General features: G+C 37.3%; 48 protein-coding genes and 1 tRNA gene. 26 read left to right on the top strand and 23 right to left on the bottom strand.

What is annotated here, in order from left to right; translation table 11 throughout:
• Positions 1-24: 24 nt before the first annotated feature.
• Positions 25-1,248: an EAL and HDOD domain-containing protein gene (locus DO88_RS05370; RefSeq protein WP_033040147.1), complete on the bottom strand. Its 1,224-nt coding sequence runs from the start codon at positions 1,246-1,248 to the stop codon at positions 25-27.
• A 331-nt stretch (positions 1,249-1,579) separates the two neighbouring features.
• On the opposite strand from DO88_RS05370, the gene putP reads away from it, so the two are divergent.
• A complete protein-coding gene (gene putP / locus DO88_RS05375) occupies positions 1,580-3,058 on the top strand; it encodes a sodium/proline symporter PutP (protein ID WP_033031455.1) in 1,479 nt (492 codons plus the stop codon).
• Positions 3,059-3,165: 107 nt separating this feature from the next.
• On the opposite strand, the gene DO88_RS05380 is transcribed toward putP, so the two are convergent.
• A complete protein-coding gene (locus DO88_RS05380) occupies positions 3,166-3,486 on the bottom strand; it encodes a YebG family protein (protein WP_033040146.1) in 321 nt (106 codons plus the stop codon).
• A 302-nt stretch (positions 3,487-3,788) separates the two neighbouring features.
• On the opposite strand from DO88_RS05380, the gene DO88_RS05385 reads away from it, so the two are divergent.
• On the top strand, positions 3,789-4,085 hold the full coding sequence (locus DO88_RS05385; RefSeq protein WP_007378631.1) for a ComEA family DNA-binding protein: 297 nt from the start codon (positions 3,789-3,791) through the stop codon (positions 4,083-4,085).
• A gap of 16 nt (positions 4,086-4,101) precedes the next feature.
• On the opposite strand, the gene DO88_RS05390 is transcribed toward DO88_RS05385, so the two are convergent.
• The 3 genes from DO88_RS05390 to nhaB form a co-directional block, all read right to left on the bottom strand.
• Positions 4,102-4,404 (bottom strand): DUF6170 family protein, encoded by a 303-nt coding sequence (locus DO88_RS05390; protein WP_008133810.1) that lies wholly within the window; start codon positions 4,402-4,404, stop codon positions 4,102-4,104.
• A gap of 5 nt (positions 4,405-4,409) precedes the next feature.
• Complete coding sequence (gene dsbB, locus DO88_RS05395) at positions 4,410-4,928, bottom strand: disulfide bond formation protein DsbB (protein WP_007378633.1); 519 nt, start codon at positions 4,926-4,928, stop codon at positions 4,410-4,412.
• A gap of 104 nt (positions 4,929-5,032) precedes the next feature.
• Positions 5,033-6,613, bottom strand: coding sequence for a sodium/proton antiporter NhaB (gene nhaB / locus DO88_RS05400; RefSeq protein ID WP_007378634.1), 1,581 nt, complete (start codon positions 6,611-6,613; stop codon positions 5,033-5,035).
• Positions 6,614-6,917: 304 nt separating this feature from the next.
• On the opposite strand from nhaB, the gene fadR reads away from it, so the two are divergent.
• Complete coding sequence (gene fadR / locus DO88_RS05405) at positions 6,918-7,631, top strand: fatty acid metabolism transcriptional regulator FadR (RefSeq protein ID WP_007378635.1); 714 nt, start codon at positions 6,918-6,920, stop codon at positions 7,629-7,631.
• A 363-nt stretch (positions 7,632-7,994) separates the two neighbouring features.
• The gene (locus DO88_RS05415) at positions 7,995-8,600 is read left to right on the top strand and encodes a peroxiredoxin (RefSeq protein WP_007378637.1); all 606 of its coding nucleotides are present in this window, start codon (positions 7,995-7,997) and stop codon (positions 8,598-8,600) included.
• A 59-nt stretch (positions 8,601-8,659) separates the two neighbouring features.
• Here DO88_RS05415 and DO88_RS05420 read toward each other — a convergent pair whose 3' ends face one another.
• Together DO88_RS05420 and smpB are read right to left on the bottom strand one after the other, a co-directional pair.
• Positions 8,660-11,251, bottom strand: a complete 2,592-nt coding sequence (locus DO88_RS05420; RefSeq protein ID WP_033040145.1) for a TonB-dependent receptor — start codon at positions 11,249-11,251, stop codon at positions 8,660-8,662.
• A gap of 640 nt (positions 11,252-11,891) precedes the next feature.
• A complete protein-coding gene (gene smpB, locus DO88_RS05425; RefSeq protein ID WP_004335699.1) occupies positions 11,892-12,371 on the bottom strand; it encodes an SsrA-binding protein SmpB in 480 nt (159 codons plus the stop codon).
• A 146-nt stretch (positions 12,372-12,517) separates the two neighbouring features.
• Here smpB and DO88_RS05430 point away from each other — a divergent pair, with 146 nt between their 5' ends.
• The gene (locus DO88_RS05430) at positions 12,518-12,958 is read left to right on the top strand and encodes a type II toxin-antitoxin system RatA family toxin (RefSeq protein ID WP_007378640.1); all 441 of its coding nucleotides are present in this window, start codon (positions 12,518-12,520) and stop codon (positions 12,956-12,958) included.
• Complete coding sequence (locus DO88_RS05435) at positions 12,955-13,278, top strand: RnfH family protein (protein ID WP_007378641.1); 324 nt, start codon at positions 12,955-12,957, stop codon at positions 13,276-13,278. The genes DO88_RS05430 and DO88_RS05435 overlap by 4 nt, the downstream gene beginning before the upstream one ends.
• 59 nt (positions 13,279-13,337) lie before the next feature.
• Here DO88_RS05435 and DO88_RS05440 read toward each other — a convergent pair whose 3' ends face one another.
• A complete protein-coding gene (locus DO88_RS05440; protein ID WP_008135869.1) occupies positions 13,338-13,697 on the bottom strand; it encodes an outer membrane protein assembly factor BamE in 360 nt (119 codons plus the stop codon).
• Between the two features lie 106 nt (positions 13,698-13,803).
• Between DO88_RS05440 and DO88_RS0118375 the strand changes: the two genes are divergently transcribed.
• Positions 13,804-14,142 (top strand): GIY-YIG nuclease family protein, encoded by a 339-nt coding sequence (locus tag DO88_RS0118375; protein ID WP_193371851.1) that lies wholly within the window; start codon positions 13,804-13,806, stop codon positions 14,140-14,142.
• Between the two features lie 111 nt (positions 14,143-14,253).
• On the opposite strand, the gene DO88_RS05445 is transcribed toward DO88_RS0118375, so the two are convergent.
• Both DO88_RS05445 and ilvC read right to left on the bottom strand, forming a co-directional pair.
• Entirely contained in the window at positions 14,254-16,173 is a 1,920-nt protein-coding gene (locus DO88_RS05445; RefSeq protein WP_033023841.1) for a methyl-accepting chemotaxis protein, read from the bottom strand.
• 179 nt (positions 16,174-16,352) lie between these two features.
• Positions 16,353-17,825: a ketol-acid reductoisomerase gene (ilvC, locus tag DO88_RS05450; protein ID WP_008135873.1), complete on the bottom strand. Its 1,473-nt coding sequence runs from the start codon at positions 17,823-17,825 to the stop codon at positions 16,353-16,355.
• A 138-nt stretch (positions 17,826-17,963) separates the two neighbouring features.
• Here ilvC and ilvY point away from each other — a divergent pair, with 138 nt between their 5' ends.
• From ilvY to DO88_RS05480, 6 genes are all read left to right on the top strand, one after another.
• Positions 17,964-18,869: an HTH-type transcriptional activator IlvY gene (gene ilvY, locus DO88_RS05455; protein ID WP_007378646.1), complete on the top strand. Its 906-nt coding sequence runs from the start codon at positions 17,964-17,966 to the stop codon at positions 18,867-18,869.
• A 120-nt stretch (positions 18,870-18,989) separates the two neighbouring features.
• Positions 18,990-20,036, top strand: a complete 1,047-nt coding sequence (locus DO88_RS05460; RefSeq protein WP_232224819.1) for a GGDEF domain-containing protein — start codon at positions 18,990-18,992, stop codon at positions 20,034-20,036.
• 133 nt (positions 20,037-20,169) lie between these two features.
• Positions 20,170-21,045 carry a MipA/OmpV family protein gene (locus DO88_RS05465; RefSeq protein ID WP_033040142.1) on the top strand — a complete coding sequence of 292 codons (876 nt, stop codon included), beginning with the start codon at positions 20,170-20,172 and terminating at the stop codon, positions 21,043-21,045.
• 13 nt (positions 21,046-21,058) lie between these two features.
• On the top strand, positions 21,059-21,427 hold the full coding sequence (locus tag DO88_RS05470) for a DUF3019 domain-containing protein (RefSeq protein ID WP_007378649.1): 369 nt from the start codon (positions 21,059-21,061) through the stop codon (positions 21,425-21,427).
• Positions 21,428-21,441: 14 nt separating this feature from the next.
• Entirely contained in the window at positions 21,442-22,134 is a 693-nt protein-coding gene (locus DO88_RS05475; protein ID WP_007378650.1) for a response regulator, read from the top strand.
• A 26-nt stretch (positions 22,135-22,160) separates the two neighbouring features.
• Positions 22,161-23,432, top strand: a complete 1,272-nt coding sequence (locus DO88_RS05480; protein ID WP_033040139.1) for an ATP-binding protein — start codon at positions 22,161-22,163, stop codon at positions 23,430-23,432.
• A gap of 82 nt (positions 23,433-23,514) precedes the next feature.
• On the opposite strand, the gene DO88_RS05485 is transcribed toward DO88_RS05480, so the two are convergent.
• Together DO88_RS05485 and DO88_RS05490 are read right to left on the bottom strand one after the other, a co-directional pair.
• Positions 23,515-23,730: a DUF3820 family protein gene (locus DO88_RS05485; protein ID WP_033040136.1), complete on the bottom strand. Its 216-nt coding sequence runs from the start codon at positions 23,728-23,730 to the stop codon at positions 23,515-23,517.
• Between the two features lie 577 nt (positions 23,731-24,307).
• Entirely contained in the window at positions 24,308-25,879 is a 1,572-nt protein-coding gene (locus tag DO88_RS05490; RefSeq protein ID WP_033040134.1) for a cation:proton antiporter family protein, read from the bottom strand.
• Positions 25,880-26,144: 265 nt separating this feature from the next.
• Here DO88_RS05490 and DO88_RS05495 point away from each other — a divergent pair, with 265 nt between their 5' ends.
• Together DO88_RS05495 and DO88_RS05500 are read left to right on the top strand one after the other, a co-directional pair.
• Positions 26,145-26,888 (top strand): sporulation protein, encoded by a 744-nt coding sequence (locus DO88_RS05495; RefSeq protein WP_007377795.1) that lies wholly within the window; start codon positions 26,145-26,147, stop codon positions 26,886-26,888.
• A 61-nt stretch (positions 26,889-26,949) separates the two neighbouring features.
• Positions 26,950-27,396 carry a GNAT family N-acetyltransferase gene (locus tag DO88_RS05500; protein ID WP_007377794.1) on the top strand — a complete coding sequence of 149 codons (447 nt, stop codon included), beginning with the start codon at positions 26,950-26,952 and terminating at the stop codon, positions 27,394-27,396.
• 76 nt (positions 27,397-27,472) lie between these two features.
• On the opposite strand, the gene DO88_RS05505 is transcribed toward DO88_RS05500, so the two are convergent.
• From DO88_RS05505 to DO88_RS05530, 6 genes are all read right to left on the bottom strand, one after another.
• The gene (locus DO88_RS05505; RefSeq protein WP_007377793.1) at positions 27,473-28,828 is read right to left on the bottom strand and encodes a sodium-dependent transporter; all 1,356 of its coding nucleotides are present in this window, start codon (positions 28,826-28,828) and stop codon (positions 27,473-27,475) included.
• 204 nt (positions 28,829-29,032) lie between these two features.
• Positions 29,033-30,325, bottom strand: coding sequence for an ATP-binding protein (locus DO88_RS05510; protein ID WP_033040131.1), 1,293 nt, complete (start codon positions 30,323-30,325; stop codon positions 29,033-29,035).
• Between the two features lie 14 nt (positions 30,326-30,339).
• Complete coding sequence (locus tag DO88_RS05515) at positions 30,340-31,044, bottom strand: response regulator transcription factor (RefSeq protein WP_007377791.1); 705 nt, start codon at positions 31,042-31,044, stop codon at positions 30,340-30,342.
• Positions 31,045-31,065: 21 nt separating this feature from the next.
• Positions 31,066-31,449 carry a DUF3019 domain-containing protein gene (locus tag DO88_RS05520; protein WP_033023763.1) on the bottom strand — a complete coding sequence of 128 codons (384 nt, stop codon included), beginning with the start codon at positions 31,447-31,449 and terminating at the stop codon, positions 31,066-31,068.
• On the bottom strand, positions 31,439-32,296 hold the full coding sequence (locus DO88_RS05525; RefSeq protein WP_007377789.1) for a MipA/OmpV family protein: 858 nt from the start codon (positions 32,294-32,296) through the stop codon (positions 31,439-31,441). The genes DO88_RS05520 and DO88_RS05525 overlap by 11 nt, the downstream gene beginning before the upstream one ends.
• 92 nt (positions 32,297-32,388) lie before the next feature.
• Complete coding sequence (locus DO88_RS05530; RefSeq protein ID WP_033040128.1) at positions 32,389-33,192, bottom strand: hypothetical protein; 804 nt, start codon at positions 33,190-33,192, stop codon at positions 32,389-32,391.
• 114 nt (positions 33,193-33,306) lie between these two features.
• Here DO88_RS05530 and DO88_RS05535 point away from each other — a divergent pair, with 114 nt between their 5' ends.
• A complete protein-coding gene (locus tag DO88_RS05535; protein WP_033040126.1) occupies positions 33,307-34,461 on the top strand; it encodes a serine hydrolase domain-containing protein in 1,155 nt (384 codons plus the stop codon).
• A complete protein-coding gene (locus DO88_RS05540) occupies positions 34,458-34,961 on the top strand; it encodes a SixA phosphatase family protein (RefSeq protein ID WP_033040124.1) in 504 nt (167 codons plus the stop codon). The genes DO88_RS05535 and DO88_RS05540 overlap by 4 nt, the downstream gene beginning before the upstream one ends.
• Before the next feature lie 78 nt (positions 34,962-35,039).
• Here the strand turns inward: DO88_RS05540 and yhbY are convergent, their stop codons facing one another.
• Positions 35,040-35,336 (bottom strand): ribosome assembly RNA-binding protein YhbY, encoded by a 297-nt coding sequence (yhbY, locus tag DO88_RS05545; RefSeq protein WP_007377785.1) that lies wholly within the window; start codon positions 35,334-35,336, stop codon positions 35,040-35,042.
• Between the two features lie 88 nt (positions 35,337-35,424).
• Here yhbY and rlmE point away from each other — a divergent pair, with 88 nt between their 5' ends.
• The 8 genes from rlmE to DO88_RS05585 all read left to right on the top strand — a co-directional run bounded on the left by rlmE (position 35,425) and on the right by DO88_RS05585 (position 43,669).
• The gene (gene rlmE / locus DO88_RS05550; RefSeq protein WP_007377784.1) at positions 35,425-36,054 is read left to right on the top strand and encodes a 23S rRNA (uridine(2552)-2'-O)-methyltransferase RlmE; all 630 of its coding nucleotides are present in this window, start codon (positions 35,425-35,427) and stop codon (positions 36,052-36,054) included.
• Between the two features lie 66 nt (positions 36,055-36,120).
• The gene (ftsH, locus tag DO88_RS05555; RefSeq protein WP_033015932.1) at positions 36,121-38,064 is read left to right on the top strand and encodes an ATP-dependent zinc metalloprotease FtsH; all 1,944 of its coding nucleotides are present in this window, start codon (positions 36,121-36,123) and stop codon (positions 38,062-38,064) included.
• 235 nt (positions 38,065-38,299) lie between these two features.
• Positions 38,300-39,145 carry a dihydropteroate synthase gene (gene folP / locus DO88_RS05560; RefSeq protein WP_033028581.1) on the top strand — a complete coding sequence of 282 codons (846 nt, stop codon included), beginning with the start codon at positions 38,300-38,302 and terminating at the stop codon, positions 39,143-39,145.
• Positions 39,145-40,485, top strand: a complete 1,341-nt coding sequence (gene glmM / locus DO88_RS05565) for a phosphoglucosamine mutase (RefSeq protein ID WP_007377781.1) — start codon at positions 39,145-39,147, stop codon at positions 40,483-40,485. Before folP ends, glmM begins: the two co-directional genes overlap by 1 nt.
• Before the next feature lie 81 nt (positions 40,486-40,566).
• Entirely contained in the window at positions 40,567-41,316 is a 750-nt protein-coding gene (gene tpiA / locus DO88_RS05570) for a triose-phosphate isomerase (RefSeq protein WP_033040122.1), read from the top strand.
• 1 nt (position 41,317) lies between these two features.
• Positions 41,318-41,671, top strand: a complete 354-nt coding sequence (gene secG / locus DO88_RS05575) for a preprotein translocase subunit SecG (protein ID WP_007377779.1) — start codon at positions 41,318-41,320, stop codon at positions 41,669-41,671.
• A 79-nt stretch (positions 41,672-41,750) separates the two neighbouring features.
• Positions 41,751-41,835: transfer RNA gene (locus DO88_RS05580), tRNA-Leu, on the top strand.
• A 208-nt stretch (positions 41,836-42,043) separates the two neighbouring features.
• Entirely contained in the window at positions 42,044-43,669 is a 1,626-nt protein-coding gene (locus tag DO88_RS05585) for a methyl-accepting chemotaxis protein (protein ID WP_033023762.1), read from the top strand.
• 82 nt (positions 43,670-43,751) lie between these two features.
• Here the strand turns inward: DO88_RS05585 and DO88_RS05590 are convergent, their stop codons facing one another.
• The 4 genes from DO88_RS05590 to DO88_RS05605 form a co-directional block, all read right to left on the bottom strand.
• Positions 43,752-44,159, bottom strand: coding sequence for a hypothetical protein (locus tag DO88_RS05590; RefSeq protein ID WP_007377777.1), 408 nt, complete (start codon positions 44,157-44,159; stop codon positions 43,752-43,754).
• A gap of 12 nt (positions 44,160-44,171) precedes the next feature.
• Positions 44,172-45,317, bottom strand: coding sequence for a porin (locus tag DO88_RS05595; RefSeq protein ID WP_008136002.1), 1,146 nt, complete (start codon positions 45,315-45,317; stop codon positions 44,172-44,174).
• Positions 45,318-45,700: 383 nt separating this feature from the next.
• A complete protein-coding gene (locus DO88_RS05600; protein WP_033015656.1) occupies positions 45,701-46,108 on the bottom strand; it encodes a phosphate ABC transporter substrate-binding protein in 408 nt (135 codons plus the stop codon).
• Between the two features lie 12 nt (positions 46,109-46,120).
• A complete protein-coding gene (locus tag DO88_RS05605; RefSeq protein ID WP_008136003.1) occupies positions 46,121-47,248 on the bottom strand; it encodes a porin in 1,128 nt (375 codons plus the stop codon).
• A gap of 572 nt (positions 47,249-47,820) precedes the next feature.
• Here DO88_RS05605 and DO88_RS05610 point away from each other — a divergent pair.
• Positions 47,821-50,043: a TonB-dependent receptor gene (locus tag DO88_RS05610; RefSeq protein ID WP_033040120.1), complete on the top strand. Its 2,223-nt coding sequence runs from the start codon at positions 47,821-47,823 to the stop codon at positions 50,041-50,043.
• Positions 50,044-50,138: the final 95 nt, after the last annotated feature.

Here is a 50,138-nt window from a genome sequence, read left to right as displayed (position 1 = left end):
CGTTTTTGTTTGCTGGTGTTGTTATTATTCGTGAATCATTAAATGCATTTGCTCATCGACCCAAGCTAGCGCTTCATGGTAGGCATCAGGTACTTTTTCACCAAGGTTTAGTTCTGTAGTTATGTCGTTGGCCGCTGACCAGTTTGCTTGCTCATAATACTTAACTAGGTTTAGGTATTGTGCCAATAAACCTTCGTTATCGAGTAATGCTGCTTTTATTTCGTTAGATAAAGGTAATTTCTGCATTACGCTTTCCATACTCTCATCTAAAATAGCATCCATTAGAGACATCATACCGGTTAAAAAAGCCATGCCAGTATCTTTAAATTGGCCATGAGAAATAGCGAGTAATTCACCAAAACGTGCTCGGGTTAAGGATAATTTGATTAATTCAACGGGCTTATCTGCAGATACTTGCGCAGCAAAAAGTAATGATAAGAGCTTTTTAATTTCGCTAGCGCCAAGCACAATAAGTGCCTGCTTAATTGTACTGATTTCAGCACGCCTTGCAAAGGCAGCAGAATTTGAATACCTAAGAAGCTTATAAGATAGATTTACATCACGCTCAAATACATTAGTGATTTTTTTAAGATCTATTTCAATACTTGAGGTTTCATACAGTAATTCAGCTAATGCCATCTCTGATGGTGGCAATGCTTTACTTTGCACCATCTCGGGTTTTGAAAAGAAGAATCCCTGAAAATAATCAAAACCGAGTTCTAATGCCAAGCTATACATTTCATACGTTTCAACTTTTTCGGCAAGTAATTTAATATGAGAATGTTGTTTTATATCGTCAATAACGTTGTTTATTGTACTTGTATCACATGTTAAGAAATCAATTTTAATGATGTCTATAAATGGATAAAAGTGACGCCACACAGGCTGATGAATGTAATCGTCAAGTGCAATAGTATACCCTTTATCTTTTAGGTCTTTAACAATTGCTAATAAGCGCTTCCCGGGTTGAACTGTTTCGAGTATTTCAACCACAATTGTATCTTTACCCAGTAGTGTTGGATAACCTTTTGATAACGTATCCAACGTAAAATTTATATAAGCGGGCTTATTATCAGTTAAATCTTCTAAACCAAAGTTGAATTGACTGCCTTCTATTAAACGTGTTGTCGCTTCGTCACCATCTATATCGGGAAACACATTATCGACGCCATCGCGAAATAAAAGCTCATAACCAATGAGTTCTTTTTCACGATTTAAAATCGGTTGGCGTGCGGCATAAAAGTACATAAACAATTCCGTATGAGTAAAGTCAGCAGGTATTGTAATAATATATTGGAAAACATTCAAAATAGCATTACGTATATTTGCATGATTAATAAATTATCATTAAAAATAAGAGGGTTTATCTGTTTTATTTTGTGAGTTTACATAGTGTTGTTCTAAAAGTGTGCAGCATGAATATTTTTAAACTAGGAAAAGGTAACAAGTTGGAGATTTCCATATTAGGCATGATATAGTCGGCTGGAATGCTTTTACCTCAATGCTGTCTTTATTATAAAATTTTAAGAGTCAATATTCGGATTAAAAGCTTGGTATTATTAAATGTGCGGAGGCTAATTTGGAAACAGGAATGATTATTTCACTGGCGTTATATTTTGTTGTAATGCTAGGTATCGGACTATATGCATATAAACAATCTACAAGCGATGTCTCTGGTTACATGTTAGGTGGGCGAAACCTTTCCCCCAGTGTCGCTGCATTATCTGCTGGCGCATCTGACATGAGTGGTTGGATTTTAATGGGCTTGCCCGGTGCAATGTTTGTAAGTGGATTTAGCAGTACATGGATAGCGATTGGTTTGATCGCAGGTGCTTGGTTAAACTATTTTTTAGTAGCTCCAAGACTCAGAGTTTATACAGAAAAAGCAAATGACTCGATTACTATTCCAGATTATTTTTCAAATCGTTTTAACGACAAATCTAACTTACTACGCGTTGTATCTGCAGTAGTTATTATTGTTTTCTTTACGCTTTATACCTCTTCTGGTGTTGTTGCCGGCGGTAAATTATTTGAAAGCTCATTTGGGCTAAGTTATGAGATGGGTTTGTATATCACTACAGGTGTTGTTGTTTTATATACTTTGTTTGGTGGTTTTTTAGCCGTCAGCTTAACTGACTTTGTTCAAGGTTGTATTATGTTCATCGCACTAATTTTAGTGCCTTGTGTAACCTACTCACTTTTAGAACAGCCTTTAGAGTCCACTTTACATAGTGTAAACCCCGAAATGCTTAATTGGATAGGTGCAGGGTCTACTTTAGGGATTATTTCAGCAATGGCTTGGGGGTTGGGATACTTTGGACAGCCTCATATTATTGTGCGCTTTATGTCTGTTCGTAGTGTGAAGGAGATGCCCACAGCGCGTCGTATAGGTATGACTTGGATGATTGTTGCTGCTGTTGGTGCAGTTGCTACTGGTATTTTTGGCGCCGCTTACACATATGAAAATAATATTACGGTCAAAGACCCAGAAACTATTTTCTTAGTGCTTTCAGAGCTTTTATTTCATCCACTAATAGCAGGCTTTTTACTTGCCGCTATATTAGCTGCAATTATGAGCACAATCTCATCTCAGTTATTAGTGAGTTCAAGTTCACTAACAGAAGATTTTTACAAAACATTTTTGCGTAAAGAGGCGAGTGATAAAGAGCTAGTGGCTGTTGGCCGTATCAGTGTTGCTATAGTTGCTATGTTTGCCATTTACTTAGCTTACGACAGAGATAGCTCTATTTTAGATTTAGTAAGTAATGCTTGGGCAGGCTTTGGCGCCGCGTTTGGACCATTGGTTTTATTTAGCCTTTATTGGAAACGCATGAACTTTGCCGGTGCATTATCGGGTATGTTAGTGGGTGCATTTACTGTGCTAATTTGGATTTATGGCCCATTTACTATTAATGGCGAAAGCTTAAGTAGCTTTATGTACGAAATTGTACCTGGCTTTATTTTATCTTGTATCGCAATTGTTGTTATCAGCTTAGTAACAAAAGAGCCAGAGCAAAACATCACTGCTTTATTTGATGAAGTAGAGAAAGAGCTTTAAATAGCAATTACCACCTATTTTAAAATAAGTGGTAAGCAATAAAAAAGGGAGCAACTTAGTTGCTCCCTTTTTTATTTAGCTTAACTCATCCAGTAGGGAGCAAACGGCTAGTTAACTTGTTTTTTATCGTTGTTGTCTTCAGTTGATGCAACGTTATCTGACTTTTTAGTTTTTGCTGGGGCTTTGGTGACAACTGGGTCTTTGCCACCTTTTAATATAGTCATAAAGTCTTCTTTACTCTTTGCTATTTCTAAAGCAAGTGACTCTATTTGTTGCTCGCTTAATGGCACATCTACCTTTTCTAACATTAGCTCAAGCGACTCAGCAATATCGAGCATTTTGTCATAAGCATCAGCTTCTTTTTTAGTAGTAAACGTCATGCGCTCGACTCCGTTTCGTTCTACAACATATTTAACAACAACAGCCATGATTTCTCCTGCAAGCTTGCGTGGCAATGTGGTTTATGAAAACCATTAGATTACTGTTTTTATGTACAGTAATGGTTTGTGGTGTAATTTGCAAGTATCTGATATTAATTTTTAGTTTATTTAAGATTTGACAAAAAACTGTAACTTTACTTTATTTAATAAATCACTTGTTGTACCAGCTGCATTTTAGGATTTCGGATAATAGTGATCATGTGTTTAGGTGATTTTATATAATGAGCTATTTTTATTTTACTATTTCCTGAGCAAAATTTAATAATTCGAAAGTACAATAAGGAAAATAAATGCGTCTTTTACAAAAACTCTTATTCATAAGTATATTATGTTTGCTCCCGACTACTGCAGCGTTTTCACAGGTAGTTGATGTGGTCAAAGAAATGCCTAAATATGATGTTGTAAGTATTAATGATGCTGATGCGAGTATGCTCGCTAAGCTACCAGGAATAGGGAAGAAAAAAGCACAAGCAATAGTTGATTATAGGGAAGCAAATGGAGAGTTTACTGAAGTAAACGATTTAGCGAAAGTGAAAGGTGTAGGAAAAAAGTTAATAACTAAGCTAAAAGATAAAATAACATTATAAGTGGGTTAGGGCGCTTCTAAGCGCCCTGATCATATTCTTTTAATGCTTTACTAAGATTTTTTTTTGCAAAATTAATTTCGATAGGCGTAGTTAATAATGGATAACAAAGTACACCAAGCATTAAAAATGGAATAACTACCCAGCCTTCAAATAGGGTAAATATTAAAAACAGTGGGCTTAATAATATAAGCTTTATTATACGTAATAACACGCGTTCAGTAGGTGAGATCAGACCTAGCGATAGGGCTATAACGGCTTGCCTTTCACGTACTTTTAAATGTTTTAATTCTATAATTTGACTCGAAAAAAAAGTAAACATACTAATTAAACCGATCTTTTAAAAAGTAAACGACTACTAATCACTATAAAAAATACACTAGCAAATAGTCCAAATATGATTTCCATCCAAGCGGGCATACTCATACCCAAAAATTGCCAGTCTATATTTCCACAATCACCAGTTGCCTGAAAAAAGCTAGGGATCCACTCATGCAATGGTAAAAATGATGGGAAATTAGGTTCAAATTCACAGCTAAAAGCAAAAGGGTCTGTGGTGGTTTGCATATCTATATGTTCTTGAGCAATCAGGTATCCCCAGACACTTGATACGCCCCAAGTTAAGTAAGCCGCTATTCTGACTACTTTGTTTTGCGGTTTAATTGAGCCAATAATACCAGCGCTAAGTAACCCTAGTACTGCGGTACGTTGATAAATACACATTATGCAAGGTGCTAACCCCATTTTGTATTGAAAGAAAAGGGCGGTTACTTCAAGTAAAAAAACAATAACGGTGAATAAAATCCACGGGGTACGTTGAGTCGGTAATTGTGCAAGCCAGTTCATAAAAATTCCACGCTTAAATAAGACGATATATTATGGCGTAGGATAAAGTACGCAGCAACAAAAAGGAAAAAAAAGCTACCGAAGTAGCTTTTTTTAAGATGAGATTAGTGACTACTTGATGCAGCCCCGATGGTCGCTACATGATGATCTATCCAGCCCCATTGATACATTAGTTCGGTCATATCGCTTAAACCTATGTAAGTAAAGGTAAGCCCTATAGTAGTTAACACGATTGTATATGGTAATGCCATGTAAACCATTCTCCCATAGGACAAACGCAGTACTGGGGCAAGTGTTGATGTAAGCAAAAATAAAAATGCAGCTTGACCGTTTGGAGTCGCAACACTTGGTAAATTGGTACCTGTATTAATAGCAACAGCTAAAAGGTCGAATTGATCACGGGTAATTTCCCCAGCTTTCAGTGCCGCTGCAACTTCGTTTATATACACAGTACCAACAAATACATTATCGCTTACCATGGAGAGTAACCCATTGGCGATAAAGAACATGACTAATTGTAATTGCCCTTCAAATGTAAGTACCCAAGCAATAACAGGTGTGAATAGGTGTTGGTCTATAATAACGGCAACAACGGCAAAAAACACACATAAAAGCGCTGTAAATGGCAGAGCTTCCTCAAATGCTTTTCCTAGTTGATGTTCTTCAATAATACCGGCAGAGGCAGTTGCCAATATAATCACTGATAAACCTATTAACCCAACAGCGGCTAAATGCATTGCTAAACCGACAATAAGCCATACCGCAATGAACGCTTGGATAGTTAAGTTAACTTTATCGCGTTTAGTTCGTTTACTATCAAGCCCTTCAGCGTGATTTTTTAAGATAGTGTGAATTTTTTTAGGTAATTTAGCGCCATACCCAAAGGCTTTTGTTTTTTCCAGAACAAAAGTAGTTAATAAACCAGCAAAAAATACAGGCAAGGTGATAGGCAGCATTCTTAAGAAAAACTCACCAAACTGCCAACTCGCTCGTTCAGCAATAATTAAATTTTGAGGCTCACCAACCATAGTACAAACACCACCGAGTGCAGTGCCAATAGATGCATGCATTAATAGGTTACGTAAAAAAGCACGAAACTCTTCGAGTTCTTGGCGATTAACTTCTTTTACTTGATTATCATCATTTATATCATGTTCGCTGTTGGAGTCTTTTCCTGACGCGACTTTGTGATAAATACTGTAAAATCCCATTGCAACGGCAATGACTACTGCCATAACTGTTAATGCATCTAAAAATGCAGATAAAAAAGCAGCTGCAAGAGTAAACGCTAAAGATAAAATAGATTTACTTCTGACTGACACGACTAGTTTCGTGAAAATGTAGAGTAATAAATCTTTCATGAAGTAAATGCCGGCGACCATAAAAATCAACAGCAAAATTACATCTAAGTTTTGTGCTATTTCATGTTCAACTTGTCCTGCAGTCGTCATTCCTATAAATAAGGCTTCAATGACAAGTAAGCCACCAGGCTGCAGTGGATAGCATTTAAGTGCCATTGCCAAGGTGAATATAAATTCTAATACTAACGCCCAGCCTGCCACGTATTGATTTAGTTGAAAAAGGATAGGGTTAATAATTAGAAACGTAATGATCGTATATTTATACCATTGTGGCGCATTACCTAAAAAATTCTTAAATGTTGCAGTTAAAACACTCTGCTGCATAGGTGTTCCTTTTTATTGTACTTATATGTATAGCTAGTGCCCGTTAAGTTAATTCAGCTAAAGCTTTGTGTAAACAAAAATATGCGAGTGATAACAATGTACCTAATGTGAATGTGGCCTATATTTATATACACTGTAGCTAAAATAGAAAAATCAAAATTTAATTATTTATAAATATTAAATTTCTACTCATTTGGTTGAACTAATATGCCTTACTTTACTTGTTAGTTGTGCTTCCTCTGGTACAATCAGTCAGTTATTCGTGTAAGACGATAAGTTGTAGATTACTTCGAGTGGGAATTGAATGAGAATTTTTAAAGCGAAAAGCCCAGCAGGATTTGCTGAAGAATATATAGTTGAGTCTATTTGGAATGGCGATTTCCCTCCAGGTTCAATTCTACCTGCCGAGCGAGAGCTCTCAGAGTTAATTGGTGTCACAAGAACAACTTTACGAGAAGTACTACAGCGTTTAGCTCGCGATGGTTGGTTGACTATCCAGCACGGTAAACCGACACGAGTTAATAATTTTTGGGAAACGTCTGGTTTAAATATTCTTGAAACGTTAGCACGCCTTGATGAAGATAAAATGCCTGAGCTGACAGATCAGCTTTTATCGGCAAGAACGAATATTAGTGCTATTTATACGCGTGCCGCTATTAAGTTGAATCCAGAGCGCGTTATTGAAATTTTATCACAAAGCCATGAATTAGAAGATACTGCACAGGCATTTGCTGATTACGATTATAAAGTTCATCACGAATTAGCAGTTGCTGGTAATAACCGTATTTATGTATTAATTCTTAACGGTTTTAGAGGGTTTTATTCAAAGATTGGTTGTCATTACTTTTCAGATGCAGGAACACGAGAGCTTGCCCGTCAGTTTTATAAAGATTTAACTATACTGGCTGAAAATAAAGAGCATGATGGCGCTATTTCTATGATGCGTAAGTATGGTCATCAAACGGGTGAAATTTGGCAGAATATTCGAGGTGATATGCCTTCGGATATAATGGATTAAATATAAACGAAAAACCTGCATTTGCAGGTTTTTTTTATCTGTAAAAATTCATACCACATTATATGTTTTTTTAAACAGTTTAATGTATTAACCCTTCTTCAGTAAGGTTAAAAATACTATCTAATTACAACGCAATTTACACCTCAAAATAGATCTATTATTCAAGCAGATTAGTGCAAGTTGTAAGTGTTCGTTATTTTCGATTGCTCACATCGCTAAATACGATTGTTCTTTTTAAACTAAAAAATTTAGAATGCCAATTAATTATATGTATGCGCTATTGGTTTTTAATTTTTAGCGCCCATATAAGTACCAGCATTGCGAAAGCAATTGAAAACAAACTCAAAATATTTGGAGAATAAAATGGGTGTATTAGTAGGCCGCCAGGCACCAGACTTTACCGCTGCAGCTGTTCTTGGTAACGGTGAAATTGTAGATAGCTATAACCTTCATGAAACAATCAAAGGTAAAAAAGCAGTTATCTTCTTTTACCCACTAGATTTCACGTTTGTGTGTCCTTCAGAACTTATTGCATTTGATAAGCGTTTTGAAGAGTTCCAAAAGCGTGGCGTAGAAGTTATTGGTGTTTCTATCGATTCACAATTCTCACATAACGCATGGCGTAACACTGCTGTAGCAGATGGCGGTATTGGTAAAGTTCAATACGCACTAGTTGCAGATGTTAAACACGAAATTTGTAAAGCATACGACGTTGAGCATCCTGAAGCGGGTGTTGCGTTTCGTGGGTCATTCTTAATCGACGAAGAAGGCAATGTACGTCACCAAGTAGTGAACGATTTACCACTAGGTCGTAACATCGATGAAATGCTTCGTATGGTTGACGCACTAGCATTCCATACTGAACACGGTGAAGTATGTCCTGCTGGTTGGACTGAAGGTAAAAAAGGTATGGACGCAAGCCCTGAAGGCGTTGCAAAGTTCTTATCTGAAAACGAAGGCGAGCTATAATTTAGCCCTTAGTTTTAAATAAAAAACCGCCAATTGGCGGTTTTTTTTGTGTCTTTTACTTAGAAGGAGAAGCTTACTTTAGTATACAGGTAACGGCCACGAGGGTTGTGCACACCTGACGCATAACCATATAAATCGCCATCGCCATCACCAATAGCAAATGGTGGCTCTTCATCAAATAAGTTATTAACACCTAAAGATATTTTAGCTGATTCAGTAATACGGTACGATGTTTGTAAATCCACAAGCGTTTGTGAATCTATCATACGCGATGTATTACTATCAAAATCTAAATTACCATCAAAGTCGATATCAGGTGTATCTTCAAATTCACCCACATAACTGATATTTACGTTAGTGTTAAAGTCGCCAATTTCCCAGTTAGTTGAGAAAATAAAGCGGTGCTCTGGGTAACCATATTCACCCGTGTAATCACGGCCATCTTTTTCAAATTTATCTTGATATGCCCACTCTAGATTAAATTTAAGTAAACCTAAGTCATCAAGAGAGTGATTATAGTTTGCTGAAACATCAACACCAGACACTTCTTGCGATGATAAATTTTTGAAGGTGCTGTGTATTTTTTGTATTGTGCCCAAGCTTGCACCACCCGTTGGGGCCAAACGAACACACACGGTACTACTTTGATTGCCACATTCTGCAGCGTAAATAGGGCCAAACTCTTCTTCATCTATTTTGTTATCTTGGGTAATACTCCATACATCAACACTTAAGCCAAACTCGGCTGTTGGTGCCCATATAACGCCCACGTTCCATGATTCTGACTCTTCTGCTTGTAAATCAGGGTTACCAGAGAACTCAATATTGTAATCCAGCGCTTGGCAATCTAACCCAGTTTGTTCACAGCGCTGCGAATCAACAAAAAATTGACTCTTTTGTGACGGACCTAAGCCTATTTGCGCTAATGAAGGCGCTCTAAAGCCTTGCGCCCATGAACCTCGAACGGTTACTTCATCAGTCGGTGCCCAGCGCAGAGCTACTTTTGGATTCGTTGTAGTACCAAAGTCGCTGTAATCGTCGTAACGACCAGCTAATTGCAACTCAAGGTTTTCAGCAAGCGGGATTGAGAATTCAACGTATGCAGCGTATTGATCACGATCTGCTGAAGCGGATACTGATTCAGTACCAAATATCAAACCGCGTTGAAATTGATCATCAGGAATATCATTTACATCTTCTTCACGGTATTCAATACCCGCGGCCATCATTACTGCTTCGCCACCAAAACTAAATGCTTCACCAGTTATATTGGCATCAAAAGACGTCATATGAGATTCACCGCGACGTACTAAGCTGGTTGTTATTCTGTCAACTACCGCAGGATCGTTATATGTGCCACCAAATGGATTATAGTTACCGGCATCAATTTCTTGCTGTAAAAAATCGGTGCGTACCCAGCCTTGTGTGCGATCGCCAGTTTGCAGTGATTTACTGCGACCTTTTTGTACTGCTGTTTCCCAGCTCCAATCGTTTATTTCGCCTTTTAACCCAGCAACAAAGCGTAAGGTATCTGACTCAATATCCCATTGGCGAGCACCCGCATCAACTGTACGGTAACGACCAATTTGAATGTCTTCACCAAATGGATTGTTAGGGTGACTAGCAGGCACTGTCAGGCCAGCATCTTCATCAAGTGGTGTTGGTGCTCCTGCAGCGACAGAGCTATTATGCTGAACAGCCATTTCTAAAAAGCCTGTAATACCGTTATCAAAGCGGTATTCAAATTGTGAAATAGCGCCTATACGTTCAGAGGCTGGGGAAATATAGCCATATGGGCCGTAATCAAATAAACAGCTACCACTTGAAGTTGCATTTTCAGCAGGACAATCAGGATCGATAGTTTTAACACCATCTACATAAAAGTAGCCAGGAAAACCACGAGATGAACGGAAATCCTCACCACCATAAGGCGATTGGTTTGCAGTGCCTAGGCGGCCCATTTCATCAGAAGAAAGGGATGTATTTTTAAAGTAATCGATAATAACGGATGCACTACTTTTTTCGCTCGTAGTACCCCAAACAAGGCTGGCTGTTGTCTCTTCATAATTTGGACCATCTGTACCGCCATAGCCTAAATTAATCTCAACGCCGTCAATATCTTTCTTTAAAATAACGTTAACTACACCGGCTACTGCATCTGAGCCATAAATAGCTGAAGCGCCATCTTTTAGTATATCGATGCGCTCAATAGCAGAAACGGGAATACTGTTAATATCTACAAATGAGTTGGTGATACCTTCAGCAAAAGCACTAATTGATACACGACGACCATTGATTAGTACCAGTGTTGCATCAGCACCTAAGCCTCGTAAGCTTACTGCAGCTGAGCCGTTAGCGGTTGAATCTTGATTATTTCCACGGGTTGAAAAAGTACCGCTACCTGCCACAGGCATTCTTTCTAGAAGCTGTTGTAAGTTATCGTAACCCATGTTTTCGATTTCAGCTCTACCGATTGATTGCACCGGAGAAGGCCCTTCAATATCAGTTCGCTTAATACGAGAACCAGTAACTTGAATTCGCTCTACTTTTTTAGCTTCTTCTGCTGCGTAAGTTGTTGTTGTAAAACCTGCCGATAATGCGAGTGTTGCACTCACAATAATGCTAGGTGTAAATACTGTTGATTGTTTCATCCTTAAACCCTTGTTTATTTATTGTAAAATTATTTGCTTAACAAGCGAATTAATTAATAACATGTAACTTAAAGGTTATCAATCGTGTTTTTTAGGGTTTGATTATGAATTTTAAAGAGTTTTTATATATTAATTTTTATATATTTTTGCTTGAGGCCAAACTGGGCGTGAATAGGAGCTGTATTTGATATTTCTTGTCTTGTTAAATTAGGCTGAAAAAGTAAGTAATGAAGATAAAACTAATTTGTAATAATTTATTTCTTGGGAAATTAGGGCTGCTTATCTTTTTAGGTTGAATTTTCACCAAACGTTTGGTTTTTAGCTAAGGTAGAGCTTATGTTGCTCGGCTTTTTGAGTCTACGAGGTTATAAACTTTGCGCCGAGACAATACTAACCGGCATAAATATTTGAACAATTTAACGAATTAAATAACTCTATGACGTTGTTAAAATTCTTTATTTAGAACAACTAAATATAAAAATTTTTGCCTAGATTTATCAAAGCGAATTTACGTGACGCTCGCAACTTTATTGCTATTAAGCTCAACAGAGTTAACATTTTAAATAGCTGCTTGAGATCTGTTTACTACGGGGAGGTTATCCATATCAAATAAAATGCCTAACAAGGTTAGGCATTTTTATTATACTTTGTGCTTCATTAAGCGTTCTTTTTCGCGAGACCAATCTTTGTTTTTCCCGTCGTCTCGTTTGTCATGTAGCTTTTTACCTTTTGCTAGATGAAATTCAAGTTTTACCCAACATTTCTTCCAGTACATAGCAGTAGCAATTAATGAATAACCATCTCGCTCTGTTGCTCCGAGTAGACGGTCAAGTTCGCGTCTGCTTAATAGTAATTTACGATAACGTAACGGATCGCAAATTACGTGGGTTGATGCACTATTAAGTGGCTGGATTTGCGCGCCAAGTAAAAATGCTTCGCCATTTTTAAGGTGAATATAAGTTTCGGTGATGTTTACTTTTCCAGCTCGGATACTTTTAACTTCCCAGCCTTGGAGTTCGACACCCGCTTCAAACTTATCGTGTAAAAAATACTCATGTCGCGCTTTTTTGTTTAGCGCGATGGTATTACTTGTCGATTTTGATGAATTTTTCTTAGCCATAGTGCCCTATAATATACGTAATGTGAGATGTTTTACATCGATTTTTTAATAATGCTTTTAAAAATTAAGCTTTTATTTAAGCTGTATGAAAATTTGGGGAAACGCACAAAGCTTGCTAAAATTCGCCCACACAGTTGGGAGTGAGTATGCCACAAATAGAAAAAAGTGCGCTTGTTATGTACAGCACTAAAGAGATGTTTGATCTAGTTAATGATGTAGAAGCTTATTCACAGTTTTTACCAAATTGCTCAGACTCAAAAATTGTTTCACAGCATGATAATAACATGACCGCGAGTTTAGAAATATCTAAGGCGGGTATAAAAAAGTGGTTTACCACCGAAAACACCTTTGTTGATGAACAAACCGTGTTACTGCGCCTAGTGGATGGGCCATTTAAAATGCTGCAGGGTCGTTGGCACTTTCAAGCACTTGATGCTAAAGCATGTAAAGTTTATTTAGAGCTAGAGTTTGAGTTTTCAAGCAAATTAATCGAACTTGCTTTTGGTAAAATATTTAACGATGTTGCCAAAAACATGGTGAGTGCATTTACTCAACGTGCTAAGCAGGTTTATGGAGCGCGAGTATGATTAATGTTGAGGTGGTATTTGCATTACCAACCATGGCGACGTGTTTATCACTTGAAGTACCAGAGGGGACGACAGCAGAGCAAGCTGTTATCCAATCTGGCATTATAGAAAAATGTCCAGAAATAGAGGCTACTTCATTAACTCTAGGCGTTTGGAATCGAACGGTAAAATTAAATCAAGAACTTAAAAATGGTGATAGAGTTGAAATTTATCGCCCATTAATTGCAGATCCTAAAGATGCCCGTAGAAAACGCGCTGAAAAAGCAAAGGAAGAAGGGCGAGCAAACAAAGTAACGGGTGGGCGTCCATTAGAACGTTAACGTAGAAATAAAAAAGGTGAGCACGGCTCACCTTTTTTATTAACGCACAACTCGCTTTTTTATTGCTCTAGCGGTGTGTTAAAATTTTCTGGCTGATCATAATCGCCCGAAATAGAGACTAGTTTTTCGTTTTCAAATTTAATAACTAAAGATTTGTGTTGCTCGTTTTTACGGCCTTTATTGAAGCTATAAACGTAACGCCATGTATTGTTATCAAAAGCATCCTCGGCAATTGGACGGCCTAAAACGTAAATAACTTGCTCTCGAGTCATACTAACACGAAGCTTTTCAACATCAGATTGCTCTAAAAAATTACCTTGAGGGATGTTGATTCTGTATACCCAGCTAGAACAACCCGCTGTTGTACTGAGTGTTAGTGCAACGATAAGCCAAAGGGAAAAAGTTTTTAACGACTGCATTGTTAGTTGTGATCCTTATTTTTTATAATCTGCATGATACCGATTAGTCACTGAAGGTAAAACCCTTTTAGCAATTGTTTTTTGTTAAGGGCGTTAAGGTAATATTTTGACCATTAATAATGAAAAAAGTTTACATCATATTGAATCTTGTAATGTAAAAAGGGATTCTATTTGGTATTTGTACATCGTGCAGACTCGCTTTGGGCATTGGTACACGGGTATTACAACAAATGTAGAAAAACGCTTTGCTACACATCAAGTGGGTAAAGGGGCCAAAAACCTCAGAGGGAAAGGCCCTTTACTGCTTATCCACCAACAAAAAGTGGGCAGTAAAAGTGATGCGAGTAAGTTGGAGCATCAGATTAAAAAACTGACAAAAGTTAGAAAAGAGGCATATGTTCTCAATTTTAAAAAAGTGGATATTAATAAGACTAAATCGCTGTAAATATAAACTTTAATTAATTTTATTCATCGTAATTAAAACTTCACCTCTACGAACAAGCTAGCATTAACTGCAGTTAATACTAGCTTGTTCGTAATCGCAGTGCCAAACCACTTAACGATGCTTTTCAAATGTATCGACAAGCTCATCAAGAGTTTGAGCGCTATTTGCTAAATCACGAATGGCTTGCTCTGTATTAATTTGCTCGCTCATTGCTTTATCACTAATTTCACTTATTTGCTCAATGTTACGTCCTACATCGGCAACTACATTGCTTTGCTGCTCTGTCGCTGTGGCTATAAGTGTGGCCATATCGTTTATTTGGTTTGCAGTTTCGGTTATCGTATTGAGTAACTCTACTGAGTTTTGCATTGCCCCTACGCTTTGCTGCGCTTTATCTTTTGATTGGCTAATATCGTTAACTACATCATCAGAAATCTGTGTTAGCTCTTCTATCATTGACTGAATTTCATTTGTTGACTGAGAAGTACGGTTTGCTAGTGCGCGCACTTCGTCGGCAACAACAGCAAACCCGCGACCATGCTCTCCAGCACGAGCCGATTCAATAGCTGCGTTCAATGCCAATAAATTAGTTTGTTCAGAAATGCTTCTGATTGCATCAATAATGTTAGCAATATCAATTGTTTTTTTAGACAACAGGGTAACTTGCTCTGTAATGCCATCTATATCACTCGCAAGAGCAGAAATAGTTGTCTGACTTTGAACAACTTGCTGATGGCTTTGTATAGTTTTTTCACGGCTGCTATCAGTGAGTTTTGCTGTGTTTGCCGCACTTTGTGCTATTTCCTGTACCGTTGCACCCATTTGGTTTATCGCAGCAGCAACCGAGATCGTTTGTTCTTTTTGACTATCGATTGCGAGTGAATTGCGTTTAGCTTGTTCAAAAACATGATCTGAACTTTTTCTTATGTCATGGCTTTCATTCGCGACTTGCTGAATAGCAATTTCTATTTTTTCGATAAACTGATTAAAACCAGCACTTAAGTTATTAAGCTCTGGTTGGCTTGATTCAGGTAATCTATAAGCAAGATTAGCATCACCAGAACCCAAGCGTGAAAATAGTTCTGCCATTTTAGATAAAGGTGATGAGAGCGATCGAGCAAGTAAGTAACTAATTAGGCTAGCAACTAATGCAATGATTAATGTAAAAGTAAAAATTTGCCATTGCAGGGTATTTACGCTTGCGAATACTTCGCTTTTTGGCACTTGGGCTACAACATATAAATCGGTGTTTTTGATTGGTGTTGCCGCCACGAGGGTCGGTTCACCATTTAAGTTTATTTCTTTTAATACAAAGCCATAACTGCTTAATAGCTGGTTGTGTATGTCAGCTGTAAATAATTCATCAATATTAACTTTTGCTACTTTACTTGAATCTTTATGCAGCTGAATTAAACCACTTTTATCTGCAATAAATACAAAACCAGTTTGTTCAATTTTAAATTGCTGCAATAGCTTTTGCATCTCAGTAATACTTTTAGCAAGGCCAGCTAAGCCTGTTCCATTAGGCTGTTGATGATTTATAAACATTTTTACATCATTTGCAGACTCTTGGTAAATACTTATTGAGTATGGTTTTTTCGATTGTTTAAATGCAAAAAACCAGCCATCAGCAGTATCATTTTTTAATACGCGCAAAAAGCCATTTTGGTTCCAATATTGAGCTGTGTCTCTATTTGCCCAAGACGCGGTTGCTAAATTGTACTGCGTAACTAAACGGTTTAATTCTTTAAGTAAGACAGCATCATTTTTAGTATTAGTTTGCGACCATTGTAAAATGAATTCATTTGACGATAATTGTTCAGCAGCACCAATGAGTGCGTTTATTTCACCACCAATATGGTTACTGATAGTTTGCAACTTACTTGGTAGTTCAGACTCAATCATACGTTGTTCAATAATATCTTCTGAACTGTACAACGAGGTTAGGCCTATTAGTGCGGCAACAAAGATAGCAATACTACTGCCAAGGGCTGTTATTTTTTGAGTAATAGAAAGGTTTTGTAACATCATAATAATTTATTTTACAACTTAATTAGAAAGCCATGTTAGCACATTATTTATTATGGGCTAATTATTAGCTTAAGCTGAACAAATGAAAGTAAGCAGTGTTGTGAATATGCATAAAAAAGCCCACGTGCTAAAAGCATATGGGCTTGGTTTCTAACAAGCGAAACTTTTATTGTCTAGAATTAAACAATTTTCTTCATTGCAGACATGTAGCCACGTAGTTTAGCACCTACTTTTTCAACAGGGTGTTCACGCAGTGCCGCATTGATTTGAATTAATGTTTGGTTATCAACTTGGTTACTGTGCTCGCCAAGGCCTTTACCAATAATGTCTGTATCAACGTTTTTCATAAAATCAGCAAGTAATGGTAAACATGCATGGTTATATAGGTAACATCCATACTCTGCAGTGTCAGAAATTGTACGGTTCATTTCAAAAAGCTTTTTGCGTGCAATAGTATTAGCAATTAATGGCGTTTCATGTAAAGACTCGTAGTAAGCTGACTCTTCAATAATACCGGCTGCTGTCATGGTTTCAAAAGCAAGTTCAACACCTGCTTTTACCATTGCTACCATTAAAATACCGTTATCAAAAAATTCTTGTTCTGAGATTTCTACATCGCCTGCAGGAGTCTTTTCAAAGTTAGTTTCTGCTGTTTCAGCGCGCCATTTAAGTAAATTTACGTCATCGTTATTCCAGTCTTCCATCATGGTGCGTGAAAAAGTGCCGTCGATGATGTCATCTTGATGCTTATTATAAAGCGGGCGCATAATTAGTTTTAGCTCTTCACTTAGTTCAAACGCTTTTACTTTTGCAGGGTTTGAAAGTCGGTCAAGCATGTTAGTAACGCCGCCGTACTTAAGTGCTTCGGTAATTACTTCCCAACCGTATTGAATTAGTTTTGATGCGTAACCAGCATCAATGCCTTTTTCTATCATTTTATCAAAACATAAAATAGAGCCAGTTTGTAACATGCCACATAAAATGGTTTGCTCGCCCATTAGATCAGATTTAACTTCGGCGATAAATGATGATTTAAGTACACCTGCGCGATGTCCGCCAGTACCCGCTGCATACGCTTTAGCTTGTGCTAAACCAAGACCTTGAGGGTCATTTTCTGGGTGAACTGCAATTAGAGTTGGTACACCAAAACCACGTTTGTATTCTTCACGGACTTCAGAACCAGGACACTTAGGCGCAACCATGATTACGGTAATGTCTTCACGCACTTGCATGCCTTCTTCAACAATATTAAAGCCATGAGAGTAAGCAAGTGTAGAGTCTTTTTTCATAAGCGGCATAATCGCACTTACTACAGCGGTATGTTGTTTATCTGGCGTTAAGTTAAGTACTACGTCTGCTGTAGGAATTAATTCTTCGTAAGTGCCTACAGTAAAGCCATTTTCAGATGCATTAAGGAAAGATTGACGGCGCTCAGAAATGGCTGATGCACGTAATGTGTATGAAACATCTAAACCAGAGTCACGTAAGTTTAAGCCTTGGTTTAAACCTTGTGCGCCACAGCCTACAATAACGAGTTTTTTACCTTTAAGTGCATCAACGCCATCGGCAAATTCGGCTGCGTCCATAAATTCACATTGCGCTAATTGCGCTAATTGCTCGCGTAAAGGTAAGGTATTGAAATAATTCGCCATTGTTAGTGTCCTATAAAGTAATATTTGTTAGATGCGCAATGTTTACTGCGCTTACAAACACCATATGTAAAATAGTTACTTGCGTAAAATGATATATTTGAATTAAAGTGTTTCATAATATGAAATACTGGGTTTGGCATGGATCATAAACATTTAAACTACTTTTTAGCACTGGCTAAAACACTTCATTTTGGCCGCGCAAGCGAACTTTGCCATATAAGTGCGCCTACTTTGAGCCGCAATATAAAACACTTGGAAGAAGAGGTTGGTGTTGCATTATTTATACGCGATAACCGCAGTGTTAAATTAACACGTGAAGGAGAGTCGTTTATTGATTACGCTACGGCAACGTTAGCCAGTTGGCAACGTTTTAAAGCGAATGTGAAAGATCCACAACAGCATATTTATGGCAATGTTAGTATTTATTGCTCAGTGACAGCTTCTTATAGTTTTTTACATCAAATATTAGAGCAATTACGTGCACAGCATCAGCATATCGAAATAACTTTAAATACCGGTGATCCAGCTTTAGCTATTAATAGGGTACTCGATGGTCACGAGTCGATGGCAATTGCAGCCAAGCCAAATAAGCTTCCTACACAAATAGCATTTGTAAAAATAGGCTATTCACCACTTGTTTTAATTGCACCTAGAATTCATTGTCAGATCACTGAAAAGTTAATAAAGAGCGGTGATAATATTGATTGGTCTGAACTTGAATTTATTGTTCCGGAGCAAGGTTTTTCAAGGCAACGACTTGAGCAGTGGTGGCGTAAAAATAATGTTCATGGAAAGATTTATGCGCAAGTCGCTGGACATGAAGCTATGGTGTCAATGGTGAGTCTGGGTTTAGGTGTCGCAATGGTCCCTAAAATAGTGCTAGATAACAGTCCACTGCAGGATAAGGTACAAGTATTGGATACAAAGAGGGCTACTCCAGAAGGTTTTGAGATTGGTCTAGCTGTCCTTCGTAAAGAGTTAAATGATCCTGCTATTAGCGCTTTATGGAGTATTGCACAAACTTTAGACGCAAGTGCTATTTAAAGGATCAAATATTCATTTAGTTCATAAAATAGTATGAATATTAGTTGCTTATAGGTTTACTATTAATTAACATCAAAAACCTAACAATAAAAATAATGACGCTTGAGAGTTTATTTTACTATGGATCGTGCCGTATCACTTGCTCATTCTGCTCAATGCCTAAAAAAGGCGATTCCTATGATGGTAAAGTACCGCATGCCGGTTACGCCAATCAATTACGCTATTTGGTATTGTTATATACAAGGTAATAAACCCTCTTTAAATGCAGAGCTTGATCATGTCATTGCTCAGCAACAAACATGCACTCAAGATAGAGCGAAGGCAATATTTGATAAGCATTTAAATAAAGACGATTTAGCGTTATTTCAAGACGTATCCGAAAAATTTTATAGCACAATCGATCAAGTGCAACAAGATTTAGGCATTGCGCTTGAGCATTCAAAAAGTTTTACTACAACCTTGGTTGACTCCCAGAATGAGTTAAATTTGATTACAGATATTAGCTCGTATAATCAAGTGCTTGGGTGCGTTGAACGTTTAACCGATGAATCGATTGCAATGCAAAATCATGCACGTGAGTTTCAAACTAAACTTGCATTTGCTTATAATGAAATAAAAGACTTAAAAGAAGCACTCAATGTTTCAAAAAAAGTTGCTGATACAGACCCTCTTACTGGTTTTTATAACCGAGGTAAGTTTGATTTAGATATTACGGATTTTTGTAAAAAGTATTCTGAGCAAAATCAACACACATCACTTGCGGTTCTCATTATGTTTGATATTGATCATTTTAAGCGTTTTAATGATGACTTTGGCCATCAAAAAGGTGACGAAGTATTAAAGTTAGTAGCAAAAAAAGTGAAAGAAAAAATTAAAGAGACTGCAAAAATTTATCGTTATGGCGGTGAAGAATTTTGTATTACAGCTTATTTTGACACTATCAACGATATGATGGCATTTGCAGATTGTATTCGTTTGGATATTGCAAAATTGGCTGTTCGTAAAAAAAGTGATACCAATACTAAACGTGCTATTTCTGCGAGTTTTGGTTTGGCTATTCTACGACCATTTACTAATGGCACTGTGTTAGTTGAACGCGCTAATAGAGCGCTTTACATAGCAAAAACTCATGGTCGTAATCGAATAGAGATAGCGCCAGATGTTTAGTTGTTCAAATAATACACACAAGTTAATTAATATGTATAAAAATTGTGAATGATTGTAACTAGCTAGAGCTAGTTTAAAACGACCTTGCTACTATGGGGCACTTAATAATTTTCACACACTTTGACTTATACTGATGCGGTTTAACTTTTCAATATTAACAGCTTTTTTGCTGATCACTTTAGTTGCATGCTTTGCTGCCAATGGACAGCAAGCTAAAAATGTAACACAAGAGTTTGAAGAGCAACATATAGCTATAGAGCAGTGGCATTTTAGTCTAAGCGTTGGTGCTGGAGTTGTTACAAACCCATTACGAGGTGGGGACAACATTCCCCTTGTGTTGATTCCGCAGGTGGCTTTTTATGGCCAGCACTGGTTTTTCGATAATGGAAGGCTTGGTTATTCTTTTATACAAAGTCAAAAACATAATTTAAACCTTGTTAGTGAATTAAATGCAGAGTCTCGTTTTTTTATTGATTGGCATCCTACTAATATTTTTACTCTGCAAACGAGTGCGTTAAACAGTCAGTTAGTGCAGCAACAAAGTACTTCATCTCCCAAAAATATCAATATAAATGACATAGAAAAACGCCATATTGCCCTCGATGCGGGCATTGCATATCACTATGTAGATGATGCTAACGTATTTTCTATTCAAGCACTTCATGATGTTACCAGTGTTTATAACGGATTGCGTGGTGCATTGCAGTGGCAATATCATGCTGAAGTTGGAAAGTTAAAAATAAAACCGACGCTGGGAATAAATTATAAATCGGCTGAACTAAATGACTACTTCTATGGACTAAAAGCCGACGAAACTCAATTAGGTAAAATTGATGTTGGCAGTAGTTGGCAGCCTTATGCTAAAATCGACGCCCGTTGGCCGCTGAGTAAGGTTAACTCACTTCGTTTTCATTTAGCATATTACAATTATTCGGCTATGGATGGTAGTCCGCTCTTTGAACATGCTTATTCAATGACTGCCTTTATAGGATTAGATCATACTTTTTAATATGAAGTATTTAATGTTTATTGTGTTTATAGCATCGCTATTTAGTGGTTCTTGCAGAGCACAAACCGCTAATTTTAGCGTCTCTCCCAAAGTATGTGTGATTTCTGAGCAACAAGCATTTTGTGATCTTGATTTACAATTTAATTGGCAGCAAGAAGCATTGAGTGATGTTTGTTTATATCAACAAGATGAAAAAATTTATTGTTGGAAACAGCAACGTTCGGGGCAATTCAATTATAAAGCGCGGGTTCAGGTAGAGACCATATACTCCCTAATCAATCCTCACACGGGTGTACTATTAGCAAAAATACAGGTTGAAGTACAGAGCGCGCACGCAAAGAAAAATAGGCGCAGACTTCGCTCTCCGTGGAGCTTTTTTTAAATTAGGAGCAACTAATGCCAAAAATTTTACTTGTTGAAGATGATCTCGGCTTACAGCAATTAACAAAAGATTATCTTGAACATAACGGCTTAGAAGTCGCAGTGTTAGATCGTGGCGATGCAGTCTTTGACTACTTAGAAGCTAATCCAGTCGATCTAATTATTTTAGATGTAATGCTACCAGGAAAAGATGGTTTTAGCGTTTGCCGTCAAGTTCGCGATAAATATACTCTGCCTATTCTTATGCTAACAGCCAAAGGTGAAGATTTTGATCAGGTACTTGGTTTAGAGCTTGGTGCTGATGACTACGTTATAAAACCTGCCGAACCGCGTGTATTACTCGCCAGAATAAATGCGCTGTTACGCCGTGGTCAACCTATCGTGAAAGCAAGTGAAGAGTTACAGTTTGGTGATCTAAGCATAGATAAAACAAGCCGTATCGTAAAATTAAATAATAATGAAATAACGCTTACTTCTCATGAATTTGAACTACTTTGGTTACTGGCCTCTAATGCGGGTGAAGTGCTTAGTCGTGAACATGTCCATCAACATATGATAGGACGTCAGTACGACGGTCTTGATCGAACTGTTGACGTTAGGGTATCACGCATTCGTAAAAAACTAGGTGACAATAGCGATAAGCCTTATCGTATCAAAACAGTGTGGGGACAAGGTTATTTATTTGTTTCTGATGCATGGGAATTATAATTAATGTTATGGGTTAGTCGGCTTTAATGGGAAAACTGTTTACGAGTTTATATATTTACATCGTGGTTTCTTTATTCGTAGTAAGCGGTGTAGTTGAACAGTTATGGCCTTATGAAGACTCACAGCAGCAAGTATTATTAGACGATGAGTTTGGGCAATCGCTTTGGTTTCTCTCACAAACTCCTAACGGTCTAAAAAAGCTAGAACATAATTTTGAAAGCCACATAATTGCTCGTCGTGATTTAATATTACCTTTAGCACAACAAGCGAAATTAACAGACAATCACTACCTCTATTTATACGATAAACAACAACGTATTGTATGGTATGTAGAGCTTAGCGAAAATGAACTGCTACAGGTTGGTCCTGTAGGAGTATCAACGTCTACCCCCACTTCTGTTTGGCCATATTTATTATTACTTATTATTGTTGGTGTGCCTGTAGGTCTTTGGAGCTTTTTACTTTGGCGTGATTTTTCTAAATTGCGACACGCATGTGAGGCCGTCGAAGGCTTGCAAGATTTTCAATTAACAAATACCTCTAAATCGTTTTTTTTACCCGTTACCGATACACTAAAAGTAATGCAACAACGTATAACTTTTTTATTAACAGCTCAGCAGGAGCTTACATCGTCTGTTTCTCATGAATTTCGAACGCCGTTGGCACGTCTTAAATTTGCAATTGCTATGCTCCAAGATCAACTTTTAGATGATAAAAGCGAAAAATATTTAGCTAATATGAGCGCTGATATAAATGAACTTGAATCACTTGTTTCAGAAATGCTTGAATACGCAAGGTTAGACTCTCAGCAACCAAGTTTACAGTCTGTAAGTTGTGATCTAGTCGGATTGGTTAAAACAAGTATTGAAAAGCTAAATTTTGACACGCGAACTAGACTTATAAATAACTTGCCTGATAAGTTAAGCTATAAATGCGATAGTCATTTCATTGCTCGCGTATTTCAGAACTTGATTGGTAATGCTATTAAATACGCAACAAGCCAAGTAAAAGTAACACTGCTTACAGAGCCTCGCAGCATACTATTTATTGTTGAAGACGATGGAATAGGTATCGCTGAAATGGAGCGAGAAAATGTGTTTAAACCTTTTACGCGCCTCGATAAGAGTAGAGACAAAAAAACAGGTGGGTTTGGTTTAGGACTCGCTATTGTGAGTAAAATTGTATCTTGGCATCAAGGTGATTACTGGGTTGAAAAATCAGTCCTTGGTGGGGCTAAATTTGTCATTAGCTTGCCGCTAAAAAGTAGTTTCACGGAGGATATAAAAAAAGCGCCTTAAGGCGCTTTTTTTGTGGTTAAAACCAAAATCAACAAGTAGCAAAGTAGTAGACCGTGTATTTTAAAAATAGTTTCCAATTATTTTATTTTTTTTCTAATAACGGCATCAACATTTGCTCAAGCCCATTCAACTTTACTTCGTACATCATTGCTAATTGACTACCTAGTTTTGAATCAGGAAAGCCTTGTTGCTTAAACCACACAAGATAAGGCTCTGGCAGCATTAATAATGGGCGTCCTGCATATTTTCCAAACGGCATTTTGGTATTAATGGCAAGTTTTAATTTTTCTGGATCCATTCACTTACTTCAATGTATAAGACATAGTTAAGTGTAAGGTGTTTTAAGGAAATAAAATAGGCTGTGACGGGCAAGAAACAGCCTATTGAGTGAGGGAGTAGGCCCTCTTAATTAAGAATTTATGTTAGAAAATTAAACTTAGTTGAACTTTAATTAGCTGGAGTCTAATTAATTAAGTCTTAGAACATGAAGCTTATTTAACCAACACGAACAGTCTACCTGTTTTTTTACATGTTAGTTGGCCCGCTTGTAAAGGAATGTAAATAGAATTGATTTTCAGTCATCAAAAAGTATTAAAATAAATGTATAGTTCATTATTTTTATTTTTTAGCTAGTGCTTGTTGATCTTTCCGGATTAAAATTTGTTCTAACTTGGGGGGATTTATACCAATCTGCTTCTATATGGAGTCTATTTAACGGTAAGAAAATTGCGCTGAACTAGGCAAATTTTTTTACCTAGTTGTTCTAAATAAAAATTATTAACACGTTTCTACGTTCTGATAACGCCCATTACCTACATCCGTGTAGGAAAAAAGGTTAAATTATCTTTAGTAATTATTAAGGACTATATCTCACTTTACGTAAACAGTTTTTGTTTTACATGTTCAGCAAAACCACTACCAGCCTCTAGGTAAAAGTTATAGGTCGAGTGTACGCCCATATCTTCAAGCTCTTTTTGTTGATCTGGGTAGTTTGCAATGGCAGTTACCTGACCTTTATAACCTGAGGCTTGGAGCTGCTCTAAAGCAAAAATATTCTGCATATGCTTTGGCATAGTAAGCATAACCATTTCTACATGAGAGTGGTTTACGCGTTGCCAAAAGTCGGGATCGGTTGCATCTGCAATCAGCACTTTTCTGCCTCTATTAATATGTTTATCAACCACCTCTGGTTTTATGTCAATACCAGCAACTAAATTTGGGTGCGTAGCGTTAATTGTTTCGTATGCACCAGTACCAATTCGACCCATTCCAAAAATAACTATTTTAGTTTCGTTCAGATTTACAGGTAGCTCTTCTGCTAAGCGTGTTTTACTTTCGAACTTTAATAGCCAATGTTCTACTTTTACATATAACTCGTTGGAACGCTTGTTTAGAGGAGATGCAATCACAAAGGTGATAGAGACAGCGATAGCCATTACCGCTAACCATTCAGAGGTAATCATCCCCGTTGTAGCCGCTACCGCACATACAATAAGGCCAAACTCACTGTAGTTGGATAAACTAAAGGCTGTAAGTAGCGACGTACGAGCACGTAGTTTAAATGCATTTGTAAATAAATAATAAAGGGCTATTTTAATCGGTAATACAAAAATAAGTATGATGGCAATAATTAAAGAATTAATCGTTAGCTCGGCATTTAAGCCAATGCTTAAGAAAAAACCAACCAGTAATATATCTTTTAAATTAAGTAACGATTTTGATAATTCGCCAGCTTTTTTATGCGGTGCAAACATCATTCCTATTATAAGTGCTCCTAAATCACCTTTAAGGCCTGCATATTCAAATGCGTTATAACCTGCAATAAGGGCAAAGAAAAAGCCAAATAATGGGAGTAGCTCACCATGTTTAGAGCGATTAAGCACCCAGTACATAAGAGGGCGCAATAAAGGTAGAGCAACAATAAGCGCTAACGCCCAAACATTAGGGACTTTGCCTGTACTAATTGCTAAAAATATTACGGCGAATATATCTTGCATTACCAATATACCAATGGCAATTTTGCCGTGTAAGCTTGCCATTTCTCCGCGTTCTTCGAGTACTTTCACCGCAAATACAGTACTAGAAAAACTTAGGGCAAACCCAACTAATAAGGCGCTTTGCCAACTCAAGTCGACAAAAAGAGGGAGGGCGAAGACCCCAAGCAATAACATAAAGCCACTGAATAAAGCACTACTAAAAATAATGTGAAGCGTGGCTGGTGCCCAGACTTGCGGTTTCATTAAGCTATTAACTTTGAGTTTTAAGCCAATGCTGAATAATAAAAGGGTAACACCAAGGGCTGCAATTGTATCAAGCAATTCTGTACTTTTATAACCCGATAAATTTAAAGCAAAGCCTGCTAATAAAAAGCCAATAAGAGGAGGTAGTTTTAATTGGTAAACAGCAAAACCACAAACAAACGCGGTAGCAAAATAGATTAGTTCCATAATTCTTAATATCACTTCATTTGGTATTGCAGTGTAGCGAAAAACTCATATCAATGAAAATAAATATAGTGTAAAGACATGCTCATTTAATGAAGTTGATACCTTACTGCGTATGAAAAATGCTCATACAACACGTATTTAATCGTAAATAGCATGTAAATAACACTTTTTCACTGACAACCGCTTTTAAATATGGTTAAGATGCGATAACGAAGAGGTTTAAGTTAGAGCATATAACAGAGCCGCTCAGCTTAAGGAGAAATATATGTTTAAAAAGATTTTAGCATCGGTAGGTATTGGTGCCGCTAAAGTAGACACTATTTTAGAGACAGAGCACTTGCAACCAGGCCAGCTTTTCAATGCACAAATTGTGATTACTGCAGGTGATGTAAGCCAAGAAATATCAGGATTAGATTTGCTACTAATGACTCGTGTTAAAGTAGCAGGAGATGATGGGGACTATTTTACTAATCATGTAATTGATCAGTGGCGCATCACTGAAATTGGTACAATTGAGCCTGGCGAAGTTAAAAGTATTCCTTTTGAGGCGCGTCTTCACTCTGAAACACCAATTACAGAAATTAATGCAGGTTACAATCAATCTCACGTTTGGCTAGAAACTGGTTTGGATATTGATTTAGCACTTGACCCTACTGATAAAGACCATTTGCATATTTACCCTAATGAAGCAGTTAAAACCTGTATGCAGGCAATGGAAAAATTAGGTTTTAGCTTAGCTAAAGCTGATGTGGAGAAGGGGCATTTACGCGCATCTACATTTCAGTCTGTATCTGGCTGTTATCAAGAGCTTGAATATAAACCTAATAGCAGAAGCTTATTTGGCATTCAGGAAATTGAATTGTCGTTTGTGCCGGAAGCGCATAAAACACATGTTTTAATTGAGCTCGATCGTGCTTTTAAAGGTGATGGTTATATTGACGTAACAATAGAGCATGATCATGTTAATCTTTCACAGCTTTGTGATCAGTTAGAGCGTTTATTTGCTTAATACTCGCCAGTGATTTAAACAAACCCAGCTTAGGCTGGGTTTTTTGTCTATAGGATTTAATATGCAGTTTAAATGTGAGTCATTTGAGGCTTTTGATACACATACACTTTTTACTATTGTTCGCGGTCGGGTGGATGTGTTTGTAGTTGAGCAGGCTTGTCCTTACCCAGAGCTTGATGATCATGATGTTGCTGTAACTACTCGGCACATATATAGCATTGATAATAATAAGTTGCTTAGCTACGCTCGTTGTTATGATAGAAACGCGCAGTACAGCTCAATAGGGCGTGTTTTAGTGAATGAAAAGGTACGAGGCAAAGGTTATGCAAGTGAGCTTGTAGCTACAGCTATAAAGTGTTGTAAAGACCAGTGGCCTGAGCGTGATATTTACATTGGCGCGCAAACATATTTACTCGACTTTTATCGCTCATTTGGTTTCGAAAGTGTGGGGGAAGAGTACCTTGAAGATGGCATTCCTCATCAAGACATGATTTTAAAAGTGGTTTAGTGATTTTTACTACGCTAAGTGACTTAATTTAATAGCTAACAAAATAGCCCACAAATGTGGGCTATTTTTATAGTGCTTAACTTAATAACGAATGTAAAAAAACTGTACCTATTGCTAGTGGGCATACAAACTTAGTATACCAAGGCCATATTTTCCAAAAAAATGTATTATGGACTTCAGGGTTTCCTTGTTGAATAGCTTTGAGTAGTGAACCCCTGTACCAAATCCAACCAACAAATATGCAACACATTAACCCTAATAGTGGTTGGGCAACTTTCGTTGTAAGTGTTATAACCAGACCAAATAAAGAGCTGAGATTGCATACAATTGTAATACTAACGACAGCAATTAAAGCGCCAATGAACCAAGTAGCTTGCACACGTTTCATTGCAAAGCGTTCTACTGTGTATGATACCGGTGCTTCAAGCATTGAGATTGATGATGTTAGCGCTGCTATGCTCATCAACGCAAAAAATGCAAAGCCAACAAATAAGCCTACGCTACCCATACCATCAAATAATGCAGGTAGTACTTGGAATACTAATGTATCTTCTGATAACAGCTTCCCTGTTACCGGTGAAAATATTTCTACGCCTTGTGCTTGAGCGACATACATTGCAGGAATAATAAGTAAACCTGCTACAAAGGCAATGAAGACGTCAATAAGGGTTACATAAGCACCTAATGAAACGAGGTTCTCTTTTTTACTAATGTATGAGCCATAAATAATCATTACACTGGTACCCAATGATAATGAGAAAAAAGCTTGGCCTAACGCACTGACTAATAACTGAGGATCAAAAATAGAAGAAAAATCAGGAACTAAGTACGCCTTTAAGCCTTCCATTGCGCCATTTTGCGTCATTACATAAGCAATTAATGAAAATAAAATTCCCAGTAATGCAGGCATTAAACGCTTTGACCATTTTTCTATACCATTTTCAACACCTCGACTAATAATAGCGACGGTTAATAAGATAAAGACCATAGTAAATATAATATTTCGCGTAAGTGATTGCTCGCTTAGCCATGTGGATGTAGAGTTTGCACCAACAAGCGTCGCTATTGGCTCTGCTGTTGCGCTGAGCATCCAACCGGCAACAATCGCGTAAAAACTTAATATAAATCCAGCACATAAAATACCGCCAAAACCCACAATAAACGCGAAGTGTTTTTGCCAAGGTCTATTAGATATTTTTTGAAGCGATGAAACTGCATTTGCTTGACCATGGCGACCAATCATAAGTTCGGCCATTAAAGCTGGGTAAGCCAAAAAGAACGCGAGTACTAAATATGCTACTAAAAAAGCAGCACCACCATTGCTGGCTGTTTGTGTAGGGAATCCCCAAATATTACCCAAGCCAACAGCAGAACCTGCGGCGGCCATAATAAAACCAAAACGAGAACTAAACTCGCCTCTAACTGCGCTCATATTATTGTACTTCTCTATTTTTTGACGGCGCAGACAATCTACTGGAAATGTAAAAAAATAAAAAGTGCTTATTTGCTGATCTCACACAATTTAGTATGCCAGTAGTATGGTATACGCGATGTTTTTAATAAATTTTACTGTATAGTTATAGTTAACAGGTTGTTTTTGTTTTTAAAATGTTAATTACAGGGTGTAATTAATGCTTTACGCTTTGTGATGTTGATCGATAATGAGTGTAAAACAGGCTCCACCTAATTGGTTACTTTTACTTACTTTTATGCTGCCATGATGCCAATCAGCTACTTTTTCAACAATCGCAAGGCCTAGCCCATAGCTTTTATCTGCGCGGTTACGATGTTCTTCTTCTTTGAAAAATGGGCTAAATACGTTGTTAAAATTTTCTTTTGCTATACCAGGACCATCGTCTTCAACAGTGATTACAAGCTGGTGTTCGTACACTTTAGCACTTAGATAAATATGTAGCTCTGCGAAGTCACAAGCATTATTTAATAAGTTAGTTATTGCACGAGCAAGCCAATGTAAGTCGGCATTGATAATGTCACTTGAGCTATTAAGTTGTACGTTGAGCATTTGCGATTCAAATTTAGGTGCAAGTTGTATTAATATATCACTGAGATAGTGCTTAATATTAGTTGAAGAGTAGGTCAATTTGTTGGCATTTTGCTCAAGCGTTGCAAAGGCTAAATAGCTTTTTAACATAGACTCCATATGGTCTAAATCGCTTTCCATACGGGATAAATATTTTTTTATTTGTTGCTCATCATAGCTATCAATAGCCGCATCTAATCCAAAGCGCAGGCACGCAATGGGTGTACGAATATCGTGAGATAAGCTTGACGCCATTAGTTTATTTTCGGCGACTAGTTTTTCTATCTGACTGGCCATTCTGTTAAATGTGAGCTCTACATCTTTTATGTAGGTGAAGTGCGATACTTTAATTCTTGCTTGTACATTACCTGAGGCAAACTTTTTAGCTGCTTCATTTAAGACTGTTAAGCGCTTTGCAAGAGGGGTAATAATAAACCCCATAAATACGCACAAACCAGCATAAAATAGTAGTGTTAAAAATATATCATTGCGCTGCTCAGTATCTACGCGTTTGTCTAACCGCATTGATATATGAAAGGGGCTTAATATTTGACTACTATAAAGCATATAGAAGCCTTGTTGATCTTCTAAAATCAACCCACCGGCAGTGTGCATCTGTAATAATAATGAAGGAGGTAGTGCGAGAGATTCATTGTGCTTGTAATCAATTAATAAATTAAACTCATTCGCTAGTTGCTTTACATAACGACCACGTTCAGAAGTTGGGATATTAGCTAATTGTTTGCTAAAGCCCATTATCATCTTACTTTGCACACTAAATTCATCTTCTGAGGTTTGTGTTTGTTGGCTAAATGCATCAATTAACCAGCCAAGTACAACGATAGATAAAAGCGCACTGCTAAGTAGTGAAATATAAAACTTCTTCACTTATGTATCACTTTTTACCATGCGGTAGATACGAGTAAGTAACCTCGTCCCCATATAGTTTTAATTTTAGTCGGATTTTGTGGATCATCATTAAATTTTTTGCGCAGTGCTGAAATAAGTACGTCAACACTTCTATCCAAGCCGTCATACTCACGGCCTTTTGTTGCTTTAAAAACAGCATCACGTGATACGACTTGACCCGCATTACTCGTTAAATAGTGAAGAAGTAAATACTCTGCGCTGGATATATTTATATCAAGATCGTTTAATTTTACGCTTCTAGATTCTGTGTTAATACTCAGCGCGCCAACCGTTATTAATTTTTCGTTTGCCAGTGATTTGTTTGGTTCATTATTTTGGCGAAGTGCAGCTTTAATTCTAGCTAAAAGTGCACGAGGGCGAACGGGTTTCATGACATAGTCACTTGCACCAACTTCTAACCCTATTACTTCATCCATTTCTTCATCGCGTGCGGTGAGCATTATAATAGGGGAGTTATAAAAGCTACGCAGTTCTCTGCATACGCTAATTCCGTCTTGTCCAGGAAGCATAATATCAAGTAGGACAATGCTAGGATTTAAGGTTTTTACTTGGCCAATAACCTCGTCGCCTCGATGGCATACATGGGTCGTATAACCTTGCTCCGTTAAGTATTCTGCAACCCACTGAGCGAGCGATACATCATCTTCAACGAGTAAAATAGTGCCGTAGTTATTCATAAATTATCCTTAATGTGTTTATTAAAATAATCGCCAACGGCGTTTCTTTTGTCTGTTTTGATATACCCACTGTAGTTTTACTTCTGTAAGGCTAATAACTTTAGATGTATTACTATCAAAGAGCTCAAATGAGATACTCTGCTGTGAATCAAAAGCATAATTAAAAGTTCCTTCCTTTTGTTTAAGCCAGCATTGCATAATGTACTTTGAGGTCGCATCGCGTAAGCAGTAATTGCCAAACGTTGGCTGATGCCATGTTAGAGTGATATCAGCATAACAGTTTCTTCCTTCTCTAAGTGCGACACAAGTATCTGGAAGCGCAATAAGAGCATTGGGCATTTCATCTGCTTTTGATAAAAATGCCGTAGGGAAAAGCAGAAAAGCACAGACCCATCTAGAATACATAACGAAGGCCTACCTTGGCTTGGTGTTGATATCTTCGAGTAATAATAGGGCTTTCATCAATCTCATTTGAAAACCAAGTCGTCAGCCATCCTGCTAAAAAGACCCAATCTTGGTTAATTGGGTACTCAGCATGGAATTCAAACATCATACTGCTACTTGCATTTGTTCTATAAATTGGACGATCACTCGTCGCTTCACTACTGTCTATACCAAAATAATAATTGGTGAAGTCACTAGAGTAAGCACTCAACCCAACTCCAGTTCTAAACTCCCAGTTACGCCAGGGTAAAATATGGCTAAAAAAGGTATTTACGATCCAGCCATTATGTGTGCCAGAAATGTCATGAAGGTATTCAAAAGAAATTTGTGAGTTTTCAAATCGACGAGTTAATCTGAGTCCGGTATCAAAATCGTAGTTACGTGTTTTTATACCCCTTAACTCATCGATAATGCCATCATTGTATAGACCTAGTCCTTTATCGTTAAAGCCACTTTGAACATTTGTACCTAAAATATCGAGACCCCAATCAAACTTGTCTATCAGGCTGTAACCTACAACAAGGCCGCCACTTAGTTGATTATGATCAAAGTCGAGATAAAAATTTTCATAAGATAGGGCAAGTGTTAAGTCAACCAGCATTCCATGGTCATAAGAGTCGACACCTATTAGGTAAGAGTCACCGATATGATAACCAACACCAGCGCTCCAATCCCATGCAAAACCTTGAGTTGGCTCTAAGGTGTTATCAGCATAATAACGATTACTTGCCATACTTGAAGTACTAAAAATACTCATACATAGGAGTGTAATGATAAAAAAAGTATAATTAAGTAAAGCGTTTTTCATCTCAAAAGAGCCTAATTATTATATGTTATAAAGCGTAGTATATTGTTAATACGTTCCTTAAATCTGTAAAAAAATGTAGCAAACATTAGAAATTACTGAACTTTAATTTTATCGATTAATATACTGCTTAAATAAAATTGCATCATGGGGGTTAATGCACTTATTTCTGTACGATTACATGGACCGGTAAGCTTTGTTAAGCTTGATAACTTAGATAGTATTTTGTAGCTAGGAATTTGTATTTCTTTACCTAACCTTGCTAAACGTGCCTCTTCTGTATTTTGCTGGTGGATAAAGGCAACAACTTCTAATTCATTCGTAATTTTTTGTTCTTCATTAAAACTATACACTAGCGGCTCACGATGAAAGCTTGCGCTGTCGATTGAAGACTTAGCAAACCAGACAATGTCGCCAGACTTTTTATGAGTTAGACGCATGCTGACTTGAGCAAAAATAGTGGCACATTGTTGAATTGGGTACTGTTGGGCAACCTCTGTATAAAACGAAAAGGGTTTTTGTGGCTGTTTAATTAAATATTTTGTATCGTCTGTAAATGACAAATCAAGCTGCTGTATAGTAAGAACATAGTCACTATTATTTTTTGTCGTTACTTTTAATGCTTTGTCGTTTAATGCTTGGCTTATTTGCGATAATAGTGTGTCTGTTAGGCTTGCTTTGTCTGAAATTATCTTAACAGTTTGATTTTTTATAACTTTATGCGCAGGTAATTGAACAGATTTAACTTTTGGTGACGAATGAGTCGTTTCATATTCAAGCTGGTATGTTTGGCTTTTTAAGTTAGGCTTCAACGGCATAGCCAAAGGCTCCGCTGGTTGTTTTGTGATAACACACCCGCTTAAAAATAAAATAAAAAGTGACACAACTAAAAAACGCATAAGTACTTCACACCCACTAAAAATACAATAATCGTCGTATTGTACGTTAGTCCAAACAAAACTTCATGATATTATGTACCTAGATGTAGTTTAAAAAGATAAAAATTATAAAAAATGAAGTACCTCCCTTCTGTATTGTATAGCCTTTTAGCGCTGTGTTTATTGCTTAGCTCCATAGATGTCGTAGCAAAAACGGATCCCGGTTGGGATTCATTTGTAAAAAAGTACGGTCGCTATGCCGAAAAGAAACTAAAGAGTAAAGGTATTCCCGGTGCGGCATTATCGATAGTTAATATTCAAAATAGTGACTACATTCATCCGATAGGAGCTACCAAAGCACGTAATGGGCAAAGTGTTGATGCTCATACTCGTTTTAGATTGGCATCTGTGTCTAAAACCTTTGCAGGTTCGTTAGCTGCAAAGCTAGCCTCTGACGGTGTATTAAGGTTAGATGAACTAATAAGTAATTATATTCCAGAGTTCAAAAACACAGTGTATGAAGATGATTTAAAAGTATTTCACCTTTTAAGTCACTCAAGTGGTTTAGTACCAAATGCATACGATAACTTAATTGAGTCGCGTATGCGCTACCCCGATATTGTTGAAAAGCTACTTAGCGTTAAGCCAATTTGTGAACCCGGACAATGCTACGGTTATCAAAATGTAATGTTTAGCTTAATTGACGATGTGATTTTTCATGCTACAAATAAAAATTATTCCCAATGGTTAAGTAAAGCTGTTTTTTTACCTCTGAAAATGGCAGATGCCAGTTTAGGTTATGACGGTATGGTAAAAGATAAAAATTTTGCACTCCCTCACGTGCGTGGTAAAAAGCGTTGGTATACTGCTAAACTTAAAAAAAATTACTATAAAGTAGGGCCCGCAGCAGGTGTTAATGCCAGTGCAAGTGATATGGCTATTTGGTTAAAAGCGCAACTAGGACAATACCCTGATGTTCTATCGCTAGATGCGTTAGCAAAACAAACACGTCCTTATACACATACAAAAAAAGAACTGTATCGCAGGGTGTGGAAAAAGCATCTTAATGAAGCATATTACGGCTTAGGCTGGCGTGTTTATAACTACGCGGAAGAAACGCTTTATTATCATAGCGGGTGGGTGCAAGGCTATAGGAGTGATGTGGTTGTATTTCCTCACTTAAATATTGGTTTTAGCTTAATAGTTAATGCTGAAACTGGCGTAATCAATGAACTAACGACTGAATTCATCGACAGACTATTAGAATACAAACGAGGTAAAAAAATATGAATAATAAAATAATATTAGCAATCATTTTTTTAGTTATGTTATTTAATTGTAGTTTGACATTTGCAACACCGGATGAAATATATTTGTTTCGTCATAGCGAAAAATTAGCGGGTAAAAATCCAGCGCTCTCAGAGGCGGGAAAGGCACGTGCAAATAATTTAGTTACTTTTTTTAAAGAATATCAAAAGATACATATTTTCAGCAGCAACTATAAACGTACGTTACAAACAGCAGCTCCTTTGCAGGCATATTTTAATATCGACGTAAATGTGTATAACGCAGGTGAGCTAAGTGATTTAAAAAATGAGTTACTAAAACTAAAAGGTGTAGTTGTTGTTATTGGGCACAGTAATACAACACCGCAATTAGCCGAGCTACTTTCGAATGAAAAAGTGCCAGCAATGAGTGAAACACAATTTACTCAGTACTTTATATTAAATAAGAAGCCCAGTAGTACTGGCAGTGAATATGATGTAACCCATCATAAAATGAGTTTTTAATTTAAAACGTAAAATAACAAAAAACCAGCATTAAGCTGGTTTTTTCATTAAACACACTAGGTTACTTAAAATAGTAATTTAGTTACGTGGTAAATGTATTTTTCTCTCAGCACTTTGAAGATAAAGTACAATAGTGTGACCAATTGTTTGTAACTTAGTCGCACCAGTTTCACGTACGATAGCTTCAAAAATAAGAGCTTTAGTTTCACGATCGTCAGTCGGCGCTTTCACTTTAATCAATTCGTGAATTTCTAACGCACTTTTAATTTCCATTACTACGCCTTCGGTTAAACCGTTAGAACCTAGTAAAACTACTGGCTTGAGGCTATGTGCCTGACCTTTTAAAAACTGCTTTTGTTTATTTGATAATGTCATGTTTATACAAATTTTGCTGAATATGGCTTGAATTAAGGGTATTCTACCGCCATCTAAAGAATATTACTAATTAGTTGCGTGTTAATTTATGACAAATAAAAAACAGTCAGCCAGTTCACAGCGATGGCTGAAAGAACATTTTGATGATAAATATGTTCAAGAAGCGCAAAAAAAAGGCTGGCGTTCTAGAGCGGTTTTTAAATTAGATGAAGTTCAGAACAGAGATAAAATACTGCGTCCGGGTATGACAGTGGTAGATTTAGGGGCCGCGCCGGGTAGTTGGTCACAGTATTTAGCCGAAAAAGTGGGTGATAAAGGTCAAGTAATAGCATGTGATATTTTACCGATGGATTCCCTTGCAGGTGTAGACTTCTTACAAGGTGACTTTCGTGAGGAGGCTGTATTAAATGCATTATTAAAACGCATTGATGGGAAAAATGTTGATGTGGTATTCTCTGACATGGCACCAAATATGAGTGGTAATAATTCAGTTGATCAAGCTGGTAGTATGTATTTAGTAGAGCTTGCATTAGATATGTGTAGCCAAGTACTAAAGAAAAATGGTGCATTTATTGTTAAAGTGTTTCAAGGTGAAGGCTTTGATCAATACTTACAAGACGTACGTAATAGTTTTAAAGTAGTGAAGATACGTAAACCTGATGCCTCGCGTGCCCGTTCTCGGGAAGTATATATAGTAGCGACTGGATACAAACTGTAGTACAGTTGCTTGGCGTTTAGTTGAATTTAAATTAATTGGATACAAGAGGTTAACCCCTTGAGCGATATGGCGAAAAATTTAATACTATGGCTGGTCATTGCAGTTGTGCTGATGTCAGTCTTTCAGAGCTTTAATGGTGGCGATCAAGTTGATCGTCAGACAAGCTATAGTCAATTTGTTAAAGACGCCCGAAATGGCTCTATACAAGAAGTGGCAATTGAAAGTACCAGTGGGACAATTACAGGTACTAAAACCAGTGGCGAACGTTTTCAAACGATTATGCCTATTTATGACAAAGATATTTTAAATGACTTATTAAAAAGTAATGTGAATGTGAAGGGTGTAAAACCTGAAGAACAGTCATTTTTAGCAAGTATATTTATTTCTTGGTTCCCAATGATACTGCTTATTGGTGTATGGATATTCTTCATGCGTCAGATGCAAGGCGGTGGCGGTAAAGGCGCTATGTCATTTGGTAAGAGTAAAGCGCGTTTAATGAGCGAAGATCAAATTAAAACAACGTTTGCAGATGTTGCTGGTTGTGATGAAGCGAAAGAAGATGTTACCGAATTGGTAGACTTTTTACGTGACCCTTCTAAGTTTCAAAAACTTGGCGGTAGTATTCCTAAAGGCGTACTAATGGTTGGTCCTCCTGGTACTGGTAAAACGTTACTTGCAAAGGCTGTTGCGGGTGAAGCGAAAGTACCGTTTTTTACAATTTCTGGTTCAGATTTTGTTGAAATGTTTGTAGGTGTTGGTGCATCACGTGTACGTGACATGTTTGAGCAAGCTAAAAAAGCAGCGCCTTGTATTATCTTTATAGATGAGATTGATGCTGTTGGTCGTAAACGTGGTGCTGGTATGGGCGGCGGTAACGACGAACGTGAGCAAACACTTAACCAAATGCTAGTAGAAATGGATGGCTTTGGTGGTAACGAAGGTATTATCGTTATTGCAGCAACTAACCGACCAGATGTATTAGACCCAGCATTACTTCGTCCAGGTCGTTTTGACCGTCAAGTAGAAGTAGGTTTACCTGATATTCGTGGTCGTGAGCAAATACTTAAAGTACACATGCGTAAAGTGCCATTAGGCGATAACGTTGAAGCGGCACTTATTGCACGTGGTACACCTGGTTTTTCTGGCGCTGATTTAGCGAACTTAGTAAACGAAGCTGCACTTTATGCTGCACGTGGTAATAAACGTGTTGTAAGTATGGCTGAATTTGACGCTGCTAAAGATAAAATCATGATGGGTGCAGAACGCAAAACCATGGTGATGAGCGAGCAAGAAAAAGCAATGACTGCGTATCATGAAGCAGGTCACGCAATTGTGGGCCGTATGGTGCCAGAACATGATCCAGTTTACAAAGTATCTATTATTCCACGTGGCCGTGCGCTAGGTGTAACAATGTACTTGCCTGAACAAGACCGTGTTAGTCATTCAAAAGAGCTTTTAGAATCAATGATTTCTAGCCTTTACGGTGGTCGAATTGCTGAAGCGCTTATTTATGGTGCTGATAAAGTAACAACAGGTGCGAGTAATGATATTGAACGAGCTACAGATATTGCTCGTAAAATGGTTACACACTGGGGTTTAAGTGAAAAGCTAGGTCCGTTACTTTATGCTGAAGATCAAAATGAAATGTATATGGGTGGCGGCGGCAGTCGTGCATCTAGCATGTCAGACGACACAGCAAAGATAATTGATGCAGAGGTTCGATTACTTTCAGATCGTAACTATCAACGAGCAGAAGAAATATTAAAAGAAAACATTGATATTCTTCACTCAATGAAAGATGCCCTGATGAAGTATGAAACTATTGATGCTAAGCAAATTGATGATTTAATGGCGCGCCAACCAGTGCGTGAACCGCGTGATGCACATGACCGCCATGAAGCAAAACCGGTAAAAGCTGAAGAATCTCAAGAGCCAGTTAGCGATGAAAGTCAAAAATCGGATGATTCATCGAAAAAAGATGAAACAAACCTTGATGATAAAGCTGAATAATCGTTAAAATAGCGAATGAAAGCCCCGTACTTCGGGGCTTTTTTGTATCAGTTATTTATACCAATTTTATTGATAGATGTTCATTCTAGCGAATTAAATAACTCACTAACTTCGCTGAGAAATTATTTATATAGAATAACTATATATCATAATTCCGCCTTGTAATTAAGCTATTTACTTATCGCTATAATAGATCATTAATTTAATTTTATTGGAAAAAGAATAAAGGTTGGCAATGACTAACATATTAAAGCTTCCCAGAGGACGTACGCTTAATATTGAAAAGCCCGTTATTATGGGAATATTAAATGTAACGCCGGATTCATTTTCTGATGGTGGGCAGTTTTTAGACCCAACAATAGCACTGAAACGTGCAATGCAGTTACTGGATGATGGTGCGAAAATTGTAGACATAGGCGGAGAATCTACCCGCCCCGGCGCGCCAGATGTGAGTTTGAAAGATGAACTTGCCCGCGTAATTCCCGCTATTAAAGCAATACGTGAGCACAGTGATTGCGTTATTTCAATTGATACCAGTAAAGCGCAAGTAATGGAACAAGCAATACTCGCAGGGGCTGATATAGTCAACGATGTAAGAGCTTTGCAAGAATTAGATGCGTTAGAAACGGTTGCGCACTATGAAGATGTAGCAATTTGTTTAATGCATATGCAAGGGCAACCTCGCAGTATGCAATGTGCACCTCATTATGATGATTTGTTTGCAGATATAAATATGTTTTTTAGTCAACGTATTAAAGCCTGTGAAACAGCCGGGATTAAGTTTGAACGACTTATCCTAGATCCCGGTTTTGGATTTGGAAAAACGCTTAACCATAACTATCAAATATTGGCTAAGTTTAATGATTTTAATAAATTGGGTTTGCCATTATTGGCTGGTTTATCTCGTAAATCGATGATAGGTAATTTATTAAATAGAGAAACAAGTGAGCGATTGGCAGGTAGCTTAGCAGGTGCGCTAATCGCGGCGCAAAATGGCGCAAAAATTATTCGCGTACATGACGTAAAAGAAACCGCAGACGTGCTTAGTGTATTACGAGCCTGCGAACAAGGAATACAATAATGAAAGAAAGAAAATATTTTGGCACTGATGGAGTGCGTGGATTAGTTGGTACAGCACCTATTAACCCAGAGTTTGCTATGAAATTAGGTTGGGCTGCAGGGCGTGTTTTATCTCTGGGTGGCACTAAAAAAGTAATTATTGGTAAAGATACACGTATCTCAGGTTATATGCTTGAAACAGCACTTGAAGCTGGGTTAATTGCCGCAGGTATTGACGTCGTGTTACTTGGCCCTATGCCAACGCCTGCTGTTGCCTATTTAGCGCAAACGTTTCGTGCGGAAGCGGGAATTGTAATTAGTGCATCACACAACCCTTATTACGATAATGGTATTAAGTTTTTTAACGGACAAGGCCTAAAGCTAGCTGATTCCGTAGAGCTTCAAATAGAAGCGATGCTTGATGAGCCAATGACTTGCGTTGCATCTGATAAATTAGGTAAAGCATCTCGTTTAGTCAGTGCAGATGGTCGTTACATAGAATTTTGTAAAAGTCAGTTTCCACAAGGTTTGTCATTAGAGGGTCTCAAAGTCGTCGTTGATTGTGCTAATGGTGCTACATATCATATTGCTCCTTCTGTTATGCGCGAACTTGGTGCTGAAGTAATTACCCATGCGTGTGAGCCAAATGGCGTAAACATAAATCATGAATGTGGTGCTACACACGTAGATACACTTAAACGTAAAGTACTTGAATTTAAAGCAGACGTAGGTATTGCTTATGATGGTGATGGTGATCGCGTTATGATGGTTGATCATAATGGCCGTGTATTTGATGGTGATGATCTAGTTTATATAATTGCGTGTCAAGCAGCCCAAGAAGATAACTTAGGTGGTGGCGTAGTTGGGACTGTTATGTCTAACATGGGTCTTGAAAATGCTTTAAAAGCCAAAGGAATTGAGTTCGCACGTAGTAAAGTAGGCGATCGCTACGTTATGGAATTACTGCAACAGAAGGGTTGGAAAATTGGTGGGGAAAGCTCGGGCCATGTTCTAAATCTAGATTTGATAAGTACCGGAGATGGTATTATTTCAAGCCTACAAGTATTGGCTGCAATGGTTGCACAAAACCGTACTCTACAAGACTTAGGTGCAGGCTTTACTAAATACCCAATGAAAATGATTAACGTACGTTATACACCGGGAACTGATCCAACGAGTACAACAGAGGTCCTTGCAGCTGTTGCCGAAGTAGAGAAAAGCTTAGGCGATAAAGGGCGCGTTTTACTTCGTAAATCAGGTACTGAGCCTGTTGTGCGTGTTATGGTTGAAGCAGAACAAGAAAAAATAGTACTCGATAGTGCGCAAAAAATTGCGACAGTTGTCGAATCTATGAGCAAATAAACTGATTGATAACAATAACCTCTTGTAACTTTGGGCGAGAAAAGTTAATATCTCGCCCGCTTTCTAATGTGGAGTGGAAAAATGGCAATACGCAAGCCAATGGTCGCAGGCAACTGGAAAATGAACGGTTCGTTAGAGCTAATTAAAGAAATGTCTGGTGCCATCAACAATGTTAAATCAAAAGAGATAGACATTGTCTTATTTCCCCCTTTCCCATTAGTATCATCAATGGTTTTAACCGGAGTCTGTACAGGAGCGCAAACTGTTTCTGAAAACGAACCAGGCGCCTTTACCGGTGAAGTTGATGCGAAACTTATTAAAGATTTAGGCGCGAAGTACGTGCTAGTAGGTCATTCAGAACGACGTAGTATTTATAATGAAAGTAATACTAAGGTCGCTGAAAAATTTGCTCGAGCTCAAAATGTTGGTCTCATTCCAATCTTATGTGTGGGTGAAAGTGAAACAGAGCAAGAAAATGGTAAAACTGAGCTTGTCGTTTCTACACAAATTGATGCAATAATTAATAAATTAGGTGTAGCGGCACTAAAAGATTCTGTGGTAGCATACGAACCCGTTTGGGCCATCGGCACAGGTAAAACTGCATCGCCAGAACAGGCACAAAACGTTCACAAATTTATCCGTGATAAAATTGCTTCATTAGATGGCAATTTAGCACAAGGGCTTACCATCTTATATGGTGGTAGCGTTAATGAAAAAAATAGCGAATTATTATTTGCACAAACAGATATAGACGGTGGCCTAATTGGTGGTGCTAGTCTAAAAGCAGATTCATTTATTGCAATTTGTAAAAGTGCAGAAGGAACCGTATAAGATGTACGAAATTTTATTAGTAGTTTATTTAGTTGTTGCCTTGGCATTAGTTGGTATGGTTTTAATCCAACAAGGTAAAGGCGCAGATATGGGCTCTTCATTTGGTGCCGGTGCATCTGCTACTGTTTTTGGATCGTCAGGTGCTGGTAATTTCATGACGAAAACAACGACAAGTTTGGCAACTGTATTTTTTGTTTTAAGCATTGTTTTAGGTAATCTTACTGCGGGTCAAATTAAAAAGACTGACGAATGGGAAAATCTAGAAGCAGCGCCTGCAGTTGAAACAGTGTCTCCTGTAGAAGAGGATGTTCCTGTAACATCTACGAAAGAGAAAAGCTCTGACGTACCAAATTAATTTAACTTAAATAAATGTTAGACGATTTATATTCCTCATTTAAATCATTAAGTTTAACACTTAAGCGAAAGCTTGAAATGCGGATGTGGTGGAATTGGTAGACACGCCACCTTGAGGGGGTGGTGCTTTAGGGCGTGGGGGTTCAAGTCCCCCCATCCGCACCAAATTTAATAAACCAGTAACAGCAATGTTACTGGTTTTTTTTTAATAAAAATAATTTCGATTGTTTTTTAAACTATTTAAGCTTGTTTTTACATTATTTCTTATTAATTCGCGAAAAATCACAAAAAAACTAGAAATATTACAAATATAGTTAACACTTATGGTTATTAAGCCGATAATAGTTATAGACAATAAAATAAGGTAATCAATATGGCCGCAGGCTTCTCTTTTCAAAATCTAAGCATAACTAAAAAAATACATGCAATAACATGTATTGCAGTTTTGGCTTTTTTAGCGATCGTTCTGATCAATTATTTTGCAATGAATGATAATAGGATATCACTTAATGAAATGGAGAGCTCTACATACAAGGTTGTTAAGCTTACTTCAGAAAATGTTAGTACTTTAGAAAAGTTAGATGAGCTTTATACTCAAGCTGTCACATTCGGTGAGCAAGACCTTGTTGTTAAAGCAAGTGACACTTATAAATTATTAGAAACGAATATTAATTTAATTGAACAGATAAATGAATCCTATATAAACAGTGAGACAAAAAAGCAGTTAGCTAATTATGAAGAGATTTCTTCGATTATTGCCAATGGGATGGTTAGTGGCACTGCTGATTTTAGTAAAATTCAACAGCAAGCTCAGTTAAAAACATCTCTTTATAACGAGGTCTTAAGTAATTTTAAAAGTGCGCAACAAAAAGCAGACAATCGTTTTTTTGAACTTGTTACTAGTACCAAAGATCGTTCTGACTATGCATTAACTTTAATGCTAGTCGTATCCGTCGTATCGTTAATATTACTATTATTTATGGCCGTCTGGATTGCCAGAGGAATTGGCTCGTCAGCTAGTGATGCTGCAAATAACTTAAGCTTATTAGCAAGCGGTAAAGGCTCTCTTAGTACACAATTAAAAGTAAGCTCTGAAGATGAAATAGGGCAAGTATCAATTAACTTTAATGCGTTTATTACTCTGCTTAGAGAAACTGTACTTGAGGTTATTGCCGTGTGCGAACCTTTGATGGAAAATTCTACGCGACTTGTTCAGGGGATGGAGCAAGCTGAGCGTGCCACAACGAAACAAACTACCGATGCTGAAATTGTTAAGCAATCAATGGAAGAAATGAAGCAAAGCGTTGGTGATATCTCTCAATCAGCCGCTAGTGCTTCCCATGCAGCTGAAACAGCAGAAAAAGAGGTCGAACAAAGCAGAACTCAAGTACAGATGTCAGTAACTGCATCTCGCACGCTTAGTAATGAAATAAACCAAGCTGCTACTACAATAAATAAACTGGCGGATGATACAAAAAATGTATCACAAATATTGAATGTAATTACTTCTATTGCAGATCAAACTAATTTACTTGCACTTAACGCCGCCATTGAGGCAGCTCGTGCTGGTGAGCATGGCCGTGGTTTTGCTGTTGTAGCTGATGAAGTTCGAGAATTAGCATCTCGTACAGCACATTCGACCAATGAAATACGCGAGTTATTAGGTGCATTAACAACGGCTGCTAATGAATCTGTGACAGCGATGACTTCGGCAAGAGACATGGCTACTGATAATGCGACCGCAGCAGAAAAAACAGGGATTTCTATTGAAAAAATTGCAGAGCAAATGCTCGAAATAAATGGAATGAACTCTCAAATAGCTGCTGCTACGGAAGAACAAACCTCTGTAGCTGCAATGGTAGTAGAAAACGTATCGAATATGCACGTATCGTTTGAGGATACCATGGACTCATTATTGGCAGCACGTGATGTTGCTAAAAACCTTCATTACCTATCAGATAACTTATTAGATGCAACAGCTAAATTTAGAATAGAGTAGTAATACTTTTAAGTAACTATATTTATTAAAACTAAAAAAACCACAATTAAAAATAATTGTGGTTTTTTTATTCATCAGTAAATTAAAATTTACCAACTACCTTTACGCTATCATTGACCTTTGCACTATCAACATAACCTATTGCGTCGTTGTTTGCTGCAACAAAGTCGAGTACTGCTTGATCATTATCTAGCTTTTCAGGAGGGGTTCCTTTACCTGTAAATACCAGCTTTGACCAATAGGCATTGAGCTGACTACTCGATTTACCAACAACCTTATCATTAAACTCATCGGCAACACTATTGCCATTTTGGTTTACTGGATTCACTTTCGCACCATTATCAAATGATTTACTTTTACCTAAATAAATCTTTTTGATTGTATCTGCATCAAGGTTACTAGTATTACTCGCATTTACGATAACAGCTACCTCAGCAGAGGCGCTGATTGAGCATAATGTTAGTGCACTGGCTAAAATTAACTTCTTCATGGTTTGCTCCAATTAAAATACTAGGTCTATGCCTACAGCAATAACATCAGTTTCTGTATCTGTTATGTCATCTTCAAATCGACTAAAATCTATTTTAAATGCAGCAGAAGGGTGGAAGTCGTATCGAGCACCAATAGTGTAAACATTACTTTGTGCACGAACACCTTCTAAAGCGCCATTCACTGCGGCATTAAGACTTGGAATCGCTTGAATTTTATCAAAACGAGAAGAATCATGTTTATCGTCATTGTCTTCATAGGTGAAATGAATAATAACGTCATCTAATCTGTAACCTACTGATGCATAATATTGAGATTGCTCAGCTAAAATACTGTTCTCAACTTCAAGCTGTGTGTATTCTGCATCAAACAAAATGTCGTTGTAGTCAATTGAAAAACCTAAACCAATGAATGTGCTATTATCTTCATCAATAGCTATATCATCCGCTAGGCTAGTCAAATTACTTGCTCTAAGTATATCTTCCAGGCCGTTCAATGCTGCGCCTGTTGAGTCATTTGAATCAAGCTCAAAAGAGGTTTCAGCAACTAAGTAAGCTGCACGAAGGCTTAACCAATCGCGTGACATTGTCCAGTTTATACCTGCAAAATTGTTTAACTCGGCTTTATCGTTAGCACTTACAGCATCAATTTCACCATCAAAACCACCGTAAATAACCTGTAGGGTTGAATCCCAATCACCTAATTGAGTGTTGTGTAGTAGACTTAAGCCTTCATAAGTTGAAAATGGAATATTGTAAACAGATTGTGGAGGCCTAACCCATCTATAGGCATAGCCTACATCAATAAAGTCAGAATAACGGTAAAAAGGAACTCGCATTTTACCTGCGCTTAACTGCAACTCATCTGAAAACTCATAAGTAACATATGCCCACTCAAACTCCGCGTCGAAATCATTATCACCACGGGCTACAATTTGAGCTGTTGCGCTTAACTTATCTTGCAAATCCGCAGATAACTGCAGCGCAAATACACTTTCGTTTTTAAACGAAATGTTGTCGTCATACCCATATAATGTGCTATCACTATCTAGGCTTTTCCCGCCAACAATTGATGCAAATCCATTTATTCGTACTTCAGCACTTGTATAACTTGATACTAAAGCTGCACATACCGCTACTGCTACAGATAGCTTTTTCATATGTATTTCCTGTTTAATTTAAATGTTGATTTCATTTTCATTATAGGTACTTATTTAAAATATATCTAATAAATAGAGACGTTTATATTATTATATAAAATATAAGCGCTTCTTTTTAAAGGTGATAATAATAATTATACGAATTGTTGTTATTTGTTATATTAATAATGTGACTCCCGACACAGGATAAGTATTGACGATTAATATTGTTGGGATTATTGAGGTTTTAATTAGTTGAAAATGGAAGGTCATTCAATGACAAAAAAAATTGTAACTTAGCAGGCTAAGTTACAATTTTTGTATTTTTTGTTAATTCATATTTTAAATATGTGTATTGCTAACGCTGTTTTATATCGGATAAGCACTTAACAATAAGGTTAGTCTCAAAACTTTCCAACGACCTTGACTTTATCATTTACTTTCCCACTTTCGACATAACCTATAGCATCACCATTTGCTGCTACAAAATCTAGCACTGCTTGGTCGTTATCTAATTTTACAGGGGGAGTTCCTTTGCCTGTAAATATAAGTTTCGACCAGTATGCATTAAGTTGGTTACTCGATTTTCCAACAACTTTATCATTAAATTCGTCGGCTATTGCATTGTCATTTTGATTTACAGGATTGACCTTTGTTCCATTGTCAAATGACTTACTTTTTCCTAAGTAGATCTTTTTGATTGTGTCCGCATCAATATTACTTGCGTTGCTCGGATTAATAATAACGGCTACTTCTGCAAAGGTGCTGATTGAGCACAATGAAAATACGCCAGCTAAAATAATTTTTTTCATCATTTGCTCCAATTAAAATACTAAATCAACGCCGACAGCAACAACATCAGTTTCAGTGTCTGTTATGTTATTTTCATATCGGCTGAAGTCAATTTTAAAGGCTGCTGAAGGATGAAAATCATAACGAACACCTATTGTATAGACATTATCTTGGGCATTGAATGCATCAAAAGAGCCATTAATTGCAGCGTTTAGTGCAGGGATCTCTGGTATTTGATCATAGCTTGATGAGTCATTAGCATCATCATTATCTTCATAAGTAAAATGAACAATTATTTCATCCATTCGATAACCGATAGATGCATAGTATTGTGTTTCTTCTGGTAGTAGGCTGTCACCTGGGTTTAACTTAGTGTATTCAGCATCAAAAAGCACATCATTATAATCTATAGAAAAGCCTAAAGCGTAAAACCGTGCATCTTCTTCATCTATATCTAAACTTTTTGCTTGCTCGACAAGACCATTTTCGTTCAATGTCGCTAATAAGCCATATAGTGAGCTATCGGTTGATAGCTCTGTAGATGACTCTGCCTGTAAATATGCTACTCGCGCACTAAACCAGTCTCGTGTTACAGACCAGTTAATACCAGTAAAATCATTTAATATAGTTTTAGAAGCAGAGCCGTTGAGGTTTCCATCATACGATCCATAAATAAGTTGTAATGAAGAGTCCCAATCACCCATTTGAGTATCATATAGCAAGCTTAATCCTTCATATGTTGAAAAAGCAATGCTATATACTGATTGTGGGGGACGTACCCATCTATATGCATAGCCTACATCTAAAAAATCAGAGTACTTATAAAATGGAGCTCGCATTTTACCTGCGCTTATTTGTATTTCATCGTTTAATTGATATGTTAAATAAGCCCATTCAAAATCGGCATCAAAATCATTGTCACCACGAGCAACAATCTGTGCAGTGGCTGTTAATTTCTCTTGTAAATCCGCTGATAATTGTAATGCAAAAACACTTTCATTTTTAAATGATATGTCGTCGTCATAACCATAAATAGTTTGCTCACTATCTAGACTTTTTCCGCCTATAATTGATGCAAAGCCATTAATTCTTACTTCGGCATTTACATAGTTTGTTGCAATCGCGCAACAAACCGCTACTGCTACTGATAGCTTATTCATGTATGTTTCCTACTTGTTGTTTAAATGTTAATTCACTTTAATTGTAGTAGCATAAAAACAATTTATCTAATTAACAGAATGATTTTGTTGTTTAACTTTATCATTTTACGAGATTAAGTCAGAAGGCTATAAATGTATAATGAAATTCTTTGATAAGTTTTATGTAGATAAACCCGAGCTGTGGTTGCGTTAATTAATTTGAGAACTGGATAATAAATCTATCTCGAATAGTTATTTTCAGCGCTAACTACGTTGAATTTACTTGCAGTAGGCAAGCTATTGACGCGTAAATTCGCCTTGTTTTTATTGAGAATATCGGGCTAAACAAAATAAATTTAAATATCACCATGATTCACTATATTAGTAAATCTCTTAACCAGAGTTCAGGTTAAGTAACAACATAAGTCGCTTTTATAGATGTTTTATGAAAAATTTATACATTTCTTTACAATTCTGCCATATAATACCCCTCCAGAGGAAAGATGCTATTTAGCGTCTTTTTTTATGCCTGAAATTTATATTATCAAAATATAAACGCATAACTAATCATACGGTATCCTTTGGAGAATATTTTGAAACTACGCAACCTCTCACAGCTAAGCATAGCAATTCTTGCTGCACTGACGACCTCAATACATGCTGAAGAAGCTAAAACAACAGCAAAACAAGATGCATTTGAAAAAATCGAAGTAACAGCGCGTAAACGTACAGAGAGTCTGTTCGAATCTCCAACCGCTATCACATCAATTGGTGCCAACTTAATTGATAAAGCCAATATGAGTAACCTTGAAGATATTGGAAAATATGTACCAAACCTTAATATTACTCGCTATGGCGTAGGTAATGCGGCTCATGCTTCAGTGTTTATTCGTGGCATTGGTTTGCAAGATCACATTATTACTACTGATCCTGGAGTCGGTGTTTATCTTGATGGTGTTTATTTAGGCCGTCAAATGGGCTCTAACTTATCATTACCAAATGTTGAGCGTGTTGAGGTACTTCGTGGTCCACAAGGTACTTTATATGGCCGTAATACATTAGGTGGTGCAGTAAATGTAATTACAAAACAACCCGGTGATGAAGGTATTATTACAACGACAGCAAAAGTTGGTAGCCGTGGGCGAATTGCTGGTGATGTGTATTTTAATAACGCGCTTTCTGATGATGTGAGTATGTCTGCCAGTGCATCGTACAAAACACGTGATGGTGTGGGCGAAGCTGTTAACTTAACGAATCCAGAAAAAGAAATAGGCGAAGAAGAAGAGTTTAGCGGTCGTATTGCACTTAAGTGGCAAGCTAATTCAGATTTAGCATTTACTTTTTCTTTAGATGGTGTTGATAATGAATCTGGCCAGTCGCCTTATACAATTGAGTTGACAGAACCCCTCGATCCAAATGATGTTTTTAATGGTGATTTCCCATTATTAACTCAAGATTTAATTCCATCAGACCCTGATGATCTAGGCACAACGGTTGCTGGTATTGAATCTACGTCTTACTCAGGTTGGGGTACATCGTTTACCGCTGATTGGGCAATTAACGATACTTATACTGCTAAATTCATTTCAAGCTACCGTACATCTGAGTATGAAGGTGGCCTAGATGATGATGCATCACCTTTAAACTTATCTGAATTCCCTGAAGAGGGCGGTGCAGATCAGTACTCTTTTGAAGTTCAGCTAAACGCCACATTCGATAATATGGACTTTGTATCGGGTCTTTACTTTTTTAATGAAGATGGCTTTACACGTTCAGGTCCGTTTGTTTTTAGCCCATTTAATACACCTAATGGTTTATTAAATGATGGTGTAACGGAATCGTTTGGTGGTTACGGCGACTTTGAAATTAACCAAGAAACTAACTCATATGCCGCGTACATCAATGCCAGCTACGATTTAACTGACGATTTAACGCTTGGTGGTGGTCTTCGCTATTCACAAGATGAAAAAGATGCAAATGCTATATTCCCATCATTCCCAACTCGTAAATATGTCAGTGCAGATTTTGATGCAGTTACGTGGGATATAAATGCTTCTTATCAGCTTAGCAATAATATGAATGTCTATGGGCAAGTTCAAAAAGGCTATCAAACAGGTGGTTTCCCACCGCGCCCATTTGGCGGGCCAGACCAGTTTGTATCGTTTGATGAAACAAAAGCGATTAACTACGAAATAGGCTTAAAGGGTCAAGTACACGAAAATGTGTCTATGATGCTTGCGGTATTTGTGACTGATTACACCGATTTAGCATTACCGTTCTCTGACCCTACTTCAGGTGGTGGGTTTGTGACTATTGTCGAAAATGCTGGTCAATCTAAAGCGCAAGGTATTGAGCTTGAAACAACAGTGGCTATTACTGATGATTTTACAATTAGAAGTGCGGTAGGCTACTTAGACTCTGAAATTACCGAAGTATCAGAAGGGGTTCAAGGTATTGGTAAAGGTGATTCACCAGCACTGACACCTCGCTGGACTGTAATGATTGCACCATCTTACTTTATGGATTTAAGTAATGGCGGAACGTTAGCACTTAATGCTAATTATTCATTTAGAAGTGATATGCAAGGTCAATCTGTTTTTAACAAAAGTGAAACGATTGATTCTCGAGAATTGGTTGGCTTTAATGTTTCGTACACGAATCCATATGGCGATATGGAAGTAACGTTATACGGCGAGAATGTTCTAAATGAAGTTTATGATGTAGGTCGCTTACAACAATCAGGTTTTGTTGGTGTAATGCGCAGTAATGACCGCAGCGAGTTTGGTTTGAAATTCAAAAAAGATTTTGAGCTATAATTAGTCAGTATTAACAAATATTGAAAACAAAAAAGGAAAGCCGAGGCTTTCCTTTTTTATTATTGAAGGTAAAATGTACTAGCTCAGACTTGATC

Origin of the sequence: Pseudoalteromonas sp. S3431 (genome assembly GCF_000690035.1) — a bacterium.
GTDB classification, from domain to species: domain Bacteria; phylum Pseudomonadota; class Gammaproteobacteria; order Enterobacterales; family Alteromonadaceae; genus Pseudoalteromonas; species Pseudoalteromonas fuliginea.
Note: the sequence above shows the minus strand (reverse complement) of the source record. Positions and strands in the feature narration are given on the sequence as shown.

Bases quoted from the DNA above. Each gene is read 5' to 3' on its own strand.
- DO88_RS05370 (WP_033040147.1), bottom strand. From the start codon at position 1,248: ATGTACTTTTATGCCGCACGCCAACCGATTTTAAATCGTGAAAAAGAA.
- DO88_RS05380 (WP_033040146.1), bottom strand. From the start codon at position 3,486: ATGGCTGTTGTTGTTAAATATGTTGTAGAACGAAACGGAGTCGAGCGC.
- DO88_RS05385 (WP_007378631.1), top strand. From the start codon at position 3,789: ATGCGTCTTTTACAAAAACTCTTATTCATAAGTATATTATGTTTGCTC.
- DO88_RS05390 (WP_008133810.1), bottom strand. From the start codon at position 4,404: ATGTTTACTTTTTTTTCGAGTCAAATTATAGAATTAAAACATTTAAAA.
- dsbB (WP_007378633.1), bottom strand. From the start codon at position 4,928: ATGAACTGGCTTGCACAATTACCGACTCAACGTACCCCGTGGATTTTA.
- nhaB (WP_007378634.1), bottom strand. From the start codon at position 6,613: ATGCAGCAGAGTGTTTTAACTGCAACATTTAAGAATTTTTTAGGTAAT.
- fadR (WP_007378635.1), top strand. From the start codon at position 6,918: ATGAGAATTTTTAAAGCGAAAAGCCCAGCAGGATTTGCTGAAGAATAT.
- DO88_RS05415 (WP_007378637.1), top strand. From the start codon at position 7,995: ATGGGTGTATTAGTAGGCCGCCAGGCACCAGACTTTACCGCTGCAGCT.
- DO88_RS05420 (WP_033040145.1), bottom strand. From the start codon at position 11,251: ATGAAACAATCAACAGTATTTACACCTAGCATTATTGTGAGTGCAACA.
- smpB (WP_004335699.1), bottom strand. From the start codon at position 12,371: ATGGCTAAGAAAAATTCATCAAAATCGACAAGTAATACCATCGCGCTA.
- DO88_RS05430 (WP_007378640.1), top strand. From the start codon at position 12,518: ATGCCACAAATAGAAAAAAGTGCGCTTGTTATGTACAGCACTAAAGAG.
- DO88_RS05435 (WP_007378641.1), top strand. From the start codon at position 12,955: ATGATTAATGTTGAGGTGGTATTTGCATTACCAACCATGGCGACGTGT.
- DO88_RS05440 (WP_008135869.1), bottom strand. From the start codon at position 13,697: ATGCAGTCGTTAAAAACTTTTTCCCTTTGGCTTATCGTTGCACTAACA.
- DO88_RS05445 (WP_033023841.1), bottom strand. From the start codon at position 16,173: ATGATGTTACAAAACCTTTCTATTACTCAAAAAATAACAGCCCTTGGC.
- ilvC (WP_008135873.1), bottom strand. From the start codon at position 17,825: ATGGCGAATTATTTCAATACCTTACCTTTACGCGAGCAATTAGCGCAA.
- ilvY (WP_007378646.1), top strand. From the start codon at position 17,964: ATGGATCATAAACATTTAAACTACTTTTTAGCACTGGCTAAAACACTT.
- DO88_RS05460 (WP_232224819.1), top strand. From the start codon at position 18,990: ATGGATCGTGCCGTATCACTTGCTCATTCTGCTCAATGCCTAAAAAAG.
- DO88_RS05465 (WP_033040142.1), top strand. From the start codon at position 20,170: ATGCGGTTTAACTTTTCAATATTAACAGCTTTTTTGCTGATCACTTTA.
- DO88_RS05470 (WP_007378649.1), top strand. From the start codon at position 21,059: ATGTTTATTGTGTTTATAGCATCGCTATTTAGTGGTTCTTGCAGAGCA.
- DO88_RS05475 (WP_007378650.1), top strand. From the start codon at position 21,442: ATGCCAAAAATTTTACTTGTTGAAGATGATCTCGGCTTACAGCAATTA.
- DO88_RS05480 (WP_033040139.1), top strand. From the start codon at position 22,161: ATGGGAAAACTGTTTACGAGTTTATATATTTACATCGTGGTTTCTTTA.
- DO88_RS05485 (WP_033040136.1), bottom strand. From the start codon at position 23,730: ATGGATCCAGAAAAATTAAAACTTGCCATTAATACCAAAATGCCGTTT.
- DO88_RS05490 (WP_033040134.1), bottom strand. From the start codon at position 25,879: ATGGAACTAATCTATTTTGCTACCGCGTTTGTTTGTGGTTTTGCTGTT.
- DO88_RS05495 (WP_007377795.1), top strand. From the start codon at position 26,145: ATGTTTAAAAAGATTTTAGCATCGGTAGGTATTGGTGCCGCTAAAGTA.
- DO88_RS05500 (WP_007377794.1), top strand. From the start codon at position 26,950: ATGCAGTTTAAATGTGAGTCATTTGAGGCTTTTGATACACATACACTT.
- DO88_RS05505 (WP_007377793.1), bottom strand. From the start codon at position 28,828: ATGAGCGCAGTTAGAGGCGAGTTTAGTTCTCGTTTTGGTTTTATTATG.
- DO88_RS05515 (WP_007377791.1), bottom strand. From the start codon at position 31,044: ATGAATAACTACGGCACTATTTTACTCGTTGAAGATGATGTATCGCTC.
- DO88_RS05520 (WP_033023763.1), bottom strand. From the start codon at position 31,449: ATGTATTCTAGATGGGTCTGTGCTTTTCTGCTTTTCCCTACGGCATTT.
- DO88_RS05525 (WP_007377789.1), bottom strand. From the start codon at position 32,296: ATGAAAAACGCTTTACTTAATTATACTTTTTTTATCATTACACTCCTA.
- DO88_RS05530 (WP_033040128.1), bottom strand. From the start codon at position 33,192: ATGCGTTTTTTAGTTGTGTCACTTTTTATTTTATTTTTAAGCGGGTGT.
- DO88_RS05535 (WP_033040126.1), top strand. From the start codon at position 33,307: ATGAAGTACCTCCCTTCTGTATTGTATAGCCTTTTAGCGCTGTGTTTA.
- DO88_RS05540 (WP_033040124.1), top strand. From the start codon at position 34,458: ATGAATAATAAAATAATATTAGCAATCATTTTTTTAGTTATGTTATTT.
- yhbY (WP_007377785.1), bottom strand. From the start codon at position 35,336: ATGACATTATCAAATAAACAAAAGCAGTTTTTAAAAGGTCAGGCACAT.
- rlmE (WP_007377784.1), top strand. From the start codon at position 35,425: ATGACAAATAAAAAACAGTCAGCCAGTTCACAGCGATGGCTGAAAGAA.
- ftsH (WP_033015932.1), top strand. From the start codon at position 36,121: ATGGCGAAAAATTTAATACTATGGCTGGTCATTGCAGTTGTGCTGATG.
- folP (WP_033028581.1), top strand. From the start codon at position 38,300: ATGACTAACATATTAAAGCTTCCCAGAGGACGTACGCTTAATATTGAA.
- glmM (WP_007377781.1), top strand. From the start codon at position 39,145: ATGAAAGAAAGAAAATATTTTGGCACTGATGGAGTGCGTGGATTAGTT.
- tpiA (WP_033040122.1), top strand. From the start codon at position 40,567: ATGGCAATACGCAAGCCAATGGTCGCAGGCAACTGGAAAATGAACGGT.
- secG (WP_007377779.1), top strand. From the start codon at position 41,318: ATGTACGAAATTTTATTAGTAGTTTATTTAGTTGTTGCCTTGGCATTA.
- DO88_RS05585 (WP_033023762.1), top strand. From the start codon at position 42,044: ATGGCCGCAGGCTTCTCTTTTCAAAATCTAAGCATAACTAAAAAAATA.
- DO88_RS05590 (WP_007377777.1), bottom strand. From the start codon at position 44,159: ATGAAGAAGTTAATTTTAGCCAGTGCACTAACATTATGCTCAATCAGC.
- DO88_RS05595 (WP_008136002.1), bottom strand. From the start codon at position 45,317: ATGAAAAAGCTATCTGTAGCAGTAGCGGTATGTGCAGCTTTAGTATCA.
- DO88_RS05600 (WP_033015656.1), bottom strand. From the start codon at position 46,108: ATGAAAAAAATTATTTTAGCTGGCGTATTTTCATTGTGCTCAATCAGC.
- DO88_RS05605 (WP_008136003.1), bottom strand. From the start codon at position 47,248: ATGAATAAGCTATCAGTAGCAGTAGCGGTTTGTTGCGCGATTGCAACA.